This window comes from Vibrio sp. Vb1026 (assembly GCF_033338745.1).
Lineage (GTDB): Bacteria > Pseudomonadota > Gammaproteobacteria > Enterobacterales > Vibrionaceae > Vibrio > Vibrio alginolyticus.
On sequence record NZ_JAWOTH010000011.1, the window covers coordinates 1 to 57,671 of the forward strand.

Sequence of the window (57,671 nt, forward strand, 5' to 3'; positions counted from 1 at the left end):
GAGTGGCCAAAGGGAGCAGACTGTAAATCTGCCGGCACTGCCTTCGATGGTTCGAATCCGTCCCCCTCCACCATATTGAAGAAGCCAGCTCATTGAGCTGGCTTTTTTCGTTTCAGGATCTTGATAGCATAGCCCTACTACAACGAACCTTTCACTCCTAACCGAAACTCTGCTCGATTGAATACCTATCACAGTAAATAAGTGATCAGAAATAACGTAGGGAAAATGCTTGAGAACAAGGCGCAATTTTTTGATAAGTAGTTATTCTACAATCAAAAATTGCAACGCAGTTATCGAGTATTTTAACAAGCTAGAATGACCAGTTATTTACTACGATTGGTATAACCTATACTCAATCTCACTAAAGCAACCAACCCCATGTGAAACTCCACAAACAAAAGGCTGAGGAGCAGATCTTTACCCTACAAACAATGTACTAGCTATTTTGATTTTGTTAGTTCGTATGGCCTTAATATGAATGTTCAATATAAATAGGAAAACACTTGAGGACTTACTAGAAAAAGTGGGCTCGCAAAATTACCAAACGGACTCAATTAGTGATGTTTGTATAAAAACACGTACAAGAAATATAAATGATAGATACAAAAAATCCCGCAGGGGATGCGGGATTTTTACTAGTGACTAAATTGGTTTAAAGGTGACTAGCCTTGAATACCAACGATTAACCATGGCGCATTAGGCGCAGTCAAGTCACGCTCTAGGTGCCAGATATCTTCGATTTCTTCTTCAACACCTTCTACTGTGTCACGGTAACGACCGCTAAACTGCAGACTAAGCTGTGCTTTATTTGCATCGTAATCAGCACGGACGATCTCCGCATCAACGTACATTACGTCAGTATGCTGCTCACCGTCGAGCTTCGCGCGCTCTGCTTTTAGGTCTTCAAACAAGCTTGGAGAAACATATTCTTCAATAGTTTCTAGCTGGTTGTGATTCCACGCACCTTGCAGGATTCGATAGTGTTCACGAGAACCATTAATGAACGCTGCTTGGTCAAAACCCGGTGGGTAGTTATGTGGTACGTCTGTTTGAGCGCCAAAACCACCAAAGCCACCATTATTTGTGTTTGGTTGTTGCTCAAAGTTTTGCATGTTTGGTTGCTCAAACTTAGATGCGTTGCCACCAAATGCAGGCTGTTGACGATGCTGGTTCATACTGCCCTGCTTCGCACCTAGCATACCGCGCATTAGTTTAAAGATGACAAAGGCAATCAAACCAATAATTAGGATATCCATAAACTGGATACCTTCAAAAGCACCGCCAAAGAATGCAGCAAGTAGACCACCAGCAAGAAGTCCGCCTAGCAGACCACCCATAAGGCCTTTCTTACTTGAAGACTTTGTCGTCTTATCTTTGCCGACCGTATTGGTGTTTTGTTGCTGTTGTTTCGGTGCTGGTGCAGTTTTGTAGCTCTTACCGAAAGACTTACTGCCACCAAACTTCTTCGCTTCCGCGATAGGCGTTACAGCAACAGTAAACATCAATAAAGCAACAATAGAAAATAAACGTTTCATCGTTATCCTTAAAGTTAGCTATCTAAGATAGTGCCCCATTTTCAAGACGAAACAATCGTTGTTTCAAACAGTAGCACGCCAAAGATGATTTTTAAGTCATCATACTCTGTATACCGATTGATGAAAATAGCTTATAGAAGCTGACATGTATCAGAATATTGCCAAAAATGCAGACTGCTCACACTGCTTGCAATTCAGCTGAAGGCGCTTGATCAATGTAAAAAAAGTATGGAATAAGTTCACTAATACTCCAGATTGTTTTACTTGAATTAGAATCAGTGACACAGCTCAGAATCCTACACCTTGAGGGCACTTGGACACATTGCCTTGTTGACGGTTAATAGGTAGCTGACTATCATATTGAACGATGTTCAATAAAGTAGTTTGAGAGTATGGCGCGCAGAAACGATCACACCCGAGAAGAGTTAGTGAATTTGACGTTAACAACGGTCAAAAACTTTTTAGATGAGAATTCTTACCACGAACTCAGTCTTCGTAAAATCGCTAACATGATTGGTTACGTGCCAAGCACATTGGTAAATGTTTTTGGTAATTATAATTTGTTGTTGCTTCATGTTGTCGCTCAAACTTTAGATGAGTTATCTCAAGAAGCACGCAAAGCGACTAATGACAGCAAAGACTCCCATCAAGCGCTTTTTGAACTCGCTTATTGCTACCACGATTTTGCTCAAAAACACCCATACCGTTGGCAGTTAGTGTTCGAACACAACATGAATGGAGCAGAACTTCCGGAATGGCATGCCAAACGTATCGATGGTATGACGGGAATGCTAGAGTCACTATTGGCTCAAATCGCACCACATCGTACTGAATCCGAAGTGATTCAAGCGAGTCGAGTCCTTTGGTCTGGCGTACATGGCATTACTTTACTCAGTGTTGATGATAAGTTTTTCTCTAGTGAACCGATTGATGGCAAAGAATTGATCAGTAATCTTCTTTCTAACTACCTCACGAACTGGTAACAAAGGATTATCCATGTCATCCGACAGACAGCCGTCCTTACTTACGCAGAGAAAGTTCCTGCCCTATTTCATTACTCAGTTTTTTGGCGCTTTCAACGACAATATTTTTAAAAACGTTTTGCTGTTGTTTGTCGCATTCGCTGGCTCCAGTGCACTACCTATTTCGAGCAATTTGTTCATCAACCTTGCGGCAGGCTTGTTCATTCTACCGTTCTTTCTGTTCTCTGCTTCCGCTGGCGTATTAGCCGACAAATATGAAAAGTCATGGTTTATTCGTAAGGTCAAACTATTTGAAATAGCCATCATGCTGTTAGGTGCCATCGGATTCATAACCGAAAGTTATGGTGTGCTTTTATTGCTACTGTTTTTAATGGGCACACAGTCAGCATTTTTTGGCCCAGTTAAATATGCCCTTTTGCCTCAAAAGTTAAATGCTAAAGAGTTAGTGCCCGGCAACGCTCTTGTTGAAGCTGGTACCTTTATCGCCATCCTTATTGGCACCTTAGGCGCTGGGATTATAGCCTCTGCAGACAACGCAAAATACCTCGCCGCATTTTGTGTCGTGATCTTCGCATTGTTAGGCTACTTGTCGAGCCGCTCAATCCCCTTTGCTGCAGCCAGCGCGCCCAATCTCTCTTTTCGTTGGCAACCATACAAGCAAACCAAACACACGCTCTCTATCGCCAAATCCGATCGAGTTGTTTTTCAATGCATAATGGCAATAAGCTGGTTTTGGTTTTTAGGCGCCGCATATCTAACACAATTCCCGAATTTCACTAAGATTTACCTAAATGGCACCGAGAGTGCGGTGTCTTTCTTGCTCGCTCTATTTTCCATTGGTATCGCGCTAGGGTCGCTACTTTGCAATTGGATCTCAAACCATCGTATCGAAGTCGGTATTGTGCCAATTGGTGCCTTTGGCATTACGGTATTTGGGTACCTAATGGCCACTTCCATTCCCAATGATCTACCTACTTTCCATAACTTTGTAGACTTCTTTAGATATGAGCCTTTTTGGCCATTATTTTTCTACCTATTGATGATTGGCGCTTCGGGCGGTTTGTTTATCGTGCCTCTTTACGCATTAATGCAGCATCGAGCAAAGGAAACCGAACGTGCTCAAGTCATCGCAGGGCTCAACATTTTTAACTCTCTGTTTATGGTCGGCAGCGCTGTCTTAGGTATTGTGTGCCTAAGTGTAATCAAGATGACAATTCCTCAGCTGTTTGCATTGTTAGCCATTTTAAATTTCTTAGTCGCCGCTTACATCTTTTTGCAAATTCCTATTTTTGTAGTTCGCTTTGTCATGTGGATGCTTACGCACACCATCTATCGAGTTAAGCATAAGAATCTACACAACCTACCCGAGCATGGTGGGGCATTGATTGTATGTAATCATGTAAGCTACATGGATGCATTGCTACTTAGTGCCGTATGCCCAAGGTTGATTCGTTTTGTGATGGAGGAAGATTACGCCAACCTACCTCCATTAAGGCGCTTTTTACGTCGAACTGGGGTAATTCCAATTTCAGCGAGTAACAGAAGCTCTATCAGACGTGCATTTAACGATGTGGAAGCTGCGCTAAGCGAAGGTCATATCGTCTGTATTTTCCCTGAAGGAAGATTAACTTCAGATGGTGAAATGAATGAATTCATGCGCGGTATTGATATAATCCTACGTCGTAGTCCAGTACCTGTCATACCTGTTGCACTTAAAGGCTTATGGGGAAGCTATTTCAGCCGCGCAAAAGGTCGCGCATGCTGTGGCTTACCGACTCGATTTTGGTCAAAGCTAGAAATTGAAGCAGGACAACCGGTGCCACCAAATGAGGCAACGGCAAAAACAATGTTCGATAAAGTGCATCAACTCAGAGGCGACTGGCGATAAAATACGCTTGAACACATGTTTAGAGTAACTGAACATGTGTTCAAATCATTAAGACAAACTGACCACACCCAGTGCGATATACTCTCCCTTTCATTCACAACAGCGAATAAAAACCTTGAATAGAAACTACCTCCTGTTTGGATTGGCGTTACTTTTTTGTCTAACCCCTCTTGCCTCCTCTCCCATTGCTCTAGTTATCGGTTTTCTACTCGCAAGTTTTGGTTTTGTGCCTTCCGAGCTGCCCATCGCTTCTTTTACTAAAAAGCTGCTGTCTTACTCGATTATTGGCTTAGGCTTTGGCATCAACTTTGAGCAAGCACTTGCAGTCACATCGGATGGTATCGGCCTGATCATCGCCACTATTACAGGCACACTGATCATGGGCACTCTCATTGCCAGGGTAATTAAATTGGAGCGAGTAACCGCTTACTTAATCTCATCAGGTACTGCAATTTGTGGTGGTAGCGCAATTGCTGCTGTGGCACCGGCGATTAAAGCGAAAGACGAGCAGATTGGATTAGCACTGGCAACGGTATTTGTCCTGAACTCCATTGCACTCTTTGTGTTTCCTGTGATTGGACATGCTTTAGGGCTAGATCAACACACGTTTGGCACATGGGCTGCGATTGCCATTCATGACACATCTTCTGTTGTCGGGGCTGCCTCGGCCTATGGGGAAGAAGCACTAACGACGGCAACAACATTGAAACTCGCGCGCGCTTTATGGATCATTCCTGTTGCTTTGATCAGTGCCGTCATCTTTTCAAGAGGCCAAAAAGAGAATGGAAAGAAAAAACTAGCTATCCCTTATTTCATTTTTTGGTACTGTGCAGCTATCGCGTTTAGCGACTTATTTCCTCAATTTGAAATGGTCTATCACGGCATTTTCATTGGAGCAAAGCAAGCGTTGGTTGTATGTCTGTTCTTGATAGGTTGTAGCATTTCAATTTCAAAACTAAAGTCTGCTGGAGCTAAGCCACTGTTGTTTGGTGTGACTCTGTGGGTGTTAATTTCGACCACTTCTCTAAGTTGGTTACTGTTTTAGATATTGGTGGCCTGCTTATCGCGTTGAGGGGACGGTATTTCCCGTTTGCTATTTTTGTATATAACGACCAACGCAATAGCGATCAAAAATGCCGTTAGCTCTGCAAGAGAGCGGGCTAGCCCTTCACTACTTATCGCGATACCAATTTGTAGTGCTACTGCCGCAATTAAAACTAGCTTTGCCATCCTGAACCTTATGCATTTTCTCTCCACGAAGAAGCATAATTATGATTCAGAGTTATAAGGATACGAAATTCTCTTTATGACTAATACATAGCAAAATTGACTAATGCTGAAGTGATGACAGTAGCCACTCTTTCACGGCCTTACGTGAAATTTTGATCCCACCTTCTAGTAGAGTTAGTGGCATTACATGGTATTCCACTGGCCATTTAAACTTCTCTAACTTTGATTGCAAGTGCTGGTCATACTCCGACTTGCTGCGCAATCCATTGGTCTGAATCACAGCTACTGGTCTATGACCAAACTCCGCGTCTTCGACTGGAACCACTATACTCTGCACTACACCATCAATTTGGTTCAAAGCGGCTTCAATCTCTTCACAATGGATATTCTCACCACCAGAGATAAACTGATTGTCGGCACGGCCGATTATCTTTAATTCATCACCTTGCCACTCGCCAAGATCTTTGCTGTCAAACCAGCCTTTCTCATCCAGAAATGGGGTAACATGCCCTTGATGGAAATACCCTGCCGCTAATGTCTTACCGCCAACAAAAATGCGTTGGTCAACTAATTTTATCTTACGGTGCTTCAATACATGTCCAGCATTACTGGTGCTGTCAATTCTCTTTGCGGTAACGGTAGAGGCCGCCTCCGTCATCCCATAACCTAACCACGTCTCAATGCCTTGCCCTGATGCTCGTAGTGCCAACTCATGATCAACGTGACTGCCGCCCAGTAGCACATGTGTCAATGACAAATGTGCATCATCATCCAATAACCGTTTGAGCTGAGTCGCAACCAAAGAAGCGTGTGATACGCCCTGAACATCATCAACAAGTTTCCCTGAACCGACTTTTAGTGTTGCTCCGACATATAGCCAACGATAGACCATCGCTAATCCAGAGACGTGATACAGCGGAAGCGATAACAGCCAAGCATCTTGCTGAGTGAAAATGAACTCCTGCAACAAGCCCTCTGCAGACGCAAGATGCTGTCGATGTGTATGAACCACAGCTTTAGGCTCCCCTGTAGAGCCAGAAGTAAATACTACTGAAGCGAGCCGGTCATGATGATAGCTATCTTCAGTCAACGAATCACTCTCTTGCTGTGATACTACAGGCGATGAAAGCAATGTTGCCTTGAGTTTTTGTATATCATGTTCAGAAAAGGTCGAAGCGCACTCCTGAGAAAACCAGATAAACCGAGTTTGATCAGGCCTGTAAAGTGTAGCAAGCTTACCCTGCAACTTATCTAGTGGTTGTTCCATGGTCAGCGCAGCGAGCGCACCTAACTGTTTGGAGGCAAGATAAAACAACAGTGTTTCTACTTGGTTCTTGCCAACCAAAGTCAGCACATCCCCCCGAGTTACACCCAAGTCATTCAAATAGTGAGTGTATTGGTCAATACGCTTCGAGAGTTGTTGCCAGTTTAATACTTCTGTTGATGTCTTGAGTGCAATAGAAAAAGGGCTCGTTTGAGCCCAATATTTCCATGGTGCCTTCGCAATATTGTCTACGCAGAATGCCACACAATCTCCTGGTCTTTTAGAGGAAGAACGGGAAGTTCACACTTAGGCCAGCCCTGCTCTAGCTGAGCTTTGAGTAAGCCAATCGTATCCAAACCTGGAACTTCATCAGGCAGCTGCCATTGGGCAAAGCGCGCTAATTGAGTTAAACCGAGACTGGATTCAATGCTCGAGCTAATCACTGCTTTCATCCCCAGTGACTTCGCTTTCTCTATCAGTGTAATACAAAAATCCACTGAACCAATGAGTGTGGGTTTGATGATGATCGTTTTCACACCAGTTAGATCTTCAAGACGGAAATCTTCACGACGAACCGCATCTTGCAATGTTTCATCCCAAGCGATAGCAATACCAGTATTAATCGCAAAAGAGAGACTATCGCCAGGAGAGCAGCACGGCTCTTCTAGAAACGTGATTCGTTGACGCAGAGACGGAGCAATGTACTTAGCGAACTGCTGCGCTTTTTCTGGTGTCCAAGCGCGATTGGCATCGAGTCGAAGCGTTAATTGAGGGATTGATTCAAGAAAAAGGTTCACAAGCATGCCATCGCGAATTGGCTCATAAAGTCCAACTTTCACCTTAGCGACTTTCTCACCTTCCATTTCGTTCAGCTTTGGAATGAGCTCATCTGGGTCGCCAGTGCATAGTGGCGCTGTTTGGTATTTACCTTGTTGTGGTAAGCCACCAGCTAATTCAAGCTGTGCCATCGATAAACCAAACGCAACCGACGGGTACATCTTGGCATAATCCACATCCAACTCTGCTACCCAACGCTCCGCCTGTTCTTGTAGCTGAACACCCGCATCTTCGGTGCTCTCTAAGCTAAAACCAGGAAGAGGAGCGACTTCTCCAAGCCCTGTTTTACCATCTTCGGAAAGCGCAACAACATAACCAACACGTTCGGTTAGCTTGTTGTCACGTAGGATGACACCACTATCCATGGGCAAGCTATAACGATAAATTTTCGCTTCACGCATAATTCAAGTCCTATGTAATGCCGTATATTTGAGCGTTCTGACGAGCAATCCCACCAGCCTCCCAGAGGGCGAGGCGCTCAGGAAAAAAGGAACAGAGGAGCTAACACGCTCCTCATTTAGACGGATTATGGGTTGCGAGGGAATTTATCGAAGTCTGGGCGACGCTTCTCGTTAAAGGCATTACGACCTTCTTGGCCTTCATCAGTCATGTAGAACATCATCGTTGCGTTACCCGCTAGCTCTTGCAGACCCGCTTGACCATCACAATCTGCGTTTAATGCAGCTTTCAGGCAGCGCAATGCCATTGGGCTGTGCTGTAGTACTTCACGACACCAACGAACGGTTTCTTTCTCTAGATCCGCTAGTGGTACAACTGTGTTTACTAGGCCCATGTCTACTGCTTCTTGAGCATTGTAGAAACGACATAGGAACCAAATTTCGCGAGCTTTCTTTTGGCCTACGATGCGAGCCATGTAAGATGCGCCCCAACCTCCGTCAAATGAACCCACTTTAGGGCCTGTTTGACCAAATTGAGCGTTGTCAGCTGCAATCGTTAGGTCACACATCATGTGCAGAACGTGACCACCGCCAACAGCCCAACCCGCTACCGATGCGATCACTGGTTTTGGACAAGTACGAATATCGCGTTGGAAGTCCAATACGTTTAGGTGGTGCGTACCTTGGTCGTCTTTATAGCCGCCGTAGTCGCCACGGATCTTCTGGTCGCCGCCAGAACAGAATGCGTCTTCACCTAGACCTGTCAGAATGATCACGCCAACACCAGAGTCGTAACGCGCATCTGCCAACGCATCAATCATCTCTTTTACCGTTTGAGGACGAAACGCGTTACGCACTTGAGGACGCGCAATGGTGATTTTCGCGATACCATCTTCAGACTTATGGTAATGAATGTCCTCGTATTTCTCGCCGCAATCTTTCCATTGAACCGGAGCGTAAAGTTCTTCTTCAGAAATGCCTACTGTTTTAGCCATGGTGATTCCCATTGTTCTCGTTACTCTCACCAAAGTGAGACTGAATTATTTGCTTGGTATGTATCGCAAACTGTTTGGGCTGCTCTTGATGGACGTTATGACCAGCGCCTTCAACTTGTCGATACGCCAACCCGCTATGTTGTGCCAGTTGGCTAAATTTTTGGTCTTTCTCACCACACAAGTAATACACTGGTATGTTCTGCTTTTGCAGTGAGGGCAACAAATATGCCTGTTTGGCTAACGATGTCGCCATCAACATATTCGCCACCGCTGAGCCAAGATTATCACTTCGCTTCGCAATGAATGTTTGTCTTTGCTCATGGTTTAGTGAAGAAAACACCGCTTGTTGGTACCAATCGTTCAAAACACGTTCAAGTGGTTCAGTTTTGAAACGCATTGCCCAGCGAGCATCATTCTCTAATCTCACCTGTTTCTCTGACTCAGTTTGAAGCCCGAAGTTTCCCCCTTCAACAATCGCGCCCGCAATATTGAGATCTGGAAAGCATTGATGGGCAATACCATGCATCGCAATGCGGCCGCCCATAGAGTAACCAATCAAAATAAATGGTTGTTGTGAGGGAAATAATAAAGATAGTGTGGAACCAAGAAGTTTGCAGCAATCATTCAGATCGCTGCAAGAAATAGATTGGCTGTGCCCATGACCAGGGAGGTCAACCGTAACACGTTCATACTCGGGTAACGCGTTGATACACGCTTGCCAATCTTCACCGCTACCAAGCAAGCCATGCAAAAACACCAAAGTGGGCAACGTTCTACTTTGGTGTTTTTCTAATACAGGGAAACGTTCAAAGTAAAGCATTCAGACTCTTATTAAATGCCTTGAGTGTCTCAGCAGCTTGATTAGGTGGGGTTTGAACCTCGACCAGCAACGTTCCTTGGCGGTGACATAAATGCTCTTTTACAGATGATTGGAATTGCTCCAGTGTAGAAACATGCAAATACGCCAAACCAAACTGCTTTGCCGCGTGTTCAAACTGATAACCATGAGGCATTTGATAATATGTCGTCCTGCGCTCTGGTGGTACTGGCAACATATCAAAAATCGCACCGCCGTCATTATTAGTAACAACAAGTACCGCCGGCAGTTTATTGTGAGAAAATAGCGCCAGAGAATTGAGATCATAAAGTGCTGCTGTGTCACCGATATACATTAGTAACGGATTACCTCTTGCCCGTTGCACGCCTGATGCCGCAGCAAACAAACCGTCAATCCCTGATGCGCCTCGATTAGTGAAAACCTCTACACCATCCAATTTTCCGTACATATCAACAAGCCGAACAAACAAGCTATTACCCAAGAAAACATCTACGTTCTTTGTGCGCTCGTTGATGTCTGCTGCCAACGCAATTTCGTCAATGGCAGACGCTGAATCAGATAGGAAGGCTTCTTCGATACGTTGATGAACTCGCTTAACGTCATTCGCTAACCTATCAGCCCACCCAGCAAATATTGACTTCTCAAAACTAATGCGAGAAACCCACGTTTTAGGAGGCTCAACCCAGTGCATTTGCGCCAGATGATTTTGGTTATTCCGGTCCATACAAGGTGAGACATACCAATACTGAACGTCTTTACTTTGTTGATTTTTCGATACTTGTTTATCAATCCATTGGTTCAAACGTTTGGAGATGATTCGGCTACCAAATTGGATAATAAGTTCACAAGATTCAAGCTCGTTTACGAACTCGGGAAGTTGAAGCCATACATCGTAATACGCCCAATCCGAACTGAGACCACTTTGCGGGTCTGCAAGTACTGGCCATCCCATCTTTTGTGCAAATGCCTGCGCCGACTTCGCTTGTTCAAGCGGTAAGCTGCCAATCACAACCAAGCCTTTTTTGTCTGAAAAAGGCGGGATGTTCGCCTGTGACAAATGGCTAAAACGCTGAGTATAAGTGCCGCTTCCTTTTCGCCATCCGGCGACCGAATCTAAGTAGGTTTGATAATCCGCTTTTGCGCCGTTGGAATACAAAGGCTCTGGAAATGCACAATTAATATGAACGGCACTACCCTGCAATTGCTGAGTAAACATCACTTCGTCAACAGAGGTCAGCAACCAGTTAAGCGACGTTGCTAAATTTGGGCTTGGTAAATTCAAACTGGCCGAAACATGATGTGAAAAAATACCCAATTGATTTATCGCTTGGTTTGCACCACAGCCGACAAGTTCTACTGGACGATCTGCTGTCAGCAGCACCAGTTTTTCACCAGTAAGTTTGGCTTCGGCAACCGACGGTAATAAGTTCGCCACTGCCGTACCAGAGGTAACGATAATTGCCACGGGTTCCTGAGTAGCTTTCGCTAAACCAAGAGCCATAAAGCCCAATCCACGCTCATCAAAATGAGTATGAATGGAAAAGTCGGACTGTTCTGCCGCTTCTAAAGTCAAAGGCGTAGAACGAGATCCGGGAGCGATACAAACATGCTTAACGCCAAATCGCTGAAGCTCAATCAATATGGTTTCTGACCAAACTCGATTGAGCACCGCTTGGTCATGACTCATGATGCGACTCCCAATGGCGGATGATCAGAAATCAGCGTAAGTAACGTCGACATTTTCTTATCAAGTTCTGCCCACTCATGTTCTGCAATGGAGCCTGGAACAATCCCTGCGCCCGCAAACAGTTGTACTTGCTCACCGAGCACAAGCGCACTTCTGATTGCGACACAAAACTCTGCACGCTCATGGCTAATGTAACCCATAGAGCCTGCGTACCAGCCGCGTGCAAACGGCTCATTATCCAATATAAATTGCATCGACTCTTGTCGGGGTAAGCCAGCAACCGCCGCTGTTGGCTGAAGCGCCGATAACAACTGAACACCATTTATCCCCGCTCTTAGACTAGCGTGAATATTTCGCTTAAGGTGCTGCACTTTTCGTAGTCTGACCAAACTCGGTTCAGCTTCCACTTCAACCATTTCAGAATGCGGTGATAGACGATCAATGATGTCGTCCACCACATACTGGTTTTCGTTGAGGTTCTTTTGGTCTTGGGATAACCAATTCGCCAACTCCATATCTTGAGTGGCATTGTCCCCCCGACCAATCGTACCTGCTAACGCTTCGGTATGTAGCTCATGCCCTACGCGAGAATACAAACGTTCTGGCGTAGACCCCATAAAACTGTGCTTACTGTCTAAGCTCAGCATGAAATGGAAGCTATGATGGTTATTTAAGTAACTTGCTTTAAGTAGCTGTGCAGCACTTAATGTGTTATCAAGCTGCACGGTAGAGCGACGCGCTAAAACCACTTTCTTAAAATCATCATTCTCTATACCAGTCAGAACCTTATGAACTAACTCATTCCATTGAGGCTGACTTGGCGTATGAACAATAGAGCGGATGTGAGACGAAATTGGAGCTAAGGTTGCGACCTCACAAACCAGTTTATTCAACCCAGCTAGAGTTCGCGCTTTGTCTTCTGAAATATTAACTGCGAGAGACCACTGTTGGTCAAAACGAATTAACTCAATTTGAGGCAAAAAGAAAAAAGAAGGCATACAGCGGCGATTCTTCTCATGCTGCCCATCAAAAGAGCGCCCGCCCCAAACTCTTTGCCCTTCACCTAGAATGGTATAAGCAGGACCTGGCTCAACAAAAGCGTGCAATTGCCCTAGTGCAACGACCTCTTCACGTGTATCGCGGGACTGCCAATAAAACTTAGGGAAAAGTGGTTGTGCATCAAGCCAATCAATAAATGAGAAATTGGGTTTCTCGCTAAGGGGCTCGACCAGACGTGTTTGATTGCCTTCCGATTGCTGAACTCGCTCGATAATTCTCTTTACGGCTTGATGGAACTGTGACAAATCAACCTCGTTGTATGTGAGGATAAATGGTAACTGACGGCTACTCTAAGTTTAGACCCAAAGCAAATCAAGGTCGTATGCGATCTTTTGCAAAATCCTGTGATAGCAAGCGAGCAAAACTTAACCAGCAGACAGATTATTTACAGATATATATTCTAATAAAAAACAAATTATTGTATTTTAATAAAGAAATTAACGAATTTTTAGGAATTAAACAATGCAAAATATCGGGATGTCGTCAAAACTCGACAATGTCTGCTACGACATTAGAGGTCCTGTACTCAAACATGCTAAGCGCATGGAGGAAGAAGGGCATAAAATCCTAAAGCTAAACATTGGTAACCCTGCCCCATTTGGTTTTGACGCCCCTGATGAGATTTTAGTCGACGTGATTCGTAATCTGCCGACTTCTCAAGGCTATTGTGATTCCAAAGGTATTTACTCTGCTCGTAAAGCTGTGGTCCAACACTATCAGCGTAAAGGTATACGCTCGCTAGATGTCGAAGATGTGTATGTAGGTAACGGCGTGTCTGAGTTGATCGTAATGGCCATGCAAGCGCTATTAAACAATGGCGACGAAATGCTGATCCCAGCACCAGACTATCCGTTATGGACAGCTTCAGTTGCACTATCTGGTGGTAAGCCGGTTCATTATCTATGTGATGAAGAAGCTGACTGGTACCCAGACCTTGAAGACATCAAAAAGAAAATCACACCAAAGACACGTGGCATTGTTCTGATCAACCCGAACAACCCGACAGGTGCGGTATACAGCCGTGACTTCCTACTTGAAGTGATTGAGATAGCACGCCAGCACAAACTGATCATTTTCGCAGATGAGATCTACGACAAAGTGTTGTACGACGGTGCAACACATACCTCAGTCGCTACACTCACTGAAGACGTGCTAGTCATGACATTCAATGGCCTTTCAAAAGCCTACCGTGTTTGTGGTTTCCGTGGTGGCTGGATGTTCCTAACGGGGCCTAAACATCTAGCTCAAGGATACGTGAATGGCTTGGAGCTGCTTTCATCAATGCGTTTATGTGCAAACGTACCAATGCAACATGCCATTCAAACCGCGTTAGGTGGATACCAGAGTATCAATGAACTGATTTTACCTGGCGGACGCTTATTAGAGCAGCGCAACCGAGCGTATGAATTGATCAATCAGATTCCTGGTGTTTCTTGTGTCAAACCTAAGGGTGCGATGTACCTCTTCCCGAAAATCGACACTAAAATGTACAACATCAAGAACGATCAGCAGATGGTTTTAGATTTCTTAAAACAAGAGAAGGTCTTACTGGTGCAAGGTTCTGGTTTTAACTGGCCAAAACCAGACCACTTCCGCATCGTGACACTACCGCACGTTGAAGATCTAGAAATCGCCATTGGACGTTTTGAAAGATTCCTATCAACCTACAGCCAGTAATGAATCACTGGTAGTAATTAGTGCTGATCTCTCATATGCTTAGAGGAACTCCTAGTGAGTTCCTTTTTTACACCAGAAACGGAGAAAGCCATGAAAGAAAGCCATTTTTTCGCCCACCTGGCTCGAATGAAGCTGATCCAACGCTGGCCTTTAATGCGGTCCGTCTCACCAGAAAACGTTTCAGAGCATAGCTTACAAGTTGCTTTTGTCGCTCATGCCCTTGCCCTAATTAAAAACAAAAAGTTCGGCGGCAACCTTAATCCAGAACGCATCGCGATTCTGGCCATGTACCATGACTCCAGTGAAGTATTAACGGGTGATCTTCCAACTCCAGTGAAGTATTACAACCCTGAAATTGCCAAAGAATATAAGAAGATAGAATCGGCAGCGGAACAAAAATTACTCTCAATGTTACCGGAAGAGTTCCACGATGATTTTGCCCCCTATCTTCTTTCTCACTCTGCACACGAAGAGGACGCAAAAATCGTTAAGCAAGCCGATTCCATCTGTGCCTATTTAAAATGCCTTGAAGAACTAAGCGCCGGCAACCATGAGTTCGCTCTGGCAAAAAAACGCTTAGACGTCACTTTGCAAGAACGCAGAACGCCTGAAATGGATTACTTTCTCAATACCTTTGCCCCAAGTTTCGAATTATCGTTAGATGAAATCAGTTAGCTTACGGAGATAATCGTGTCGTTTGAATTACACCCGCAATGGCAAGAGCGCCATGATGATGAGCATAAAATCCGTCGAGACGACCATCGGAGCCCGTACCAACGAGACCGAGCGCGCATTCTTCACTCGGCTGCATTTCGACGCCTACAAGCAAAAACCCAAGTACACGGCAATAGCTTGGAAGACTTTCACCGCAGTCGGTTAACACACTCCTTAGAAGCGTCGCAACTCGGGACCGGTATCGTCGCCCAACTAAAGAAAAAACAACCAGAGTTCCGTGATCTATTGCCGTCAGACAGCTTAATTGATTCATTATGTTTGGCGCACGACATCGGGCATCCTCCATACGGTCATGGGGGAGAAGTCGCTCTAAACTACGTAATGCGCGAACATGGCGGCTTCGAGGGGAACGCCCAAACCTTTCGTATCGTCACTAAGTTAGAGCCTTATACTGAGCATTTCGGAATGAATTTATCACGCCGCACACTGCTTGGTTTGATTAAGTACCCTGCCCTCATTAGTCAAACACGCTCCGTCAAGTTGCCTCAACCAGCCGAGCATCAACGTAAACTAAAAGCAAAAGATTGGAGCCCAGCTAAAGGCATTTATGATTGTGATAAAGACTTATTTGATTGGGTAATTGCACCGCTTTCTGACAACGACAAGGCATTGCTTAGTCTGATGCGTTCAACGCCAGAATCGGAGTTTGAACACAGTAAAACGCGTTTTAAATCAATCGATTGCTCAATCATGGAGCTAGCAGATGATATCGCCTACGGTGTTCATGATTTAGAAGATGCAATCGTACTTGGTATGGTGACACGTCAGCAATGGCAAGAAGGCGCAGCAAGTCAATTAGCGGACTGTGGCGACCCGTGGTTTGAAGCTCATATCGATTCCATCGGACAGATGCTATTTAGCGGGAAGCACCATGAGCGGAAAGATGCCATCGGTGGTATGGTTAACGCGCTACTGACCAGCATTTCAATCAAAGCGGTGGATGAGCCGTTTAATAACCCGTTACTGTCTTGGAATGCGTGTTTAGAACCACAGATGGCACGTGCACTTGGCGTACTCAAGCACTTTGTCAGCACCTTCGTTATCCAAGTCCCGCAGGTCCAGATCGTTGAGTATAAGGGTCAGCAAATTATTATGGATATTTTTGAAGCGTTAACAGCAGACCCAGAGCGATTACTATCCGTTCATACAAAAGATCTGTGGTGTCAGGCGAAGAGCGAGAGCAATAAGATGAGGGTCATCGCCGATTATATTTCTGCAATGACCGATGGTCACGCGCAAAAGCTACACCGCCAACTTTTCTCTTCCATCGTTCTTTAGTAACACTCAACCTTTCAAGTAATTCTTTTCAAAAACGCCCGGAGGCATCTGGGCGATTTGGAATTCGATCATATTTTCAAAGGCATGCATAAGCGGTGTAAAGTCGCGCTCGGGTTCAAGCAAGCGAAGCGAATGATAACCAGCCTCGACTGTCGATAAGCTATTCTCAGAGGGCGCCTTACGAATGGTGTAGTGCCCTTGTAGTTGCTTAGGCAACTGCACGGTTGGGAGTGGATGTAAGTTGCTTGAGAGTTGCCACATTTTGTACGCTTTTTTCCACGTACCATCGAGCAAAATCAAACGTATTTTCTTAGATACACTATGACTCGCTTGAGTGATTTCAGAAATGCATCGTGACTCTTCTGATGGGTAAAGAACAAAATGTTGATATGACTCATCCGCTAATAAGTGATTTAAGGCATCATCACAAGAAAAGTCCTCTCCTATCAAACAAATACAGTTATCTAAACTCAAATTGAGAATCCGTGCCGTACCAAGCGGACGATGTTCTTCACTCGTGTGCTGAAGAATGATAAGTTCTACCTCGCTTGCCAGCGGTACAATCCATTGGCAAATACACGCTTTTTGCGATTTTCCACAACGAGAACAATAACGAGACATAGAGTGAACCTTTATACCTTGCTGAGTATTATCAGCGTGATCTGTTTGATACTTCAATTTGAACCAATGGCAAGCCTAACCGAGTGGCACAGCTACAATATACGCCATGGTGAATGGTGGCGAATCGTAACAGGAAATCTCACACATACCAACTTTGCGCACTTAGGAATGAACCTCGCCGGATTGTGGATCATTACTTTTATTTTTCGCCCAAGCACTCGTAACTTCCTTATCGTTTTTTCAATCTTATGTGCATGTGTTGGTGCGCTGAATTTGTTTACCAACATGTCGGTATACGTGGGTTTATCCGGCGTATTACACGGATTGTTTGGATTTTGGGCGCTCAGAGAAGTCTTTGAAAGCAGAAGAAGCAGTGTGTTGTTAGTCGGAGGGCTAATCGCCAAAGTAGCATGGGAGCAGGTCTATGGCCCATCCAGCAGTACTGCTGAGCTTATCGGTGCAAACGTTGCTATTGATGCTCATATGTTTGGCGCACTCGGTGGGTTAGTAATGGCTTTACTGGAAAAAGGCCTTCGCCGTCGTTTATTCGGATAAAAAATCCCGAACCACGAAAGAGGGGCTGGTTCGGGAAAGCAGTAATAGGGAAACAGATATTGTTCTGAATTCAGACTCAATATCTGCAATACATCAAGCTACAGTAAAATGCGGTCTTCGTTTTTCTTAACTGTCGCTTCACCTATGCCTTTTACGCTCTTCAAATCTGCTGCCGTTTTAAAAGGGCCATGTTCCTCGCGGTAGTCCACTATACTCTGCGCTTTCTTCTCACCTATACCTTTCAACATGGTCGCAATTTCTTCAGCAGTGGCCGTGTTGATATTTACAGTAATTTCAATTCCTTCATATTTGTCAGTGGCTGAATCCGCAGCCATGCTAAAAGGTGCAAAAACAAATAAGCACAATGTCAAAATCCATTTCATATTGAACATACAATCTCCAAAATAGTAGGCTAAAAACAGTCGTCGAGAGCGAGTCACTATCAAGTTTGCAATGGAAAGCAATATGGTTATGCATTTAACAAACTGAGATGACCCGGAATTCACAACGGCCGCTATCACTTAAACGCGCACTAATTTAAGTAATGCCTATTGATGATTGAAGTTCATAAAGACAAAAATAAAACGGACCGCTTATGCGGTCCGTTTTATTCAACATACAAATTACACTAATTGTGCTTAGTTGCTCACAACAAAGTACTCAATGTCAGTATTTGCACGCAGTACGGCTAGTACAGATGATAAATCTTGCTGAGAAGATGCACGCTGCATTTGCATCGCAACTTGATCTTCTAACTCACTATCTAGCTCTGCGTTTACAGCATCAAGCTCGATGATAATGATGTTACCTTCAAGATCTTTAGACTGACCGTATACTGGTTTACCATCGACTGGTTTTGCCATCGCGAATACCGTTGTTGCCAACGGAGAACGACGATCTACTGTCTCTTGTTCACCAAAGGCAAGATTGTTTTCAGCAAGCACGTTCGTCTTACCTTCTTTCAATGCCGCAACGACTTGTGTTCCAAGTTCCATCGCTTCTTGCTCACCTTTAACACGAGATAGCTCTGCAACAACCTGATCTTTCACTTCTTCTAATGGAAGAACTGTCTCGTCACGCGCATCTTCAACACGAACAACGATAATATGCTCAGGCGCAACTTCGATAGCTTCAGAGTTTAGGCCATCTTCTTTAACTTCAGGACTTAGGATAGCTTGCATTACCGCAGGGCTACGAAGCACTTCAGGTGCATCAACCTGAGAAATAAAGTCCGTTGTCTTCACTTCTTGGTTAACCGCTTGAGAAGCATCATACAATGAGTCTGGGTATTCAAACGCTACGCGCTCAAGCTCATTTTGCAACTCGTAGAATTGATCGATCGCTTGTTGGTCAACCATCTCTTGTTTGATTTCAGCAGCGACTTCTTCAAATGGCTTCGCCACAGAATCTTTTAGCTCTTCAAGCTTGATAATGTGATAGCCAAAGTCCGACTTTACTAGACCCGACGTATCGCCAGGATTCTTCAGTGCGAATGCCGCTTCTTCAAAAGCAGGGTCCATCACATCACGCTCAATCCAACCTAGGTCACCACCGTTTTCAGCGCTGCCAAAATCGTCAGATTTCTCTTGAGCAAGCGTCGCAAAATCTGCACCCGCGTTTAGCTCACCTAGGATAGCTTGCGCTTTTGCTTCATCGTCCCCTTCTACAAGAATGTGAGCGACACGGCGTTGCTCTTCTGAAGAGTATTTGTTTAAGTGCTCGTCGTAGTACTTTTTCACCTCAGCATCAGAAACATTAACTTGTTCCTTTAGCGCTTCAGCTGACAGTTCGATGTAAGAGACTTTAACCTGCTCTGGGCGTGTAAAGTTGTCTGGGTTTGCTTTGTAGTACTCTTGAATTTCTTCGTCGGTCAATTCAATATTTTTCGCAAACTCCGCTAAGTCGATCTGAATCGTGCGAATATCACGAGTTTGAGTGAACAGCTTGCCTTCTGCTTGTACTTCACCCGGCAGAATAAATTCACTGTTTTGTAGCGCATTCAGCAGTTGCTCACGAACCAATTCACGACGCATGTACTCAGCAAAAGAGTCTGGCGAAAAGCCTGCACGACGCAAAGAAGCTTGATAGATCTCTTGATCAAACTGACCATTAGATTGGAACTGAGGCATGTCTAGAATCATGCTACGCACTTGAGTGTCGCTGATTCGCAGACCCAAAGCTTCAGCTTGTTGGTCAAGCAACACGTCATTGATCATTCGATCTAAAACGGATTTGCGGAAAGATTCAACATATGCAGGGTCAGCCAGCATTTGAGAGAAGTAGTCACCCAACTGAGCTTGCATACGGTTACGCTCATTTTGGTATGCCATCTCGAACTCACCACGAGGAATCTCAGTGTTACCGACTTTCGCTGCAGAGTTGTTGCTACCACCAACGATGTAGCTACCTACACCTGCAAATACGAAAGACAGGATGATAAGTCCAAGGATAATTTTGACCGCGATGCTATTCACGCCTTCGCGTAGTCGATCCATCATAATTTAACTGCTCTCCACAATTGAAGCCTACTGCTTCTATCTAATAGAAATAATGGCGCAATAATATCAGAAAAAGAAATGCGCATCAGTATGATGCGCATAATTTAAGAAAGTTCGGCTCGAAGTTTGTAAATTTTTGTTCGAAACTTATTGTTTGAGCAAAAGTTAAGCAAATGGCCGGTTACAGAAATAACGCCGTGATTAGTTACAAGCGTCTTTCAGTGCTTTACCAGCTTTGAAAGCTGGTACTTTTGCTTCTGCGATTTGGATTTCTTCACCAGTTTTTGGGTTACGACCAGTACGTGCAGCACGAGTACGAACGCTGAATGTACCAAAGCCAACTAGAGCGACTTGATCACCAGATTGAAGAGTTCCGCTTACTGCTTCGATGAATGCATCTAGAGCACGACCCGCTGACGCTTTAGAAATATCTGCATTTTCTGCGATTTGTTCTACTAACTGAGTTTTATTCACTGTAATTTCCCCTTTGTGTCATCTGTGATTATTTTTGTGATGACTTTCGTTCCATTGTTAAGAAAATATGCTCCACCCCTTATTCATCAAGGGCTGGCAGCTATCGAAACTAACTTAGCGCCCAAAAAAAACGCTGACAAGCCTTTTTGGGCTTATCAGCGTAAACTTTTACTTATTTTTGCTACACATCACTATTTTTGAGACTCAAACTCAACGCCCGTCGGGTCTCGCTCTAGTGCGACTTTCAGTACTTCATCAATCCACTGTACAGGGATAACTTCCAGATCAGCGATAACATTATCAGGAATCTCTTCCAAATCACGCTCGTTATCTTTTGGAATTAGCACTGTCTTAATGCCACCACGGTGTGCCGCAAGTAACTTCTCTTTTAAGCCGCCGATAGGTAGAACCTCACCACGCAGTGTGATTTCACCCGTCATCGCTACTTCTGCTTTCACAGGGTTGCCTGTCAGAGAAGAAACCAATGCTGTACACATTGCTGTACCCGCACTTGGACCATCTTTTGGTGTCGCGCCTTCCGGGACGTGTACGTGAATATCTTTCTTCTCGTAGAAGTCAGTATTGATACCTAGCTTTTCTGCACGAGAGCGAACCACTGTCATTGCTGCTTGGATAGACTCTTGCATCACATCACCAAGAGAACCCGTTTGTGTCAGCTTACCTTTACCTGGCATTGATTGAGTTTCAATCGTTAACAGATCGCCACCCACCTCTGTCCAAGCTAGGCCAGTTACTTGACCAATTCGGTTACTTTCATCCGCTTTACCGTAATCGAAACGTTGAACACCTAAGTACTCTTTTAGGTTGTCCATCGTTACCGTTACTGACTTGATGTCCTTATCCAGCAAGATGTTCTTCACCGCTTTACGGCAGATCTTAGAAATCTCACGCTCTAAGTTACGGACACCCGCTTCACGCGTGTAGTAACGAATGATGCCAATAATCGCAGAATCTTCAATGACGATCTCATCCGCTTTCAAGCCATTACGCTTCACTTGTTTATCAACAAGGTGACGTTTTGCAATGTTCAGCTTCTCGTCTTCGGTGTAACCAGATAAACGAATAACTTCCATACGGTCTAACAATGGACCCGGGATGTTCATCGAGTTCGATGTCGCAACAAACATAACGTCAGAGAGATCGTAATCCACTTCTAGGTAGTGATCGTTGAACGAGTTATTCTGTTCAGGATCAAGTACTTCTAGCAGAGCCGATGCTGGATCACCACGCATATCGGAAGACATTTTGTCGATTTCGTCCAATAAGAACAGCGGGTTCTTCACACCAACCTTCGACATCTTCTGGATCAATTTGCCTGGTAATGAGCCGATATAAGTACGACGGTGACCACGAATTTCCGCTTCATCACGCACACCACCCAACGCCATACGAACATACTTACGGCCTGTAGCTGAAGCAATTGAACGACCAAGAGATGTTTTACCGACACCAGGAGGACCAACAAGACAAAGGATAGGACCTTTTAGCTTGTTGATACGGTTTTGAACCGCCAGGTATTCAAGGATACGTTCTTTGACGCGTTCTAGACCGTAGTGATCTTCATTAAGAACCTCTTCTGCTTTCGCTAAGTTTTTCTTAACTTTTGAGCGCTTAGCCCAAGGAACGCTGACCATCCAATCGATGTAGCTACGAACCACTGTTGCTTCAGCAGACATTGGAGACATCATCTTAAGCTTTTGCAGCTCTTGCTCTGTCTTTTCACGTGCCTCTTGAGGCATTTTTGATTCGTCAATCTTCTTCTGTAGCGTTTCGAACTCGTCTGGTGCGTCTTCCATCTCACCAAGTTCTTTCTGAATCGCTTTCATTTGCTCATTCAGATAGTACTCACGCTGAGATTTTTCCATTTGCTTTTTAACGCGACCACGAATTCGTTTTTCAACTTGCAGCAAGTCGATCTCTGATTCCATCTGGCCCATCAGGAATTCCAGACGCTCAGTGACGTCAACAATTTCAAGCACTTGCTGCTTATCCACCAACTTCAACGGCATATGAGCCGCAATGGTATCCGCTAAGCGTGCGGCTTCGTCGATACCATTAAGTGACGTTAGCACTTCTGGTGGAATCTTCTTGTTTAGCTTAATGAACCCTTCAAACTGATTAATCGCGCTGCGAACAATCACTTCTTGCTCACGCTCATCCAATTCTGGCGTAACAACAAATTCAGCTTCCGCTAGGAAGAAGTCACTCTCTTTAAAGTGATTGATTTTTGCTCGCTGCTGGCCTTCGACCAATACTTTTACTGTGCCATCCGGAAGCTTCAAGAGCTGGAGAATGGTGGCTACCGTACCTACGTCAAATAGGTCGTCAACCGTAGGCTCGTCAGTATCCGCTTGCTTTTGTGCCACAAGAAGAACTTGTTTGTTGGTTTCCATCGCCGTTTCTAGACAGCTAATCGATTTCTCACGACCAACAAACAATGGAATAACCATGTGTGGGTAGACCACTACGTCACGTAGAGGTAGTACCGGGATCTCGATACGCTCGGAACGTTCCAAGTTCATATAATTCTCTCTTCCGCTTTCACGTTTAACGTATTACTTAAGGCAGTATATGGGGGCTAATTGTTTGGATTCAATAAGAGAAATAAAAAAAGGAGGTAATTACTTACCTCCTTTTTCATTATGGCTGAATTTACTCTGCTCCAGCTGCCTGATTGTCTGCGTTACTGTAAATAAGCAGTGGCTCTGACTCGCCATTAATGACGGACTCATCAATCACGACTTTACTAACGTCTGTTGCAGATGGTAATTCGTACATGGTTTCAAGTAGCACGCCTTCAAGAATCGAGCGTAAGCCACGAGCACCTGTTTTACGCTCCATTGCTTTTTTCGCGATAGCGCGCAGCGCATCTTCACGGAATTCAAGTTCAGCGTTTTCTAGCTCAAACAATGCTGCATATTGCTTGGTCAGTGCGTTCTTCGGTTCACATAGGATCTGAATCAACGCTTCTTCATCAAGCTCAGTCAGTGTTGTTGTTACAGGTAGACGACCAATGAATTCTGGAATGAGGCCGTACTTCACTAAGTCTTCAGGTTCAACTTGAGTAAATAGCTCACCTACCGTCTTCGATTCATTCTTCGAACGAACTTCAGCACCAAAGCCAATACCTGTACCTGTTGCAACACGCTGCTCAATCACTTTGTCTAAGCCAGCAAAAGCACCACCACAGATGAACAGGATCTTAGATGTGTCCACTTGTAGGAATTCTTGCTGAGGATGCTTACGACCACCTTGAGGTGGAACCGATGCAACCGTACCTTCGATAAGTTTTAGTAGCGCCTGCTGAACACCTTCACCAGATACGTCACGCGTAATAGATGGGTTTTCAGCTTTGCGTGAAATCTTATCAATTTCATCAATGTAAACGATGCCGCGTTCCGCTTTAGCTACATCGTAATCACATTTTTGCAGAAGCTTTTGGATGATGTTTTCAACGTCTTCACCTACGTAACCGGCTTCGGTTAGTGTCGTCGCGTCTGCCATTGTAAATGGCACATCCAAGAATCGAGCTAATGTCTCCGCAAGTAGTGTTTTACCGCTACCTGTAGGACCAATTAGAAGGATGTTACTCTTACCAAGCTCCACACCTTCGCTCGTTGTATCACCATTGCGTAAACGCTTGTAGTGGTTATATACCGCAACTGCGAGCACTTTTTTCGCGTAATCTTGCCCGATCACATAGTCATCAAGGTGTTCACGGATCTGTTTTGGCGTTGGTAACGCTTCAGATTCTTTCTTAGGGAGAACATCCTTGATTTCTTCGCGAATAATATCGTTACATAAGTCGACACATTCGTCGCAAATGTACACTGACGGACCTGCGATTAGCTTGCGAACTTCGTGCTGACTTTTGCCGCAGAAAGAACAGTACAGCAATTTACCGCTGCCACTTTCTTTGCTTTTATCTGTCATTCGCTAACCTCTTAGCCTTTACTCTTCATGAATGAGTGTATATCAATTTTTGCCAAAATGCGCTGGCTAATTACTCGCCACGGTGGCTTAACACTGCATCCACGATACCGTATTCCACAGCCTGCTCTGATGACATGAAGTTATCACGATCAGTGTCGCGCTCAATGACTTCAAGAGGTTGGCCTGTATGTTCTGCTAACAACTTGTTTAGCTTCTGTTTAATCGTCAGGATTTCCTGAGCATGGATTTGGATATCAGAAGCTTGACCCTGGAAACCACCCAATGGTTGGTGGATCATTACACGAGAGTTAGGCAGTACGTAACGCTTACCTGGCGCACCACCTGCAAGCAGGAAGGCACCCATTGAACATGCTTGACCCATACACACAGTGCTGACATTTGGCTTAATGAACTGCATGGTATCGTAAATAGACATACCAGCTGTTACGCTGCCGCCTGGCGAGTTGATGTATAGGAAAATATCTTTATCTGGATTTTCAGATTCTAGGAAAAGTAGCTGAGCCACGACAAGGTTTGCCATGTGGTCTTCCACTTGACCCGTTAAAAAAATCACGCGCTCTTTCAGCAGACGTGAGTAGATGTCGTAAGAGCGTTCGCCTCGGGAAGTTTGTTCAACCACCATTGGTACTAGCGCGTCCATAATTGGCGACATTGCATTTTTTTCTTGGTAGCTCATATTCTTATGTCCCTAAAATAAATGGCCCGGATGATGACTATCATACGGACCATTGTTAGCAGAATAGTTAACGTTAAGTCAACCTTCTACGCAAGATATTGCTTATTAAGCAGCAGGTTGTTGTTGGTTAAGTAGCTCGTTGAAGCCTACTTCTTTCTCAGAAACCTGTGCTTTAGCGATGATCGCGTCGATTGCTTGCTCTTCTAGAGCTACGTTGCGCATGTTGTTCATCATTTCTTCGTTTTGCTCGTAGTAAGCAATAACTTCTGATGGATCTTCGTATGCAGTAGCCATTTCTTCGATTAGCGCTTTAACTTTCTCGTCGTCCGCTTTTAGCTCTTCAGATTTGATTACTTCACCTAGTAGAAGACCAACAACTACGCGACGTTTAGCTTGTTCTTCGAACAGTTCACGTGGAAGCTGAGCAGCAGCTTCTGGGTTACCACCGAAGCGTTGTGCAGCTTGTTGACGTAGAACTTGGATTTCTTGCTCGATAAGCGCTGATGGTACGTTGATGTCGTTTTGCTCAACTAGACCGTCAATCGCTTGCTCTTTGATGCGGTTCTTAACAGCTTGCTTAAGTTCGCGTTCCATGTTCTTACGAACTTCAGCTTTAAGTGCTTCAACACCACCTTCAACAACACCGAACTTAGCAACGAACTCGTCGTTTAGTTCTGGTAGTTCACGAGCTTCAACTTTGTTCACTTTGATTGCGAACTTAGCTGCTTTACCTTTTAGGTTTTCAGCGTGGTAATCTTCTGGGAAAGTCACGTCGATGTCGAATTCCATACCAGCAGTTTTACCTGCGATACCGTCTTCGAAACCAGGGATCATGCGACCAGCACCCATTTCTAGAGGGAAGTTCTCAGCTTTACCGCCTTCGAACTCTTCACCGTCGATAGAACCAACGAAGTCGATGCTTACGCGTTTGCCATCTTCTGCTGCTTCTTCAACTTCAACCCAAGTTGCTTGTTGCTTACGTAGAGTATCGATCATCTCTTCTACGTCTGCATCTTTAACTTCTGTTAATGGTTTTTCAACAGTGATGCTCTCTAGGCCTTTAAGCTCAACTTCTGGGTAAACTTCAAAAGTTGCAGTGAAAACTAGGTCTGAACCTTCTTTGTTCTCTACAGGAGCGAAAGTTGGAGCGCCAGCTGGGTTGATTTTCTCTTTAACGATAGCTTCGATGAAGTGGCGTTGCATTACTTCACCAAGAACGTCTTGACGTACTGCTTTGCCGTACATCTTAGCAACCATTTTTAGAGGCACTTTACCCTTACGGAAACCATCGAAACGACGGTTTTTAGCGATGTTGCGTAGTTCAGCTGTTACAGCGTCTTCGATGTTTGCAGCTGGAACAGTAATGTTTAGACGGCGCTCTAGGCCCTCTAGCGTTTCAACAGTAACTTGCATTATATATAAACCTCTAAAGTGGCTCGGTTTTCCGAGCGTATGAGCGAAACTCAGAGGAGCTTACGCTTCATCCTTGTGTAGTGTTCTGTCCGAACACCTAATTTAAAATCGAGTATCGATACTGGTTGTCAGTACCGGACTAATCAGTGATATCTTCGATAAAATAACCAAAGGTATCTCCTATTAGCCTCAGGACAGAATTTTTAGACGCGACATTCTAGCGATCTGTCGCAACCCTGTCGAGCCAATAGCCACTATGTGGACATTGTCTGCGCTAAATTCTCGAATGCTGACCCATTTTTTCTTCAAAAATGCGATTCAGACACCGTCTAAGCATCGCCAGCATATCTAGAATGGGGACAATAGCGACTTTTTCAAGAGAATCGACCGGTTTTTTTATCGAAAAGCCTAAAAAGAGATCTTGCTCTTGTTTTACTCCACAGAGTTGAAAACTAAATCCCTAATCCTTCCTACAAACTATTAACATTTTCTTACGTGACCAAAGGAAGTTGTAAGGAGTGTAAGGATGTCGCAAAAAAAACGGATTCTGCTGACATTTTTTGCTTTCTATTTCCTGTGCGCAATTATCGGTGGCCATTGGGTTTGGCAGACCAGTTATCAATCTCTACTTGATAAACACCAATCACAGCTGGAGCAATTTTCTGGCCATATAAAAAATAAACTCGATAAGTACGCCCATATCCCAAATCTTCTCGCTAAAGATGATCCTCTTTATCAAGCGCTTCTGCACCCCAACAACAGTGCGCAACTGGAAATCACTAATCGGTATTTAGAATCCGTTAATAGCGTGATTGAAGCAGCGGATACGTACTTAATCGATCAATGGGGTACAACGATCGCGGCCAGCAACTGGCGTAAAGAGCGCTCCTTTATCGGTCGAAATTTTGCATTTCGACCTTATTTCAAACAAGCCATTGTGGGTAAACGAAGCCAATACTACGCACTGGGCTCAACATCTGGTAAACGTGGCTACTACTATTCTTATCCCATCGTATACGCTGGCGGTGTACTTGGTGTCGTCGTGGTGAAGATGGACCTAAGTAAGATAGAGGACAACTGGCAGCAACCAAACAGTGTTTTTGTCGCGAGCGACCCATACGGAATTGTTTTTATGAGTAGCCGAAGTGAATGGCTACTCAAAAGCTTACAGCCACTGACAAAAAAAGAGAAAAAGCAAGTTTGGGCAAGCCAACAATATCTTGATGCGCCAATTGAAACGCTTGGATTAGTGGGTAGTTTGGACGAGGTGCATTCTGAGCTTAAACAGGGTTACCCATACAATAAAGGAACCTTGGTGGTCTCTTCGCTGCCCCTTCCCGAACTCAAACTGACTATTCGTGTGCTGTCTCCTAAACAGTCGATCGTTTGGTTCACCATGGGTTACATCTTTGTACTCACTCTAGCATTCATGGTTTTGTTTTTAATTGGTCAGCTTATCTATCACCGTCAACAGCGTCACTTGCAACTTGAACGAATTCAACAAGAAGCCAATCAAAAGTTGGAATATCAAGTCATGGCACGGACTGCCGAGTTGCAAGCGGAGATCGCACAGCGTATCGATACCGAGCAAACTTTACGCGTTACTCAAGACGAATTGGTGCAAGCAGCGAAACTCGCGGTGTTAGGACAAATGTCGGCCAGTATCAGCCACGAACTGAATAATCCACTTGCGGCAATTCGTAGCTTTGCGGAGAACGGCAAGCTGTTTCTAAAAAAAGAAAAATATGAGCGAGTGGAAGATAATCTCACTCGCATTTCTGCTCTCACTGACCGTATGGCAAATATCAGTCAGCAACTTCGCTCTTTCGCCAAAAAAACCAGTGGTGACGAGTTGGCTCAATCTCGATTGTTCCCTGTGATAGCCTCTGTAAAAGAACTGATGAAGCCCGCATTTAAATCAGGGCGCGTCACGTTAGAAACAAATTTGCCAAAGCATGATGTTGAAGTGCAGATCAATATTATTCAACTGGAGCAAGTGTTGGTCAATTTACTGACTAATGCGATAGAAGCACTCAAAGAACAACAAGACAAACAGGTAGAATTATCTGTAGAACACGATGAGCACACTGATTTAGTTTGGATTCATGTTGATGATAATGGCCCAGGACTTGGCTCTTTCTCACTTTCTGATTTATGTGAGCCGTTTCTAACCACTAAACTGAACGGTTTAGGTTTGGGTCTCTCTATCTCGCAACAAATCTTAGCCAGTATGAATGGAAAATTATGTGCCCATAATCGAGAACAAGGCGGCGCTCGATTCTCATTGTGTTTACCTATCACTTCTTACAACACTGAACCATCAAAAGGATAAGATCATGTGTCAGGTGTTTTTTATTGATGATGAGGCCGATCTCAGAATCGCTATAGAACAGACCTTTGAACTGGCGGATATCGACGCCAAGTTTTTTGTGGATGCAGAATCGGCTTTAATAGCGATGCAGCAAGGAGAAGAAGCTGGCGTCGTGGTCACTGATATCTGTTTGCCGGGCATTTCTGGTATGGATATGCTGACAACTTTGACTCAACGCGATGCAAACTTACCCGTCATCATGATCACTGGACACGGTGATATTTCCATGGCTGTGCAAGCCCTTCATCAAGGCGCTTACGACTTTATTGAGAAACCTTTTGCGCCAGAACATTTGGTTGAAACGGTTAAGCGGGCGATTGAGAAGCGCAAACTAACCAATGAAAATGAAAAACTGCGCCTGTCACTTAAAGCCAGTAAAACCCTTGGTCCACGAGTTATTGGTGAAACCTCTAGCATCCAAATATTACGAGAGACCATCACCCAAATCGCCGATACCGACGCCGATATTTTATTGTTTGGTGAAACCGGTACAGGGAAAGAGTTAATCGCTCGTTCTTTACATGAGCAAAGCTCTCGCCGGAACCAAAACTTTGTCGCCGTAAATTGTGGAGCGGTTCCAGAGAACTTAATTGAGAGTGAACTCTACGGCCATGAAAAAGGCGCATTCACTGGCGCCGAAAGCCGTCGTATCGGTAAATTTGAGTTTGCACAAGGCGGCACACTTTTCTTGGATGAGATCGAGTCGATGCCTATCCAAGCCCAAATTCGTTTATTGAGGGTATTACAAGAGCGCGTGATTGAGCGTGTCGGTTCAAATGAATTATTGCCTTTAGATATTCGAGTGATTGCCGCAACAAAGGTCGATTTAAAACACGCAGCTGAAGAAGGTACTTTCCGTCAGGACCTCTATTATCGGCTCAATGTCGTGACCTTGGATCTCCCGCCACTACGCGAACGAAAAGAAGACATTCCCGCCCTCTTTCACCACTTTCTGTTGGTAGCAGCTTCACGTTATGGCAAAAGCTCACCTAGCTTGTCACCCCAAGATCTAGCGCAACTGATGAGCCATGACTGGCCTGGCAATGTTCGAGAACTCAGAAATGCTGCAGAGCGTTTTGTGCTATTGGGTAAGTTAATTCAGTTGGGAGAATCGAACCCAGTTGCTAAGTCTTCCTCAAGCCTTGCAGAGCAAGTGGCGGAGTTTGAGAGAGCAGCCATTGAAGGCGCTTTATTAGAAAACAACGGTAGTATTAAACAGACAATGTGCCAATTGAATGTGCCAAGAAAAACTCTTTACGACAAGATGCAGCGCTACCAAATAAATAAAGACCTTTACAAATAAAACACGTTCAAATAGCTGGCATTATATTCAACTTGAATCATAATTTTTAACAACGGGTTTATCATGGTTGTTATAGATATGAACGAAAAAGTGAGAATACCGATTGTTACAGATACCGTGCTCGTAGACGGTTGCTATCAAGAAGAGAGAAGATTCGGTGAAGAGCGTCGCAAAAATAAAAAGAGGTGGCGACACTATGAACGTCGAATTAATTCAGACCCGCGCAAAACTTGTTACAAGTCAATAGACGAAGAGGTGTGAATTCTCACACCTCTTTCTACTTTCTGGCTTCCATTACTTGGTAATGATCTCCGGCCCCATCAAGGTAGTAGGCAACCAAGTCGAAACCCATGGTACATATGTGACGATAATTAGGAATAAGAACATCACTCCAACCCAGGGTAATGCTGCCTTCACTACATTCATCATCGACATTTTGGCAACACCAGCGGTCACAAATAAGTTAAGACCCACGGGCGGCGTTATCATTCCTATCTCCATATTCACCACCATCATTATGCCCAAATGAATTGGGTCTATGCCTAATGCAATCGCAATTGGGAACACGAGCGGCGCAACAATGATCAACAAGCCTGATGGCTCCATGAACTGACCACCAATCAGCAACAAGACGTTCACCACAATCAAAAAAGTGATTGGTCCGAGACCAGCCGAGAGCATCGACTCGGTGATCATTTGCGGGATGCGTTCTTCCGTTAAAACATGCTTCAAAATTAAGGCATTAGCAATGATGAACAGCAGCATGATGGTGAGTTTGCCCGCTTCATACAGGGTGTGTTTCGTGTCTTTATGAACAAAGGTTTGGAAGATTTTAACGAGCGCAGGTTTAGTGTTTTTCTTGTCTGCAAATGGCCCCATGTCTTTGTATACAAAGTTAGCAATAAAGAATGAGTACACAGCAGCAACCGCAGCGGCTTCTGTCGGCGTAAAGATACCGCCATAGATACCACCAAGAATGATGACGACCAACAACAAGCCCCAGCTTGCATCCTTGGCGGCATCAAAAGTTTCTTTCCAACCGACAAAAGGTTGCTTTGGAAGGTTCTTGATTCTCGCGGCAATGTAAATCGCGATCATCAACATGACACCCGCCAGCAAACCGGGAATCACACCACCAAGGAACATACGTCCAACTGACACATCCGTTGCGGCTGCATACACCACCATCACAATCGAAGGTGGGATCAAAATCCCTAGCGTACCTGCGTTACAAATTACCCCAGAGGCAAACTCTTTTGAGTAACCGTTTTTGATCATACCTGCGATAACAATACTACCTATGGCAACAACCGTTGCAGGTGAAGAACCTGACAACGCGGCAAACATCATACACGCTACAACCGAAGCCATCGCCAAACCGCCGCGGAACCAGCCTACAATGGCAATGGCGAAACGAATGATCCGCTTTGCTACGCCACCCGTCGACATAAAGCTTGAAGCCAATATAAAGAATGGAATAGCCAATAGCGTGTAGTGGCCCGCGAATGCATTAAACAGCGTTTGAGCAACTGACGCTAAAGAGGCATCCGAATGCATTAAAAGGAAAAGAACACTGGAAAGGCCCAGCGAAATAGCAATTGGCACGCCAACCAGCATAAAGCCAATTACCATCAAAAATAGAAATAAGATATCCATGGCTTATTGCTCCTTGTTTTTAGCGTCTTGCGAGGCCTTTGGAGCCATTACGTCTTCAGCGTCACTCATCTCAGCTTTAAGAGATTCGAGCTCTTCCTCCGCTTCATGTCCTGCAATCAAGCGATCGAGCTTACCAGTAGCGATTTGCCACGTGACTTGAACAAATCTAAACGTTAGTAGCGCCATTCCAAGTGGCAAGGCGAAGTAAGGAATAAAACGTGGCAGCTTTTCATAACGCTCTCCCTCATTTAACCAGTCGGCCATGAACTGGAGCATTTCAGGCATCGGAATATCGTCCGTTTCATACCACGCTCGGTCAGTAGCGAACGGATACCAGTAGTTCCAAGCGCCAATTAACAGCAAAATAGAGAAGGCTAAGCAACACATTGCTGCAAAAAGCGCCAGGGCTTTTCGTTTACCTTCCGGAACGATGTTAATAATGACATCGACACCAATATGAAAGTGTTTTTTCACACCATAAGATGCGCCAACCAACACCATCCATGCGAACATGAAAACGGTGAGCTCAAGCGCCCAAAGAATATTGTCGTTAAAGACATAACGAAAGATGACATTGGCAAAAGTCAGCAAGGTCATGGCACCCAAGAAGAAAGCAATCAAAGTCTCTTCAATGGCATCAGTGATTCGTCCAGCCTTGGCAAAAAAAGTCTGTTCCATAATTACATCACGTCGTCTATAGGGGGAAAGAGCCCCCTCAGTTTGAGAGGGCTAAATGTGCTAGGTGTTATTATTTTTGGTTAGACGCCAAAGCGGCTTCGATTAGGTCAGAACCAATGTCTTTTTCGAACTTCTTCCATACTGGTTGAAGTGCAGTGACCCACTCTTGGCGCTGTTCTGGCGTTAGAGTACGAACCACACCACCGGCTTCGATGATATTGTTCTTATTCGCAAGGTTTACTTTGGTTGACTCAGCATTACGCTGCGCAGTTACCTCTTGAATAATGGTATTTAACTGCTCGCGCTGATCATCTGGTAGGTTTTTCCAGAAGTCGTTTGACGTCACAACTAAGTAATCCAGAATTCCGTGGTTCGTTTCCGTAATGCCATCTTGAACTTCGAAGAATTTTTTGCCGTAAATGTTTGACCAAGTATTTTCTTGACCATCAATAACCTTAGTTTGCAAGCCGCCGTAAACTTCTTTGAACGACATTTTTTGTGGGTTAGCACCTAGCTGCTCAAACTGAGCAACGAGTACATCAGAGGCTTGAACACGGAACTTAAGTCCTTCAGCATCAGTTGGAGAAATGAGCGGCTTGTTGGCTGACATTTGCTTCATGCCGTTATGCCAAAACGCAATGCCTTGTAGGCCACGACGTTTCATTGAATTTTTCAGCTTTTCACCCGCTTCCGAGTTTTGGAAACGGTCAACCGCGTCGACATCATCGAACAAGAAAGGAAGATCGAAAAGGCGGTACTTCTTGGTGAATTTCTCAAACTTAGAAAGAGAAGGAGCAGCGAGTTGAACATCACCATTCAGTAGCGCTTCCAACACTTTGTCATCATCATACAGTGTTGAGTTAGGAAACACCTGCATACAGACTTTACCGTTCATCTCTTCGTTGACGCGCTTTTCAAGTAACGAAGCCGCGATGCCTTTAGGGTGTTTGTCCGCGTTCGTTACATGGCTAAACTTGATGACCGTTTCACCCGGGTCACAATTTGCGGCAGCATTAAAACTGGTAACAGCAAGTGCAGAGACAGATAGTAGAGTTAGAGGCTTAAACATTATTATTCTCCTTGTTGAATCACATCCCATCCCGTCCATGAGTAACTAGGTGTTAGGCGATGGGTACGGATGTTCAACAAAGAGCAATTAATGGACCATGTTAAAATTTATATGTATTTCAATAAATTAACATAGACCATTAACATAAATCCGAAGTGTAACGAGTGAATTCCACCCAAGAAAAAGATACAAATGGGTGGGAAATGACCCATTTATGAAGAACAGCTTATCTCCATTTTCTTCCCCCATTCCGGCGGCAATTTCGCGTAATCATCAAACTCAGGTTGCTCATCAAATGGGCGTTTTAACAGTTCGGCCAATCGGTGTAATTCGCTAAAGTCCCCTTCTTCCGCTTTATCAATCGCCAACTGAGCAAAGTAGTTACGCAAGATGTATTTGGGATTGGCTTGACGCATCTGTTTGCAACGCTGTTCGGTTGAAATCAGGCCCCCTAGTTCATCAACCTCTAGCTCACACCGAGCTAAGTACAGATCAAGCCAAGCTTGCGCAGCTTCTCGGTCGAGAAATAAATCGATTACGGCTTGGGAAGGCGCATTATCAAGGTTTGAAAGTGTTCTGAAGAAGCGAGTGTAGTCCGTTTTGTTCTGGTGAAGAAGCTCAAACATAGCTTCAAACAAACGCCCGTCTTCCGCTATCTTGGTTTTTAAGCCCAACTTCTCACGCATGAGGCAGCTGAACTGCTGGCTTAAATGAACTTCAAATTGACTCAACGACGATTCTAAATCTTCTCGTTCAACGAGTGGCGATAGCGCATGCGCCAGTGCTGACAGGTTCCAAAGCGCAATTCTAGGCTGTTGATCAAATGCGTAACGACCCTGGTAGTCTGAATGATTACAAATGTATCCCGGCTCATAATCATCAAGAAAGCCAAACGGACCATAATCAAAAGTTTGCCCAAGAATTGACATGTTATCGGTATTCATCACACCATGCGCAAAACCAAAAGCTTGCCAATATGCGATCATCTCGGCTGTTTTAGTCACGATGGCGTCAAACATCGCGGCATATGGTTTCTCCGCCGATGCACAATCAGCAAAGTGCCACTCAATCACCTTATCCGCCAACAGCTTCTGCTCTGCTAACTGGTTGGTGTAAAAGAAATGCTCAAAGTGACCGAATCGAACATGGGTTTCAGCCATTCGAAGTAACAAAGCGCCCGATTCCGTTTTTTCTCGATAAACAGGTGTATCACTGACCATCATACCGAGAGCACGTGTCGTCGGAACCCCAAGGCCCGCCATGGCTTCACTGCACAGGTACTCACGGATAGTTGAGCGTAATACCGCTCGCCCATCTCCCATTCGCGAGTAAGGCGTTAGCCCTGCACCTTTGAGGTGAAGATCAAACCAAGTACCATTCTGATGCTCAATTTCTGCCAACAGTAATCCACGTCCATCGCCCAAATCTGGGTTGTAAACGCCAAACTGATGGCCTGCATATTTCATCGCAAGAGGACGAAATTGTTCGAATTCACTTAGCCCAGAAAAAACCGCCAATAACTCATCGTTTTGCTCTGCTGGTAAACCAAACTGCTGTGCAAACTCACCATTCCAAGCGACCCAGCGAGTGTTGTCCAAGGGTTGTGGCTCGACCAACGTATAGAACGCTGACGGTAATTGACTAAAGCGATGGGTGAAATTGACCCGTTGCCAAATGGACATGTAGGGTTCCTTAACAAAAAGAAGTACTGTTGTGAGTATACGTGTGAATGTCCCTGTCATTCAGCCATGAAATGGGCATGGGTATTTTGCGTGAATAACGTGAAGGCGGCAGGAAGGTATCAACCTGCCTCAGACCGTCTCCTAAACGGAGGTAGCATGTAAAAACGATCAAAGGGTTAAGCGGAAAATTCTTCACCCGTTTTTGGTGGCTGTGATGGCGTATCAAAACGAGCGCGTTCGATATCCACTACCGTTTTATAGCTCAACGATAACAATGCCAGCTGGTACGCGCCAAAAATACCATAGGCCACACCGACGAGGCTCAACATAAAGAGATTCGTAAAGTGGCTAAAGATCAGCTGACTGAGCAAGCCCGCCCCCAATGGAATTAGTCCCATCAAAATGAATACTTGTTTGTTGTATGGTCTGCTCTGATTCCACGAACGACGCAAACTGCGCGGCTGATGACCATTGCAGTCGCTGGCAACACAAATGACCATCGCGCCATTACCCAATAGCCGGGAATGCTTGCAATCGTTGTGATAATAGCCATAGCAACAAAGTCGGCTTCACCACTTTCTGCAATGTAGATAAACGACAACACAAAGATCGGGATACCAATAACGAGCATCATCATCAGTCCAAACAGTATCCACCAGCCTATGAAACGGAATTCTCGCGCTGACAAACGAAATACATCCAACGCAGAGTGCATGTAATCGCCGGCTAAATAAATTCGATGCACACGCACAGCCGCCATAGCGGCAACAAGTGAGTACAAAATAATTGTGACGAAATAAAATCCTGCGACATTGCCTTCTTGAACGTTCGCTTGATCTTGCCCCGTCATTTCAGGATACATAAAAGCAAAAATTGAGTGCACGATAATCAACGGAATACAAGCAATAACAATTGCGAGTAGATTCCTTCTCACCATCACTGCCGCTTCTCGGCATATTTCCGAAACAGAAAAGCCCTCGGTAGACATATAACATCCTTAGTTCATAAAAATCGGCCCCTAGGGTAACCGCAGAGTAGAAAAATCGCTTTAAAAATAATGAGAAACACATCTCATAAGACAATGAGAACGAAACCAAAATAGATCAGGTAAAAAATAAGCCACTCAATGTGAGTGGCTTATACCGCAATTAATACCGTTTTAGACGCGACGTCGCCAGCCTAATGTTGCAAGCAACATCAAAGCCCAATAAGAAACACTGCCGCTACCTTCAGAGTTCTTGAATGTCGTTGTCTTCAAAGAAGCAACAACCGTCACGATAACTTCCCCCGTAGCAGTGGCACCATGACCATCTGAAACCGTATATTGCAGCTTGATGCCGTCAGTAGGGCTATCCGGTGCTTGAAAACGGATTTTGCCATTCTCTACACTCGCACTTCCCACACCCGTTACGTTCTGTACGCTTTCTACAACCAGTTTATCGCCGTTCACATCCGAATCGTTGCTCGCTGCATCAATCAGAATACTTTCACCAACGGCAACGGTCGCCGTATCTGGAAGCGTAAGTGGCGCTGCGTTTTTCATGGTTAAATCGACGGTAGCACTGGACGTTTCATTACTAGGATCAGTCACGGTTAAACGGAATGTCAGAACCTCACCCGCTTTTGCACCTTGAGGCACCGTAAAGCTTGTGCTAACACTGGTTGCATTGCCAAGAGAAACTGAAGTGCCAGCCAACTGCTCCCATTTATAACTCAACACATCACCATCAGCATCCATACTATTTAACGCAGACAACGTGACTCGCTGCCCAACCGTCATGTCTTTATTATCAACATCAATCACGGCCACTGGCGCTTCGTTGCTGCCAAGCACTTCCACCTGCACATTCACGATTGAAGATGAGTACGCACCATCAACCGACAACAAACGATATTGGAAAGTGTCCAGACCAACGAAGTTAGCTTCAGGTTGGTACTGGTTGCCAGAGATGGTGCCGTGCTCAGGCTTCTGCACAATGTCCACATTGAACTGATACCCTACCGCCATGAAATCATTGTCCATCAGGTTCAGTTTGATTGGCGTATTTTTATTGGTTTGTAACGAATCAGATTTCGCTTCAACCAAGTTGCTCGCATCCACATTTAATAATGCTGCAAACGGAATATAAGAGAACCCGGCTTTTTCTAGACCAAACGTGCCAATCTCACTGTAATCACCAGTCCACATTACAGGTAGGGAGGCTTTTTCAGTTTTTAGCAAGCGGCCGAAGTCAAAGTTTGCATCAAATTGACCGCCTTCCAATTCAACGACCAATAAGTGCTGACCCGCACTCAATTGGCTTGATTGGGGGAATAAAATTCGAGATGACTTTTGGAAGTTACCTTGCTGTAAAAGCTCAGCGTTGTTTTGATTCAATATTAATCGATAGCCAATGTTTCCAGAAAATGGGAATCGCCAAACTCGATAAGTCATGTCACTTTGAGCGCTATCTCTTTGCGCATAAAGTTGAAGGCCATCAAGCTCTGTATCACTATTCAAGTCCAGTGACACCGCCAGAGTGTTACTCCCACTCGCGTACACATAACCTTGATGAAGAGAGTTCAGCCATGCTGATTTATTTGGTTCGTTTGTATGCTCAAGAGAAAAGCTACCACCGTTGGTGTTGCTGGCAATGTTGGAAATACGAACCCCAGTATCAAACCCTGTGATCGTTCTCAGACCCGGGGTCGATGTATCTGAAATGACATTGCCACCATTAGGGTATAAATCGTCAGCGTCACTCCTACCATCATTTTCTAACTCATTCAGACCATCAGCCTGCATGATTTGAACCTGCATCGCGCCAACATCATTAAAGCGGTTCTGGACATTGACCGACGTCGCCAGGATACCTTCAGCCGCCAATGCTCGGTCGTAACCGCTAAAGGTGCGATTTTCCAAGTAAACACGTGGGCCAAACTCTTTCAAGTACGGGTCGAGATACACCAGCTTGACATCGTCGTTGTTCACAGAAATAGGCGCTGGACTTTCATGAGTTACCGTTGGTACAACAAAACCAGCAGCGTGTTTGCTCCATGCACTCATGTTCACCGGAGTGTCACCAGCGTATGAATCTCCCGGTTTCTGCGCCCATGAACCGCCACCCATCACGCCCCAAGAGCCGATCGAGGCATCACTGTTCCTTGCGTACAAATCCGGTAAGCCAAGCATTAAGTGGCCAAGCTCGTGTACGATCACGCCCAACGTCGCTTGATGATCAACTTGATAGTCAGCGAACACACAATAGTCTGTGATCTTTTTACCATCTAGTGTGACATCATCGTGAGAGAATTTGTGCGGCCAAATCGCAGGACGGTTGAGAACCCCTGTTGAACGATCTCCCCCCGCAAAAATAAACATGACAGAGAGTTCTGACGGTTCTACGGTACCATTTTGATTGCTGTCGTAGGCCGAAAGATTAAAGTATGGATCCAGTTTTTGATAAGCCTCGGTGAAAACCGCATTCAACTTGGCGGTGCATGTCTTATCAGTCGAACTAGAGTGACAGTTAGGGTGGCTTTGTGCCACAGTCACATCTATCACACCGTCATTGGCGGTGCCGTAACTCTCAAGTGCAGGAACAACTTTGAATTTACCTTGAGAGTTTTTATCAAAGTAATCCACAACGCTTTGACCATTGGTATTAAATACGCGTTGCTCAAAATCATGCACCATTGCTTGGTCATCAAACGAAACTTGCACAACCAATAGGGGCTGCTGCTTCACCGTTGAACTGCTCATCGCCTGGTAACCTTGCGCCGAACGCAGTAGGTTTTTTCGTGCCATCGGCTCAATGGTTTTTAGAGAAGATAATTGCGGTTTAACTTGTAAATCCGGGCGAAACTTCGCCGACTCAGGTGGCTCACTCGACTGCGTTTTCACCACACCTGTCGAGATCAATATTGGCGTGTCTGACTCGCGCTGAATCTGCGCGAAAAACCAAACGCCGTCTTCCTGAAGTAAGGCATTGCCCTGCTTATCTTCAAACCAGTGGAAATCTGCCGTTCCACGTAGAATTGCCTCACTGGAGCTACCATCGCTCAACGCAATAGTATGCCAAACCGGCGATGGCGGAGTAGTTGCCATGCTCTTCCCTGCAAGAAGCGCAGTTAGCATAGCCATGGCGAGTGTGTTGAATTTCAAAGTACGACTCCATCTTTTCGATTCGTTCATTCATACCAAGCACAACAAACACAAAGTAACCCTATGGGCATAGAGTAAGACTGAGTGACTATTGACGAAGGCTGGTATCAATTCGCTCAGATAACACGACGTAGTTTGGTGTCACACTACAAAAGCGTCGGATTCCAAAACGCTGTTATGAGCGTAGCTTCTGAGAATATAAATTGAGTGAATGAATAGTATCGAAACGAAAGGAAGAAGAAATGAACTTCTACGAATTTATAGGTAAAACTGGGCAACATTCCACATATTCTATAAATGTACGAGCACTGCTATTAATCAATGCTCGTAGTGGTCGCGCGGCCATTGTTTAACGCTATATTAACCTGTAAGAACGGCGTCTTCTGGGTATTTGACCAAGGTAGGTTCAGGACGTGCCAACATGTAGGCAAGCGTGAGCGGCCCAATACGACCAATGATCATCACCACGATCATAATGTATTTACCAGGTTCAGAAAGTTCCGCAGTCAAACCTGCGGTGAGCCCCACTGTGGCAAATGCGGAAATGGTTTCAAACATAACTTTATCAAAGCTGGCCTTCTCGGTAAGCATCAATAAAAACATTGCGCTTGTCAGGATGGCTCCGCTCACAACGATAATTGCCAATGACTTAGTCACAGTTTGCCAATTTATGGTTCGCTTAAACATAACCACATGTTTCTTTTGGCGTAAAAAGGTCCACGTAGCCATAAACGCAACAGCAAATGTGGAAACTTTAATACCGCCCCCCGTTGAGGTGGAACCCGCTCCAATTAACATCAGAACAATCATGACCAGTAAGGCTGGCTGAGTAAACAGCGCCAAGTCAACACTATTAAACCCTGCCGTTCGAGCACTCGCAGATTGAAAGAATGCCGCCAACCATTGCCCTGTTGCAGGTAAAGACGCCATTGTGTTTGGGTTGCTTCGCTCAAGTAACCAAAACAGCATCGTTCCGACTAAGAGCAATATCGGTGTCGCAATCAGCATGATTTTGGTGTGAAGATGCAAAAAGTGGAAACCTTTGCGCCAGTTTAGCCAGATGTCACCCACAACAGTAAAACCAAGCCCGCCAAAAATGAATAGCCCCGCCAGTGTAAAGATAACCAACGGATCATTCACAAAGCTCATCATACTGTCAGAAAACAGCGCGAACCCAGCGTTGTTAAATGCAGAAATTGCATGAAACAAGGCGTAAAACATACCAGTCTGCCAGCCCATTTCAGGGACCCAGCGGATAGAGAGAAAAATAAACCCGACCGTTTCTGCAACAAGCGCGAAAACAACAATCCGCTTTACTAGTCGGTTTAGATTGACTTGCCGATCTTGCCCTAATGCTTCTTTCGCCAGCGCTTGTTGACGCAAACTCAAACGCACGCCGAACATATAGAGTAAGACCGCCGACAACGTCATCTGCCCCAACCCACCGATTTGCATTAAAAACATCAGCAAGATTTTACCCGCAAGCGTAAAGTGTTGCCCAGTATCGACAACACCAAGCCCTGTCACACTAATAGCGGACGTTGCGGTAAACAAAGCATCCGTTATCGACAGGCCCGTAACAGAAAATACTGGCAAGGTTAGCAATACCGCAGAAGGCAGTAAAACACCGAGAAAACTGAGCAATATAATTCGCGGTTCATTGCCTTTCGCTTTCTCTTGTTTACCATCTGGTGCGTAAAAAACACCTTTCTGATGAAAATACGTCATAGCGATTTTAATTTATTTGCGAGCGCATCTTGAGGGCCGACCACAATAATTAGGTCACCAATTTCTAGTGTGGTATTAAGGTCAGGTGCCTTGGTAATTTCTGGGCCCCGTTTAAACCCTAGCACTTGCACGCCATCGACTTTGCACAGAGCCAAATCACTTAGTGTCTTACCCATCCAACGAGAGCCAATCACAAACTCCGTCATAGCTAAGCCACTGCCTAATGGGTGGAACTCAAGAACCCGTTTATCGAGCATTTTACGCGCGACACGTATCCCCATGTCACGCTCAGGCATGATAATGTGGTCTGCGCCAATTTTTTGCAGAACACGAGCTTGGAAGCGGTCGTTGGCTTTAACCCATACTGACTTTACTCCCGCCTCTTTAGCAATCAATGTCGCAAGAATACTGGCATTGACATCCGCTCCGATGGCAATCATCACCATGTCGTAATCATCAAGTTTGAGCTCAGCAACCGTCTCTTCGTGAGTACAGTTAGCCACAACCGCCTGACTAACAAAACTGGCGGCTTCTTTAACTCTGTCTTCGTTGATGTCAACGGCTAAAACTTGAGCGCCTGAATCTTGTAACTCTTTACACACTGCCAAACCAAATCGGCCAAGACCAATAACGGCGAATTGCTTATCACCTGTTTTCATTTGTGCCCCATCTTATTATGCATTCATTAGCAAGCAAAAAAGTTTGCGCCCATTCCTTACCTTGTGCAAACCTGCGGACAGATAATTGACAAAAGCTTAACGCACCTTGATTCACTTTACGTGTTAAGCGTATGACACTGATTAACTTTTTTCCTCATTACCGAATAGAAACCGTCGCGATGGCTACATAATTGGATGCCTTAAAACGCAAAAAGCCGCAAGAATGCGGCTTTTAGATCATGGGATAAACTGGCTATTTTGATTCGCGCTTATCGTGCGGTTTACGTTTATTCTTAGGCACGTAATTTAAAATTGAAATTGGTACTGGCTTTCTTGGCGCAAAACCTTCAATTTCCACTCGCTCTAGCAAGTGCCCTAAACGACTTTCAATCATGCAGAGGTTCTTAAAGTCGTCTTTTGAAACCAGTGATATCGCCTCACCTTTCGCGCCAGCACGACCTGTACGACCAATACGATGTACATACTCATCCGCTGGGTAAGGTAAATCGTAGTTGATGACAACTGGCAGATTATCAATATCAATACCGCGCGCAGCAACGCCGGTTGCGACTAAGTACTGGATTTCACCCGCTTTAAACTTTTCTATTAATTCCTGGCGAACACGCTGATTACGGCCACTGTGGAATGCTTCTGCCACAATGCCACGTTTCTCAAGTTGGCTTACCAGTTTGGCTGCGCCGTGTTTAGTTTCAATAAATACCAGTACTTGCGACCAGTCATTTTCTTTAAGCAAGTGACTTAACAGCGACGACTTCATGTCTTTATCGACGGTCGTGATCCACTGTTTAATATTTGATTTTGAGGCACTGTGCTTTGCAATCGTGATCTCTTCAGGATCAATAATCGCATTTTTCGCCAAGTCACGAACAGGGTTAGATAACGTCGCTGAGAACAGCAAACTTTGCACATGTTCTGGCATACAGTCGACGATTTTGTCGATCGCATCGATGAATCCCATATCCAACATTTTGTCGGCTTCATCAAGCACTAGCATTTCCACTTCATCAAAGTGAATCGCGCGTTGACCGTACAGATCAATCAAGCGCCCAGGCGTGCTTACCACAATATCGACCCCCTCGATCAAGGCTTGTTTTTGTGGTGCATAATCCACACCACCAAACATCGCCATTGAGCGTAATGGTAAGTTTTTACCATAAGCTTCAATACTTTGATGAACCTGAAGCGCAAGTTCGCGTGTTGGCGTTAGGATAATCGCACGAGCGCGTTTTTTACGTTGCGTTTCGCCTCGACTAAGCTTTTCTAAGATTGGCAGAACAAAACTGGCCGTTTTACCTGTGCCCGTTTGCGCTGCTGCAATTAAATTGCGGCCACGCAATACGATTGGAATGGCTTTTTGTTGGATAGAAGTGGGTTTTTCATAACCTAGCGCTTTTACTGCATCAGCAATCGATGCGCTTAAACCAAGCTTAGAAAATGGCATAGAAAGGTCTCAACAGAGGAAATGGGCGCGTAGTGTATCAGAATCCCCGTGAAGTAACAGAAGGATTCATGCGCGAAAAACTAGGAACATGACACAATCTTAGCCCATGAAATTGGGCTGCAAACCTTTTTCTAATTTTTTCCTCACTTTGTAGGAAACATCATTAAGCGTGATTTTTCCCGTGTTGTGGCGGTCGATACCTGCATTCTGTCGATAGGCAATTGAGCCTTGTCTGAACAAAACGAAAGACGGCGGTTTACCAATCGCAGCAGGGTAGAGAATGGCCATGTAAGCATCTTCTAAGCTATTAATTTTATTTCGATAGGGCCAATAGTACGCTTTCACATAGTCAAGTTGTTCAAGCGCGCTCATTCTCGCAAGAGTCTTTGTGTTCACTCCTAATGACTCTGCGGTAGAGGGCATAAATTGAATTAACCCTGTAGCCCCGCTTCCGGAACCATTTTTGATGCTTGGACTGAAAGTTTCAGCAGTTTCAAATGCCATGCACGCCATAAGATGATTAGGATTGATCTTTAGCTCTTTACTAATACGGATGACTTTAGATTTGAACTCTGGAGAAACTTTACCTCCCCACGCTACCGCGTTCTCGGGATCTGCAATCGAAGAGACCGTTGATGCGTCATGTTCTTCGACAATTTTAGAAAGTAGAGGAAGCGTTTGGCGTAGTCGATGGCTCGAACTCACCAAGCGAATTGATTTGGTAAGAAACTTGTCTTTTTTTTGGTGTAGTTTTTGGAACTTTACTAACTTATACAGTTGCTTATAAACCGTTTTCACAACGAAGCCAGATGTAGGGAACACTCCCAGAATGTAATCCATTTCCTACAAATTTAATATAAATATCAGCAACAGGAATTCTAGATGTGATCAATGTCACCATAAAAATTCTCAAATTCGATACACACCGATGTAAGTGGTCAATGTGTCTCCAACACGCTAGAAGTAAAATTAAAGAGGCATTAAAAAGGCCTTACCAATTTTTTGGTAAGACCTAGGTTTACTGATTCTCGGATAAGCGAATGTATATTCTTACAGTTCAGCTTCCCGAACCAGTTCTGCAAGCGTCGACAAACGCTGCTCACTTTGTTTTACGTAAGGATTATTCGTATCCCAAGCATATCCAGCCAAAATCGCACTAATCATCTGTTTAATACGTGGGTTCGGGTTTTGATAGAAAATCACATCTTGCAACGTGCCGTTGTACCAGCCTTCCACATAAGTGCGGAATGTGTTCACTCCCACCATTAAGCGTTGCGAGTACTCTTCTTGCCAATCAACCTTTTCACCATTCAGCTGACGAACCACGCAGTCCGCTGCAAACTCTGCCGATTTCATGGCGATAGTGACACCCGATGAAAATACAGGATCAAGAAACTCACCTGCATTACCAAGCAACGCGTAGTGCTCTGTCGCTAAACGTTTGACGTTAGCAGAATAGCCACCCAACTCGCCTGCTGGATTCGGGTAATTCGCGTTTCGCAATAAAGCAGCCAAACCCAGCTCTTCATTGGCTAACTGCTGCAACGCTGCAATCTTATCTTCTGGGTATTTTTCGAAAAATTCTGGCTCACCCACCACACCAAACGAACAGGTACCATTAGAGAATGGGATTAGCCAGTACCATACGTCGTGATTTTCAGGATGAACTGAAATTAAAATTTTGTTGCGATCGTATTCCGGCTCTTGGGGAGAGATATGATCTTCGATATGGGTAAAGATCGCTTTTCTAGGCGGAAGACAAGAAGGTTCTTCTAGCTCCAACAAGCGTGGTAAAACACGCCCAAAGCCACTTGCATCCAGCACAAAATCTGCTTCGATTTGATAAGCCTTCTTATTTGAGTCGAGCACTTCTAATCGAGACTTTTTCCCTTCAAACACTAGGTTGAGCAGCTCATGCTGATAACGAATCTCTACGCCTTGCTCTTCAGCGCTATCTGCCAATACTTTATCAAAGTTGGCACGTTGAACCTGAAACGTCGTGCCCGGTCCTGGTGTGTATTTGTTTGTAAAGTCGAACTGGGTGTATACGCCATTACGACGAAATGCAGCACCATCTTTATACTGGAAACCAAACTGCTTTACTGCATGAGTCATTCCTGCTTGTTCAACAACTTCCATACATGCAGGGAGTAGGCTTTCTCCTATGGAAAAACGTGGAAAAGTCGCTTTTTCTAAGACAACAACATCTATGCCACGCGATTTTAATAACGCAGAAACGGTTGAACCTGATGGCCCCGCTCCTACGACAACAACTTGCTTGAGCTCTGTTTTCATTCTGAATTTAGTTTGCTTGTAGTTTTAATAAGGTATGACCAAGGCCAATATTGTCGGTTCTTTCAACGACAGATAAACCTGCCGCTTCGACAATTTCTAAGAAATCATCACTGCGATAAAAGCGACTATTACCGTTAGCTAAACAGGTAAAATAAAGAGAAGTGGCATTAAGGCTATAGGAAGCTCCCGCGTATTTTTGAGCATCCCAAAACAGCTCCAATACGTAAATAGTATCTCCCTTCGTTAACTGGGCTTTAACTTTTTTAAGGATATTGAGGATCTCAATTGGGGAAAAGCAATCCAAGAACTGGCTCATCCACCATACGTCAGCGTGTCCAGGCAATGTTTGTGCTTTATCCAGCATGTTTGCAGGGTATGGACGTACACGCTCGACGAACTGGTTTTCTGAAACATTCTTCATCGCTACTTCTAATTGCTGTGGTAAATCAACAATCGTCACTTGAACGTCAGGGTCATGTTTACAACACTGAATCGCCCATTTTCCCGTATTTCCGCCAATATCCACAAGATGCTTTGGCTTGCTTGCAAATACTTCTTTAAGCAGAAGTGGGAACGAGCGATCCGAATAGAAATGATCGAACTTAAACCAGCTCTGTTTGGCTTGTTCTGGTAACGTCGATAGACCTTGATAAATGGTCTCCCAATTGCCCAACTCTTTCAAACCTGACGGTTTACCTTCTTGAATTGCTTCCGTCAAATGCATCATCGCGGCGTAACAAACATCTGCCGTAAAATCCATGTTTGCATTCGTCATACCATCATGAAGAAGGTAAAAACCAAGGTTTGCAAGCGAATAGTTAGGTCGTTCCCATAAAACAATATGCGCACTAATCGCCATATCCAACAGTACTTTAACACCATATTCTGATACTCCCGTTTTCTCGGCAATATCTGTGGCACTCATGCCTTGAGCGCCAGCGCTGTCTAAAGCGGCTAAAATACCTAAATCTCGAAGCGTTTTGGCGGTCTGGAACACGATTGGTGCAAAAGATAACTTCTGAGCTTCTGTCTTCGCTTCAAAAGCATTAAAAGGGTCATTATTTTGATTTAACACGGAAAAACCTAACTGCAATTAATAGTTTTATTGTTGAGATTGATTGCCCAACAATGCAATAGCTCGCTGAATATCAACATTCAAGTTGTTTACCCAACGATTGTAATTGCGGTGGATTTTGCCATCACTTGCTTTGAGATTTACTGAGTTGAGATAAATAATTGAGTAATATTTATTATTGTATGGGATTTTTACTTCTGCAGAGTGTTTACGAACGTGGATTTTTGCAATAAGAACACCAGGGCTTACTTCTTCGATCGTCCAGCCTCGGTTAGTTGCTGATTGCACTATGGCCATTTTTACTTGTTTATTTTGAAGATCATAAGCAACTGGAGTATCCTCCACATTCATTACAGGTTGTACTCGTCCACAACCAACAAGAAGCAAAGTTAATAATAACGAGACATACAGCTTAAAACGCGACATGATAATTTCCTTTTTATTGTGAATTTGGGTCAACCCCAATTTGTATCGAGCTGTAAAATAAACAATTTAACCCAATATGCCAAACTCGAAGATCAACATTTCGTTCAATATTGATGCGTGGACAGCGAATTCATTCGGTTTATCCGAATCCAATGAATGGAAACAATGGGCAACAGAGATAAAATGGCCAGAAGATGGCAAAATCAATGTTGCAAATATTCCTGCGATGATGCGCAGAAGAATGAGCCCACTCAGTAAACTGGCGGTACAAACTGCAATCGAAATGCTTAATCAACATCAAGTTGATTACCTTGTATTTTCAAGCCGTCATGGTGAACTGCATCGCAGCGTCGCACTAGTTGAAGATATAATTAATGGAGAAGAGGCGTCTCCGATGGCTTTTTCTCAATCGGTGCACAATACCGCCGCAGGGCTTGCCACTATCGCAACTAAACAACCCATTCCCCTAACTTCTATCGCTGCGGCAGAAAACACATTCCAAAGCGCAATATTAGAAGCATGGCTGTTTTTGTCCGACAATCCTGACAAAAAAGTACTGCTTGTTGATTTTGATGAGCCTATGCCTGACTCTTACTTAGAATATGAAAACCAACAATACAAAGGGTTTGGACTTGGCTTGATACTTTCTCATGGAGATGGCTTCACGGTGCAAAGCGGCATCAGTGCAAAATGCTCAAACCACCCGTTGCCACAAGGCTTAGCGTTTTTGCAACACTACTTGTCAGATGAAAATCAGTGGACTATTCACGCTCCGAAACAAATTTGGGAATGGCACAAAAAATGACTCGCTTAAATCAGTATTGGCGTGTGCTAGCAACAGGCTTTTGTTTTTCAGTATTTGGGTTAGGTGGTTTAGTACTGAGTTTCATTGTTATTCCGACCATTCGTATTTTTGTTTCAGACCAAACGGAACGCGAATATAAAGTTCAAGGTGCGATTCGATATTCATTCAACACATTTTGTAAATTGATGAAGTTGAGTGGCGCAATCGATTATCAAATTATTGGTGCCGATATTCTTCAACAAGATCGTAATTGTTTAATTGTTGCCAACCACCCTAGTTTAATCGATTACGTTCTCATTGCTTCACAATTAAATCGCTGCGACTGTTTAGTAAAATCGGCAATATGGTCGAATCCTTTTATGAAGCACATCGTAAAAGCAGCCGGATATATTCCCAATGAAGCACCGGATGATTTATTAGCACTTTGTGATGAACGATTTAACAAAGGCAACGTGTTGCTTATATTTCCTGAAGGAACAAGAACAACGCCAGGTGTAGAACCGAAATTACAACGTGGTGCAGCACAAATTGCGGTAAGAACAGAACGAGATTTAAGAGTTGTCCATATTACGGTAACACCAAGTTTCCTCACAAAAGAGAAAAAATGGTATCAAGTACCGGCAACAAAGCCCTTTTTCAGGGTTGAAGTTAAGGATAAAGTTGAGATTACCCCCTTTATAAAGCAAACTACGTCGCCGACAATAGCGGCGCGACGCTTACAACAGCACCTAGCTGAAAACATTTTTCCAGAAAACTTTTATTAATAAGCAGGTCCCAGTGGAACAGTTACACAACGACATTAAGCAACTTATTATTGATGCTTTAAACCTTGAAGATTTAACCGTAGATGATATTGAAACGGATGCACCACTTTTTGGTGATGGACTTGGCTTAGATTCTATCGACGCGCTTGAGCTTGGACTCGCAATAAAAAAACAATACAACATCGTTATTGATGCCGACGACTCAAATACGCGCGAACACTTTGCGTCTGTAGCAAATCTAGCGAAATACGTTTCTTCTCAAACTAATGAATAAGTTGTAGGTATATTCATGACTGATGTAAATAAAGATCAAGTATTTGAACAAGTTAAAGATGCGCTTGTTGAGCTGTTCGAAATTGACGCAGCCGACATTCAATCAGATGCGCACTTATACCAAGATCTCGATCTTGATAGCATTGACGCCGTTGATTTGGTCGTACACCTACAGAATGTCACTGGCAAAAAAATCAAGCCAGCAGAGTTTAGTGCAGTAAGAACCGTTGACGATGTGGTTAACGCTGTCACTGAGTTATTGAAGGAAAGTTAATGCGCCAATTGCTGACTGGTCTGTCTGCAATTGTACTGTTTGCCTACCCCTTCGCCGTCTATTTCGGTATAGATAAATTTGGCTTGAACTTAGTTGGGGGCTTGTTAATTGCTGCGTTACTTTTGCGTGTTTTCGTCGCAAATAAGACCCCACTAAAAGAGTTTAAGTTCTTGGCGCTCGTTACGGGCGCTGTTGGCATTGTCCTAATTACGCTTGGCATGGTGTTTAAACAACATGGGTGGCTTCAGTTTTACCCTGTCGTTGTCAATGTATGTATGCTGTGTGTATTTGGACTGAGCTTAAAACAGCCGCAATCGATCATAGAGAGGCTTGCTCGCTTGCAAGAGCCCGACCTTCCGGCTATTGGCGTGGCTTACACTCGCAAAGTGACGATGGTTTGGTGCGCCTTTTTTACGCTCAACGCTGCCGTTGCACTCTATACCTGTTTCCTACCAGTAAAAATATGGACGCTTTATAACGGCCTCATCAGCTACTTACTTGCTGGTGGCTTGTTCGCTGGAGAATGGATCGTGCGTCAATTTGTTCGAAAGGAACACTAATCGTATGAATACAACGTATTCGAGCTTTACCTCCCTTGCGACCTTGTTCATCGCAGAGAGGTCTGAGCAATCCCCAGTCTCTTACGATCGCGACACGGTTATCACGTGGGGTGATTTCCAGCAGCACGTCGCAACACTTACTCAGCAGCTAGAGACCCAACCAACGCAAAACATTGCGTTGTGTTTTGGCAACAGCTACCTATTTGCCGTTGGCTTTTTTGCTTGTTGTTATGCAGGAAAATCCATTGTATTACCTGGTAATTACCAACCAGAAGCACTCAAAGAGCTCAGTGAGTACTACGATTTGTTGCTGCATGATGCCGATGTCTCGGTTCCAGAATTGGTGAGCTCGCTTTTGATCGAAGCTCAATCATTGCTAGAAACCACCATGATTAACGAGCCAGAGGCCAAACAACCTTATTTTTGGCGTGAATTAAACCTGGCAGAAATACCAGTAACGCTATTCACTTCGGGTTCAAGCGGCACACCAAAAGCCATTGCAAAAACGCTGAAACAGCTCGATATCGAAGTTGCTATTCTAGATAACCTGTGGGGCGACACGGTTGCCAGCACACACGTTGAAAGCACCGTTTCTCATCAACACATTTACGGCTTGCTGTTCCGCGTATTGTGGCCTTTGTGCTCCGCACGTCCATTTTCAGCACACAACCTTGAGTTCCCAGAGCAAATTGTCCATCACGCTGATGCTGACACCACGCTAGTAAGCAGCCCTGCGTTACTAAAACGACTCAGTGAAGAGCACAATCCGGTTGCGATTCGGTGCGTATTTTCTTCTGGTGGTCCCTTGCCAAACCAAGCCGCGCAGCACAGCCAGTTGTTGTTTGGGTCACTTCCTATTGAAGTTTTTGGCAGCACAGAAACCGGCGGCATCGCTTACCGTCAGCAGCACGAAGCCAGTACTCCCTGGACGTTATTCCCTGGTATTGAAGCCGAGCTTAACCATGAAAATTGTTTAAAGCTCCGCTCGCCACACATTGATGAAAACACTTGGTACCAAACTGCGGATGAATGCTATTTCCATGATAGTATTTCTTTTGAATTGCGTGGACGCACTGACCGAATCGTCAAAGTCGAAGAAAAGCGTATTTCCCTTGTCGAAGTGGAAAAACGTTTAGAGCAATTGCCGTGGGTTCAAGAAAGCGTGGTGATCCCAATGGAAAAATCTGGTCGCCTCACGTTAGTCTCGATCATCGTACTTAACGATCAAGGCAGCGATGTGCTTAATGAACTTGGTAAAGGCAAATTTTGGCTTGAGCTTCGCAAGGCACTGCGCAATTGGCTAGAACCGATCGCTATCCCGAGAAAATTCCGAGTGGTCGATGAAATTCCATTGAACAGCCAAGGCAAACGCCAAGTTGCTGAAATTGAAAAACTATTCCAATAAAGCTAGTAACATGGATAAAAGAAAACCAACTATTCAGAATATTGAAGTGAGTGACCATACCGCGGAGCTGTCGCTGCGAGTGGATGCTGACATCTTAGATTTCCAAGGTCATTTCAATCACTTCCCTCTTTTACCCGGCGTCACTCAAATTGATTGGGCGCTGTTCTACGCCGTTCAACATTTGAATACTCCCAAGGTATTTAAAGGAATGGAAGTCATCAAATTTCAAGAGCCGATTCTGCCAAACGCAGCCGTTTGCCTCTCACTCTCTTGGGACAATGAGCGCGAGAAATTGACCTTTAAGTACACATCGAAAAACGGTGAAACCTTGGTGACTCACTCGTCAGGAAAAATGAAACTGGGTGAGTCACGTGAGTGATTATCGTCCCTGCTTTTTAATTCCTTGCTACAACCACGGCAGCACAATTGCAGACGTGGTTGCGTCGTTATCCTCTTTCGCTTTGCCAGTGCTGGTCGTGGACGACGGCAGCAATGAAGACACCAAACAAGCGCTTTCTGCTTTGAGTGAGCAAGGGCTGATAAAACTGATTAGTTTGAGAGAAAACCAAGGCAAAGGTGGCGCGGTGATGGCAGGCCTACATCAAGCTCACCAACTTGGTTTTACGCACGCCATTCAAATCGACGCAGATGGTCAGCACGACCTAGAAGCATTGCCGAAATTGCTCAGCGCCAGCGAAACAAAACCAGATAACCTGCTTTCGGGCCAACCGATATACGACGAGAGCGTACCTAAATCCCGTTTGTATGGTCGCTACGCTACGCACGTTTGGGTGTGGATAGAAACCTTGTCACTGTCTATCAAAGACAGCATGTGTGGTTTTCGCGCCTACCCATTGGCGAAAACGGTCGCCGTGTTGAACAAGTACAACATCGGCAAACGCATGGATTTTGATATCGAAATTCTGGTGCGAATGTACTGGGAAGGCGTCGATATTGATTTTGTTCCAACGCGCGTGATCTACCCTGAAGGTGGCATTTCCCACTTCGACGCATTGTGGGATAACGTCAAGATAAGCTGGATGCACACTCGCCTATTTTTTGGCATGTTGCCGCGCATTCCTTCGCTACTCGCCAGAAAGCACAGTCACACAGACGACAGCAATACCCACTGGTCGAAACGAAAAGAACAAGGCACGATTTTAGGCATCAAAACCTTACTCGCGGTTTACCGCTTGTTCGGCAGAAAAGCGTTTGACCTGATTTTAAAATTAGTCATGCGCTACTACCACTTCACGGGTAAATCTGCCCGTGAAGCGTCTGAGGTTTACCTGCAAAACTTGCAGTACTACGCAACGCAGCAGAGCATCGCACTACCAAAACAGTTGGACAGCTATCATCATCTGCTTTCTTTTGGGCGAACCATGCTCGACAAACTGGCTGCCTGGCAAGGTGACTTTAACGTCGATAACCTAACCATTCACGGCCAGCATCATTTCGAAGAGATGGCGCAGAAAAAACAAGGCGTGCTCATTTTAGGCTCGCACCTTGGCAATATCGAACTCTGCCGCGCGCTTGGTCGTCGACACTCTCATGTCAAAATCAACGCCTTGGTATTTACCCAACACGCTGAACAATTTAATGCGGTAATGAAGGCGGTAAACCCAAACTCGGAACTGAATTTGATTCAAGTCAGCTCAATGGGACCAGACACCGCGATTCTGCTTCAACAAAAAATCGAGCAAGGCGAATGGGTGGTGATCGTTGGCGATCGCACTTCTACCAGCAAAGAAAATCGTGTCGTTTGGGCAGATTTTCTTGGTAAACCAGCGCCATTCCCGCAAGGCCCATTCATGCTGGCCTCGGTATTAAAAGCGCCGGTTTATCTACTCTTCGGCCTACGCGACGATGAAGCAAACACTCCGCATTTTAATGTGTACTTTGAACACTTTAGTGACCAAATCACGCTACCGCGCAAGGAGCGTCAGCAGGCACTAGAACACGTTGTTCAACAGTACGCCCACAGATTAGAACACCACACACTGCAAGCGCCGTTACAGTGGTACAACTTTTTTAACTTCTGGACTTTAAGTAATCAGCCACATGACAAACAACAATAATCACAACATCACTTTTGGTGCCCAATCTTTAACCATCGAAGATGTCGTTGCCATTGCTCAAGGTGCAAAGGCAAACATGAACACCTCGCCAGAATTTACCGCGAAAATTGATCGTGGCGTGGCGTTTCTGGAACGATTACTGAAAGAAGAAGGCGTTATTTACGGCGTGACTACCGGTTACGGCGATTCATGTACTGTGGCGATTCCACCCGCTCTTGTGGATGAACTTCCGTTGCACCTTACACGCTTCCATGGTTGTGGCTTAGGTCAAATCCTTTCTCATGAGCAAGCTCGCGCGGTGCTGGCAACCCGTTTGTGTTCATTGTCGCAAGGCGTATCTGGCGTGTCTCACGATCTGTTGAACCAAATCGTTACGCTTATCAACCACGACATTGCGCCGCGTATTCCACAAGAAGGCTCGGTGGGCGCAAGTGGCGATTTAACGCCTCTGTCTTACCTAGCGGCGACCTTAATTGGCGAGCGTGAAGTGCTTTACAAAGGCGATGTGCGACCAACACAAGAAGTGTTTGCAGAGCTGGGCATTGAGCCAATTCGCCTAAAACCAAAAGAAGGTTTGGCGTTAATGAACGGTACATCCGTGATGACTGCCCTCGCCTGTCTTGCCTACAAACGCGCAGAATACCTAGCTCAGCTTTGCACCAAGATTACCGCGATGGTCTCTGTGGGTATGCAAGGTAATGACTTCCACTTTGATGAAGCGTTGTTTGCGGTAAAGCCTCACCCTGGTCAACAGCAAGTTGCAGCTTGGCTGCGTGATGATCTCAATGCTGAGCGTCCGCCACGCAATAGCGACCGACTGCAAGATCGTTACTCGCTGCGTTGTGCGCCACACGTAATTGGCATGGTGCAAGACTCACTGCCTTGGCTACGTCAATTGATTGAGAATGAACTAAATAGTGCCAACGACAATCCAATTATCGATGGCGACAACGAGCGCGTTCTGCACGGCGGTCACTTCTACGGTGGTCATATCGCAATGGCGATGGATACGTTGAAAGTGAACATTGCCAACTTAGCTGATTTGCTGGACCGTCAGATGGCGCAACTGATGGATTACAAGTTCAATAACGGCCTGCCGTTTAACTTAACCGGTGCAGAAGGCGAGCGTAAACCGATCAACCACGGCTTTAAAGCGGTTCAGATTGGTATCTCAGCTTGGACGGCAGAAGCGTTGAAAAACACCATGCCAGCGAGCGTTTTTTCTCGCTCAACCGAATGTCACAACCAAGACAAAGTGAGCATGGGCACCATTGCGGCTCGTGATTGCTTACGCGTACTTGAGTTAACAGAGCAAGTTGCTGCGGCTTCACTCCTAGCAAGCGTTCAAGCGGTTGAGATTCGTCGCCGTCATAACGAATTGGACGAACACCACATGAGTCAGAGTTTGCGAGTAATTCGTGACGCAGTACTGAACGAGTTTGAATTTGTGATTGAAGATCGCCCATTGGAACAAGATTTGCGCCATTTCATTGAACGCATTCAGCAACGTCATTGGCCACTCTACGCGGAGGTATAATGCAAGAGCAGGTTCTCTACCCATTAAAAGCGGAGGTGACTATGGTCACCTCATTCCAAGATGCTGACCCGATGGGCGTGATTTATCACGGCAACTTCTTTCGATATTTTGAAGAAGCGCGTCGTGTGCTGATGGAAAAGATCCAATACAGCTATCGCGATATGCAAGACTCTGGGTACATGTGGCCGATCATCGACACGCGCGTTAAATACGTGAAGGCGATTCCGTTTAATCACACCATTCGCATTACCGCGCAACTCACTGAGTGGGAAAACCGCTTACGTGTGGATTACGTGATTTACGACGCCGAAACGAATCAACGTATGTGCAAAGCGCATACAACGCAAGTCGCCGTATCCATTGAAAAGCAAGAGATGTGCTTTGTTTCTCCAGCAATCTTTTTAGATAAAGTAGAGCAATGGCACAACCATGGGAGTCTGGACTAATGCAAAAGTGGTTACTCTCTTTTTTGCTGATATTTTCTGTTCCAGCACTGGCCACACCGACAGTAAATGTAACGGATTTGGCATCGCTTCAACAGCAGTTGTCTCAGCATGAAATCGTACGCGGAGATTTTACGCAGCAGCGTCATCTGGAAATGTTTAGTCAACCTTTAACCTCTAAAGGTCAGTTCACACTGAGCAAAACACATGGCTTGTTGTGGCAACAAACAGAACCTTTCGCAGTCAATTTGGTATTGACGGAAAACAAACTTCGTCAGACTTTTGCCGACCAAGCACCGAAAACGATCTCTGCACAAGAAAACCCAATGGCGTTCTACTTTAGTCATGTGTTTTTATCCGTGTTCCACGGGGATACTTCTGCACTGCAAGAACAATTCACACTCGATTTTTCAGTTGAGAACAATCAATGGCAGCTCGTTTTAGTGCCAAAACAGTCGCCATTAAATGCGGTGTTTCAATCCATCACTCTTTCCGGTAAAACGCACATTGATCGCCTAACCCTACAAGAGCTGCGTGGCGATAAGACCGAAATCACGTTTACAAACCAGACCTCTCTACCTCAGGAACTCACGGATGCCGAAGACGCTCAATTCCGTTTCTAAACTCAGTCTCGGCACTCATACCTTTGCTCTGGTTTGGCTCAATCTCGTTGTTTTAGCGGGCGCGTTGCTACTCAAACAATGGGTTTGGAGTGCAGAATCTCCGATTGAGACCAACATTTTAAAACTGCTGCCGAAGAACCAACAAAACCCGGTGGCTGAGCAAGCCTTTGAGTCGGTCTCGGCAAGTATGAGCGACAAAGTCATTTTCGTGATCACAGCGCCGGACAAAAATGCCCTTTTTGCAGCGGCCGCTGAATTTGATAAGGGGTTACGCCAAAGTAATCATTTTCGCGATGTGGTAGGAAAAATCTCACCTCAAGAACAGCAAGCTTGGGCGAGTTACTACTTTAAGCACCGCTTCCAATTGCTGACGCCTGAACAACGAGAGCGTTTAAGCCAAAATCCAGAACAGCAAGTGCAGCATGTGATTCAGTCTCTGTACAACCCGTTTTCTGGGGTGACTGGGCAAGAGTTACAAAATGATCCTTTCTTGCTATTTCGTGATTATTTAAGCCAAGTTACCCAGCAATCGTCCTCTTTCCGATTGGATAACGGCTATCTGTCCGTCGAAAAAGACGATGCTCAATACTTGCTTATTACTGCCGAACTAAAAGACTCGCCTTATAGCCTAACTGGGCAGCTTGCCGTCCCTGATATTCAAGCGCTAGAACAAAGCGTCGCGCAGAAATATGGCGCTGAAGTCTCACATACAGGCGTTCTATTTTACGCCGACTTTGGTACGCAAAGTGCAAAATCGGAGATCAGTACCATCGGTGTGTTCTCTCTGCTCGGTATCATTGCATTGTTCGTGTTGGTCTTTCGTAGTGTGATGCCACTGTCTCTCGCACTGCTTTCCATCACCATTGGTTTGCTCGTTGCGTTGTCCGTTACGACGTGGATTTTTGGAAAAGTCCATCTGTTCAGCTTAGTGTTTGGCGCAAGTTTAATCGGCGTGTCTATCGACTACGCATTCCACTACCTAACCGAACGCCTTGCGGCGGGAAATGAATGGGATAGCGAGCAAGGGTTAAAGCATATTTTCATAGCGATCACACTTGGCTTAATCACCAGTTTGATCGGCTATTTGGGCATGTTAGTGGCACCCTTTCCTGGTTTGCAGCAGCTTGCGCTGTTTTCATCCATTGGTCTGACTGCCGCTTACATCACCGTGGTGGCTTGGTATCCGATACTGGCTCGTAACCCATCGCGCTCCATTTCGACTTTACCGGGACAATCACTGTTGGCGAAATGGTTAACGCTTTGGAATCAACCTCGAATTAAAGTCGGATTACCGATGTTATGTGTGGTTGCGAGTGGCTTTTTCTTGCTGCAATTGAACTACGATGACGACATTCGTCTGCTGCAAACGATGCCGAACGATCTCAAGCAGCAAGAAACCTTGATTACGACGCTCAGTGGCATGCAATCTTCGCAGCAAATGTTGGTCGTTACCGCCGACGATGACGAAAACCTAATGAAAAAGCTGGAGTCTTTGACACCAACTTTAGAAGCGTGGAAAGCGGACAGCACCATCGAAAGCTACCAGAGCCTGAGCCGCTACTTGAGCTCAGTGGAACGTCAGCAACAAGACTATCAATTGATTCGCGATCTTTACGCGACACAATCCAGCCCACTTACTTCCGGGCTGGGCTTAAGTAAAAAGCCCAAAATGGACGCCGACTTTATCCCTGTTACGGTTGAACAGTACTTGCAAAACCCGGTATCAGCGCCTGTACGTTTTCTTC

At 44.9% G+C, this 57,671-nt stretch carries 52 protein-coding genes and 1 pseudogene (1 of these 53 running past the window's edge); 22 read left to right on the top strand and 31 right to left on the bottom strand.

What is annotated here, in order from left to right; all coding sequences use genetic code 11:
- Positions 1 to 662: 662 nt before the first annotated feature.
- The gene (locus tag R7E47_RS15955; RefSeq protein WP_318084623.1) at positions 663 to 1,535 is read right to left on the bottom strand and encodes a Tim44 domain-containing protein; all 873 of its coding nucleotides are present in this window, start codon (positions 1,533 to 1,535) and stop codon (positions 663 to 665) included.
- A 392-nt stretch (positions 1,536 to 1,927) separates the two neighbouring features.
- Between R7E47_RS15955 and R7E47_RS15960 the strand changes: the two genes are divergently transcribed.
- From R7E47_RS15960 to R7E47_RS15970, 3 genes are all read left to right on the top strand, one after another.
- Positions 1,928 to 2,518: a TetR/AcrR family transcriptional regulator gene (locus R7E47_RS15960; protein ID WP_005382308.1), complete on the top strand. Its 591-nt coding sequence runs from the start codon at positions 1,928 to 1,930 to the stop codon at positions 2,516 to 2,518.
- Positions 2,519 to 2,531: 13 nt separating this feature from the next.
- Positions 2,532 to 4,406, top strand: coding sequence for an MFS transporter (locus R7E47_RS15965; protein WP_005384269.1), 1,875 nt, complete (start codon positions 2,532 to 2,534; stop codon positions 4,404 to 4,406).
- Between the two features lie 115 nt (positions 4,407 to 4,521).
- Positions 4,522 to 5,451, top strand: a complete 930-nt coding sequence (locus R7E47_RS15970; RefSeq protein WP_130546593.1) for a YeiH family protein — start codon at positions 4,522 to 4,524, stop codon at positions 5,449 to 5,451.
- On the opposite strand, the gene R7E47_RS15975 is transcribed toward R7E47_RS15970, so the two are convergent.
- From R7E47_RS15975 to R7E47_RS16005, 7 genes are all read right to left on the bottom strand, one after another.
- The gene (locus R7E47_RS15975) at positions 5,448 to 5,636 is read right to left on the bottom strand and encodes a hypothetical protein (protein WP_064367953.1); all 189 of its coding nucleotides are present in this window, start codon (positions 5,634 to 5,636) and stop codon (positions 5,448 to 5,450) included. The genes R7E47_RS15970 and R7E47_RS15975 overlap by 4 nt on opposite strands.
- Positions 5,637 to 5,736: 100 nt before the next feature.
- Entirely contained in the window at positions 5,737 to 7,164 is a 1,428-nt protein-coding gene (gene menE, locus R7E47_RS15980; RefSeq protein WP_258483687.1) for an o-succinylbenzoate--CoA ligase, read from the bottom strand.
- The gene (gene menC, locus R7E47_RS15985; protein WP_318084626.1) at positions 7,149 to 8,138 is read right to left on the bottom strand and encodes an o-succinylbenzoate synthase; all 990 of its coding nucleotides are present in this window, start codon (positions 8,136 to 8,138) and stop codon (positions 7,149 to 7,151) included. The genes menE and menC overlap by 16 nt, the downstream gene beginning before the upstream one ends.
- 125 nt (positions 8,139 to 8,263) lie before the next feature.
- Positions 8,264 to 9,130 (bottom strand): 1,4-dihydroxy-2-naphthoyl-CoA synthase, encoded by an 867-nt coding sequence (gene menB / locus R7E47_RS15990; protein ID WP_005382318.1) that lies wholly within the window; start codon positions 9,128 to 9,130, stop codon positions 8,264 to 8,266.
- Positions 9,123 to 9,950: a 2-succinyl-6-hydroxy-2,4-cyclohexadiene-1-carboxylate synthase gene (gene menH / locus R7E47_RS15995; protein WP_258483688.1), complete on the bottom strand. Its 828-nt coding sequence runs from the start codon at positions 9,948 to 9,950 to the stop codon at positions 9,123 to 9,125. Before menH ends, menB begins: the two co-directional genes overlap by 8 nt.
- The gene (gene menD / locus R7E47_RS16000; RefSeq protein WP_064367946.1) at positions 9,937 to 11,655 is read right to left on the bottom strand and encodes a 2-succinyl-5-enolpyruvyl-6-hydroxy-3-cyclohexene-1-carboxylic-acid synthase; all 1,719 of its coding nucleotides are present in this window, start codon (positions 11,653 to 11,655) and stop codon (positions 9,937 to 9,939) included. Before menD ends, menH begins: the two co-directional genes overlap by 14 nt.
- Entirely contained in the window at positions 11,652 to 12,959 is a 1,308-nt protein-coding gene (locus R7E47_RS16005) for an isochorismate synthase MenF (protein WP_033906881.1), read from the bottom strand. Before R7E47_RS16005 ends, menD begins: the two co-directional genes overlap by 4 nt.
- A 217-nt stretch (positions 12,960 to 13,176) precedes the next feature.
- Here R7E47_RS16005 and R7E47_RS16010 point away from each other — a divergent pair, with 217 nt between their 5' ends.
- From R7E47_RS16010 to R7E47_RS16020, 3 genes are all read left to right on the top strand, one after another.
- Positions 13,177 to 14,391: a pyridoxal phosphate-dependent aminotransferase gene (locus tag R7E47_RS16010; RefSeq protein ID WP_005384283.1), complete on the top strand. Its 1,215-nt coding sequence runs from the start codon at positions 13,177 to 13,179 to the stop codon at positions 14,389 to 14,391.
- Positions 14,392 to 14,481: 90 nt separating this feature from the next.
- Entirely contained in the window at positions 14,482 to 15,066 is a 585-nt protein-coding gene (yfbR, locus tag R7E47_RS16015; protein WP_017634778.1) for a 5'-deoxynucleotidase, read from the top strand.
- A 15-nt stretch (positions 15,067 to 15,081) separates the two neighbouring features.
- Positions 15,082 to 16,404 (top strand): anti-phage deoxyguanosine triphosphatase, encoded by a 1,323-nt coding sequence (locus R7E47_RS16020; RefSeq protein WP_158173743.1) that lies wholly within the window; start codon positions 15,082 to 15,084, stop codon positions 16,402 to 16,404.
- A 6-nt stretch (positions 16,405 to 16,410) separates the two neighbouring features.
- On the opposite strand, the gene R7E47_RS16025 is transcribed toward R7E47_RS16020, so the two are convergent.
- Entirely contained in the window at positions 16,411 to 17,025 is a 615-nt protein-coding gene (locus R7E47_RS16025; RefSeq protein WP_171344886.1) for a tRNA-uridine aminocarboxypropyltransferase, read from the bottom strand.
- A 3-nt stretch (positions 17,026 to 17,028) separates the two neighbouring features.
- Between R7E47_RS16025 and rrtA the strand changes: the two genes are divergently transcribed.
- Complete coding sequence (gene rrtA / locus R7E47_RS16030) at positions 17,029 to 17,580, top strand: rhombosortase (protein ID WP_005382331.1); 552 nt, start codon at positions 17,029 to 17,031, stop codon at positions 17,578 to 17,580.
- Between the two features lie 98 nt (positions 17,581 to 17,678).
- Here rrtA and R7E47_RS16035 read toward each other — a convergent pair whose 3' ends face one another.
- The 8 genes and pseudogenes from R7E47_RS16035 to R7E47_RS16070 all read right to left on the bottom strand — a co-directional run bounded on the left by R7E47_RS16035 (position 17,679) and on the right by R7E47_RS16070 (position 27,103).
- Positions 17,679 to 17,963: a ComEA family DNA-binding protein gene (locus R7E47_RS16035; protein ID WP_031777211.1), complete on the bottom strand. Its 285-nt coding sequence runs from the start codon at positions 17,961 to 17,963 to the stop codon at positions 17,679 to 17,681.
- A 255-nt stretch (positions 17,964 to 18,218) separates the two neighbouring features.
- Positions 18,219 to 20,078 (bottom strand): peptidylprolyl isomerase, encoded by a 1,860-nt coding sequence (gene ppiD, locus R7E47_RS16040; RefSeq protein WP_053307495.1) that lies wholly within the window; start codon positions 20,076 to 20,078, stop codon positions 18,219 to 18,221.
- 201 nt (positions 20,079 to 20,279) lie between these two features.
- Positions 20,280 to 20,552 (bottom strand): HU family DNA-binding protein, encoded by a 273-nt coding sequence (locus R7E47_RS16045; RefSeq protein WP_005382341.1) that lies wholly within the window; start codon positions 20,550 to 20,552, stop codon positions 20,280 to 20,282.
- 191 nt (positions 20,553 to 20,743) lie between these two features.
- Positions 20,744 to 23,095, bottom strand: a complete 2,352-nt coding sequence (gene lon / locus R7E47_RS16050) for an endopeptidase La (RefSeq protein WP_005382343.1) — start codon at positions 23,093 to 23,095, stop codon at positions 20,744 to 20,746.
- Between the two features lie 130 nt (positions 23,096 to 23,225).
- Positions 23,226 to 24,506, bottom strand: coding sequence for an ATP-dependent protease ATP-binding subunit ClpX (clpX, locus tag R7E47_RS16055; protein ID WP_005382345.1), 1,281 nt, complete (start codon positions 24,504 to 24,506; stop codon positions 23,226 to 23,228).
- A 70-nt stretch (positions 24,507 to 24,576) separates the two neighbouring features.
- Complete coding sequence (gene clpP, locus R7E47_RS16060; RefSeq protein WP_005382347.1) at positions 24,577 to 25,203, bottom strand: ATP-dependent Clp endopeptidase proteolytic subunit ClpP; 627 nt, start codon at positions 25,201 to 25,203, stop codon at positions 24,577 to 24,579.
- Positions 25,204 to 25,308: 105 nt separating this feature from the next.
- A complete protein-coding gene (gene tig / locus R7E47_RS16065) occupies positions 25,309 to 26,616 on the bottom strand; it encodes a trigger factor (RefSeq protein WP_005382251.1) in 1,308 nt (435 codons plus the stop codon).
- A 274-nt stretch (positions 26,617 to 26,890) separates the two neighbouring features.
- A pseudogene (locus R7E47_RS16070) lies at positions 26,891 to 27,103 on the bottom strand (hypothetical protein).
- A gap of 39 nt (positions 27,104 to 27,142) precedes the next feature.
- On the opposite strand from R7E47_RS16070, the gene R7E47_RS16075 reads away from it, so the two are divergent.
- From R7E47_RS16075 to R7E47_RS16085, 3 genes are all read left to right on the top strand, one after another.
- Entirely contained in the window at positions 27,143 to 28,948 is a 1,806-nt protein-coding gene (locus R7E47_RS16075; RefSeq protein WP_318084629.1) for an ATP-binding protein, read from the top strand.
- 4 nt (positions 28,949 to 28,952) lie between these two features.
- Positions 28,953 to 30,290 (top strand): sigma-54-dependent transcriptional regulator, encoded by a 1,338-nt coding sequence (locus tag R7E47_RS16080; RefSeq protein WP_005382254.1) that lies wholly within the window; start codon positions 28,953 to 28,955, stop codon positions 30,288 to 30,290.
- A gap of 78 nt (positions 30,291 to 30,368) precedes the next feature.
- Entirely contained in the window at positions 30,369 to 30,551 is a 183-nt protein-coding gene (locus R7E47_RS16085) for a hypothetical protein (RefSeq protein ID WP_021034161.1), read from the top strand.
- Positions 30,552 to 30,584: 33 nt separating this feature from the next.
- On the opposite strand, the gene R7E47_RS16090 is transcribed toward R7E47_RS16085, so the two are convergent.
- The 14 genes from R7E47_RS16090 to R7E47_RS16155 all read right to left on the bottom strand — a co-directional run bounded on the left by R7E47_RS16090 (position 30,585) and on the right by R7E47_RS16155 (position 47,164).
- A complete protein-coding gene (locus R7E47_RS16090) occupies positions 30,585 to 31,946 on the bottom strand; it encodes a TRAP transporter large permease (protein WP_005382255.1) in 1,362 nt (453 codons plus the stop codon).
- 3 nt (positions 31,947 to 31,949) lie between these two features.
- Entirely contained in the window at positions 31,950 to 32,624 is a 675-nt protein-coding gene (locus R7E47_RS16095; protein ID WP_005382256.1) for a TRAP transporter small permease, read from the bottom strand.
- A 70-nt stretch (positions 32,625 to 32,694) separates the two neighbouring features.
- Positions 32,695 to 33,693 carry a TRAP transporter substrate-binding protein gene (locus R7E47_RS16100; protein ID WP_017634784.1) on the bottom strand — a complete coding sequence of 333 codons (999 nt, stop codon included), beginning with the start codon at positions 33,691 to 33,693 and terminating at the stop codon, positions 32,695 to 32,697.
- A 212-nt stretch (positions 33,694 to 33,905) separates the two neighbouring features.
- Entirely contained in the window at positions 33,906 to 35,375 is a 1,470-nt protein-coding gene (locus R7E47_RS16105) for a protein adenylyltransferase SelO (protein ID WP_213915104.1), read from the bottom strand.
- Between the two features lie 176 nt (positions 35,376 to 35,551).
- Positions 35,552 to 35,773 carry a hypothetical protein gene (locus R7E47_RS16110; protein WP_318084631.1) on the bottom strand — a complete coding sequence of 74 codons (222 nt, stop codon included), beginning with the start codon at positions 35,771 to 35,773 and terminating at the stop codon, positions 35,552 to 35,554.
- Positions 35,773 to 36,363 carry a hypothetical protein gene (locus R7E47_RS16115; RefSeq protein WP_318084633.1) on the bottom strand — a complete coding sequence of 197 codons (591 nt, stop codon included), beginning with the start codon at positions 36,361 to 36,363 and terminating at the stop codon, positions 35,773 to 35,775. Before R7E47_RS16115 ends, R7E47_RS16110 begins: the two co-directional genes overlap by 1 nt.
- A gap of 171 nt (positions 36,364 to 36,534) precedes the next feature.
- On the bottom strand, positions 36,535 to 39,519 hold the full coding sequence (locus R7E47_RS16120; RefSeq protein WP_318084635.1) for a M6 family metalloprotease domain-containing protein: 2,985 nt from the start codon (positions 39,517 to 39,519) through the stop codon (positions 36,535 to 36,537).
- A 360-nt stretch (positions 39,520 to 39,879) separates the two neighbouring features.
- Positions 39,880 to 41,247: a TrkH family potassium uptake protein gene (locus R7E47_RS16125; RefSeq protein ID WP_203346033.1), complete on the bottom strand. Its 1,368-nt coding sequence runs from the start codon at positions 41,245 to 41,247 to the stop codon at positions 39,880 to 39,882.
- Positions 41,244 to 41,906 carry a potassium channel family protein gene (locus R7E47_RS16130; protein ID WP_005388291.1) on the bottom strand — a complete coding sequence of 221 codons (663 nt, stop codon included), beginning with the start codon at positions 41,904 to 41,906 and terminating at the stop codon, positions 41,244 to 41,246. Before R7E47_RS16130 ends, R7E47_RS16125 begins: the two co-directional genes overlap by 4 nt.
- 253 nt (positions 41,907 to 42,159) lie before the next feature.
- Entirely contained in the window at positions 42,160 to 43,368 is a 1,209-nt protein-coding gene (locus tag R7E47_RS16135; RefSeq protein ID WP_005382264.1) for a DEAD/DEAH box helicase, read from the bottom strand.
- 99 nt (positions 43,369 to 43,467) lie between these two features.
- Positions 43,468 to 44,208, bottom strand: a complete 741-nt coding sequence (locus tag R7E47_RS16140) for a transglycosylase SLT domain-containing protein (protein ID WP_081008346.1) — start codon at positions 44,206 to 44,208, stop codon at positions 43,468 to 43,470.
- A gap of 210 nt (positions 44,209 to 44,418) precedes the next feature.
- On the bottom strand, positions 44,419 to 45,663 hold the full coding sequence (locus R7E47_RS16145; protein ID WP_318084638.1) for an NAD(P)/FAD-dependent oxidoreductase: 1,245 nt from the start codon (positions 45,661 to 45,663) through the stop codon (positions 44,419 to 44,421).
- Between the two features lie 7 nt (positions 45,664 to 45,670).
- On the bottom strand, positions 45,671 to 46,738 hold the full coding sequence (locus tag R7E47_RS16150; protein ID WP_005388297.1) for a class I SAM-dependent methyltransferase: 1,068 nt from the start codon (positions 46,736 to 46,738) through the stop codon (positions 45,671 to 45,673).
- A gap of 27 nt (positions 46,739 to 46,765) precedes the next feature.
- On the bottom strand, positions 46,766 to 47,164 hold the full coding sequence (locus R7E47_RS16155) for a hypothetical protein (protein WP_005382272.1): 399 nt from the start codon (positions 47,162 to 47,164) through the stop codon (positions 46,766 to 46,768).
- 76 nt (positions 47,165 to 47,240) lie between these two features.
- On the opposite strand from R7E47_RS16155, the gene R7E47_RS16160 reads away from it, so the two are divergent.
- The 12 genes in view from R7E47_RS16160 to R7E47_RS16215 are tightly spaced (at most 15 nt apart) and all read left to right on the top strand, a layout consistent with a single transcriptional unit that may run on beyond the window.
- A complete protein-coding gene (locus tag R7E47_RS16160; protein WP_137281802.1) occupies positions 47,241 to 47,969 on the top strand; it encodes a beta-ketoacyl synthase chain length factor in 729 nt (242 codons plus the stop codon).
- Positions 47,966 to 48,733 (top strand): lysophospholipid acyltransferase family protein, encoded by a 768-nt coding sequence (locus R7E47_RS16165; RefSeq protein ID WP_005388305.1) that lies wholly within the window; start codon positions 47,966 to 47,968, stop codon positions 48,731 to 48,733. Before R7E47_RS16160 ends, R7E47_RS16165 begins: the two co-directional genes overlap by 4 nt.
- Before the next feature lie 13 nt (positions 48,734 to 48,746).
- Entirely contained in the window at positions 48,747 to 49,007 is a 261-nt protein-coding gene (locus R7E47_RS16170; RefSeq protein ID WP_005382278.1) for a phosphopantetheine-binding protein, read from the top strand.
- A 15-nt stretch (positions 49,008 to 49,022) separates the two neighbouring features.
- Positions 49,023 to 49,280 (top strand): acyl carrier protein, encoded by a 258-nt coding sequence (locus R7E47_RS16175; RefSeq protein WP_005382279.1) that lies wholly within the window; start codon positions 49,023 to 49,025, stop codon positions 49,278 to 49,280.
- The gene (locus R7E47_RS16180) at positions 49,280 to 49,840 is read left to right on the top strand and encodes a hypothetical protein (protein WP_213874650.1); all 561 of its coding nucleotides are present in this window, start codon (positions 49,280 to 49,282) and stop codon (positions 49,838 to 49,840) included. Before R7E47_RS16175 ends, R7E47_RS16180 begins: the two co-directional genes overlap by 1 nt.
- Positions 49,841 to 49,844: 4 nt before the next feature.
- Positions 49,845 to 51,245 carry an AMP-binding protein gene (locus R7E47_RS16185; RefSeq protein ID WP_262643678.1) on the top strand — a complete coding sequence of 467 codons (1,401 nt, stop codon included), beginning with the start codon at positions 49,845 to 49,847 and terminating at the stop codon, positions 51,243 to 51,245.
- A gap of 10 nt (positions 51,246 to 51,255) precedes the next feature.
- Positions 51,256 to 51,624 carry a 3-hydroxyacyl-ACP dehydratase gene (locus R7E47_RS16190; protein ID WP_053315508.1) on the top strand — a complete coding sequence of 123 codons (369 nt, stop codon included), beginning with the start codon at positions 51,256 to 51,258 and terminating at the stop codon, positions 51,622 to 51,624.
- Entirely contained in the window at positions 51,617 to 53,323 is a 1,707-nt protein-coding gene (locus R7E47_RS16195) for a glycosyltransferase family 2 protein (RefSeq protein ID WP_318084642.1), read from the top strand. The genes R7E47_RS16190 and R7E47_RS16195 overlap by 8 nt, the downstream gene beginning before the upstream one ends.
- Positions 53,307 to 54,860: a histidine ammonia-lyase gene (gene hutH, locus R7E47_RS16200; RefSeq protein ID WP_053815764.1), complete on the top strand. Its 1,554-nt coding sequence runs from the start codon at positions 53,307 to 53,309 to the stop codon at positions 54,858 to 54,860. Before R7E47_RS16195 ends, hutH begins: the two co-directional genes overlap by 17 nt.
- On the top strand, positions 54,860 to 55,306 hold the full coding sequence (locus tag R7E47_RS16205) for an acyl-CoA thioesterase (RefSeq protein WP_054575208.1): 447 nt from the start codon (positions 54,860 to 54,862) through the stop codon (positions 55,304 to 55,306). Before hutH ends, R7E47_RS16205 begins: the two co-directional genes overlap by 1 nt.
- Positions 55,306 to 55,926: a LolA family protein gene (locus R7E47_RS16210; RefSeq protein WP_054575209.1), complete on the top strand. Its 621-nt coding sequence runs from the start codon at positions 55,306 to 55,308 to the stop codon at positions 55,924 to 55,926. The genes R7E47_RS16205 and R7E47_RS16210 overlap by 1 nt, the downstream gene beginning before the upstream one ends.
- Positions 55,898 to 57,671, top strand: the 5' portion of a protein-coding gene (locus tag R7E47_RS16215; RefSeq protein ID WP_318084645.1) for an MMPL family transporter. 569 nt of this gene lie beyond the right edge of the window; only the first 1,774 of its 2,343 coding nucleotides appear in the window; its start codon is at positions 55,898 to 55,900; its stop codon lies off the right edge, out of view. Before R7E47_RS16210 ends, R7E47_RS16215 begins: the two co-directional genes overlap by 29 nt.

Bases quoted from the DNA above. Each gene is read 5' to 3' on its own strand.
- R7E47_RS15960 (WP_005382308.1), top strand. From the start codon at position 1,928: ATGGCGCGCAGAAACGATCACACCCGAGAAGAGTTAGTGAATTTGACG.
- R7E47_RS15965 (WP_005384269.1), top strand. From the start codon at position 2,532: ATGTCATCCGACAGACAGCCGTCCTTACTTACGCAGAGAAAGTTCCTG.
- R7E47_RS16075 (WP_318084629.1), top strand. From the start codon at position 27,143: ATGTCGCAAAAAAAACGGATTCTGCTGACATTTTTTGCTTTCTATTTC.
- R7E47_RS16160 (WP_137281802.1), top strand. From the start codon at position 47,241: ATGCCAAACTCGAAGATCAACATTTCGTTCAATATTGATGCGTGGACA.
- ppiD (WP_053307495.1), bottom strand. From the start codon at position 20,078: ATGATGGATCGACTACGCGAAGGCGTGAATAGCATCGCGGTCAAAATT.
- menB (WP_005382318.1), bottom strand. From the start codon at position 9,130: ATGGCTAAAACAGTAGGCATTTCTGAAGAAGAACTTTACGCTCCGGTT.
- R7E47_RS16010 (WP_005384283.1), top strand. From the start codon at position 13,177: ATGCAAAATATCGGGATGTCGTCAAAACTCGACAATGTCTGCTACGAC.
- R7E47_RS16110 (WP_318084631.1), bottom strand. From the start codon at position 35,773: ATGGGACTAATTCCATTGGGGGCGGGCTTGCTCAGTCAGCTGATCTTT.
- clpX (WP_005382345.1), bottom strand. From the start codon at position 24,506: ATGACAGATAAAAGCAAAGAAAGTGGCAGCGGTAAATTGCTGTACTGT.
- R7E47_RS16095 (WP_005382256.1), bottom strand. From the start codon at position 32,624: ATGGAACAGACTTTTTTTGCCAAGGCTGGACGAATCACTGATGCCATT.
- R7E47_RS16125 (WP_203346033.1), bottom strand. From the start codon at position 41,247: ATGACGTATTTTCATCAGAAAGGTGTTTTTTACGCACCAGATGGTAAA.
- R7E47_RS16165 (WP_005388305.1), top strand. From the start codon at position 47,966: ATGACTCGCTTAAATCAGTATTGGCGTGTGCTAGCAACAGGCTTTTGT.
- R7E47_RS16025 (WP_171344886.1), bottom strand. From the start codon at position 17,025: ATGTCTCGTTATTGTTCTCGTTGTGGAAAATCGCAAAAAGCGTGTATT.
- hutH (WP_053815764.1), top strand. From the start codon at position 53,307: ATGACAAACAACAATAATCACAACATCACTTTTGGTGCCCAATCTTTA.
- R7E47_RS16155 (WP_005382272.1), bottom strand. From the start codon at position 47,164: ATGTCGCGTTTTAAGCTGTATGTCTCGTTATTATTAACTTTGCTTCTT.
- R7E47_RS16205 (WP_054575208.1), top strand. From the start codon at position 54,860: ATGCAAGAGCAGGTTCTCTACCCATTAAAAGCGGAGGTGACTATGGTC.
- R7E47_RS16115 (WP_318084633.1), bottom strand. From the start codon at position 36,363: ATGTCTACCGAGGGCTTTTCTGTTTCGGAAATATGCCGAGAAGCGGCA.
- R7E47_RS16185 (WP_262643678.1), top strand. From the start codon at position 49,845: ATGAATACAACGTATTCGAGCTTTACCTCCCTTGCGACCTTGTTCATC.
- R7E47_RS16130 (WP_005388291.1), bottom strand. From the start codon at position 41,906: ATGAAAACAGGTGATAAGCAATTCGCCGTTATTGGTCTTGGCCGATTT.
- R7E47_RS16100 (WP_017634784.1), bottom strand. From the start codon at position 33,693: ATGTTTAAGCCTCTAACTCTACTATCTGTCTCTGCACTTGCTGTTACC.
- R7E47_RS16210 (WP_054575209.1), top strand. From the start codon at position 55,306: ATGCAAAAGTGGTTACTCTCTTTTTTGCTGATATTTTCTGTTCCAGCA.
- R7E47_RS16105 (WP_213915104.1), bottom strand. From the start codon at position 35,375: ATGTCCATTTGGCAACGGGTCAATTTCACCCATCGCTTTAGTCAATTA.
- R7E47_RS16190 (WP_053315508.1), top strand. From the start codon at position 51,256: ATGGATAAAAGAAAACCAACTATTCAGAATATTGAAGTGAGTGACCAT.
- R7E47_RS16135 (WP_005382264.1), bottom strand. From the start codon at position 43,368: ATGCCATTTTCTAAGCTTGGTTTAAGCGCATCGATTGCTGATGCAGTA.
- R7E47_RS16180 (WP_213874650.1), top strand. From the start codon at position 49,280: ATGCGCCAATTGCTGACTGGTCTGTCTGCAATTGTACTGTTTGCCTAC.
- R7E47_RS16080 (WP_005382254.1), top strand. From the start codon at position 28,953: ATGTGTCAGGTGTTTTTTATTGATGATGAGGCCGATCTCAGAATCGCT.
- menC (WP_318084626.1), bottom strand. From the start codon at position 8,138: ATGCGTGAAGCGAAAATTTATCGTTATAGCTTGCCCATGGATAGTGGT.
- R7E47_RS16085 (WP_021034161.1), top strand. From the start codon at position 30,369: ATGAACGAAAAAGTGAGAATACCGATTGTTACAGATACCGTGCTCGTA.
- R7E47_RS15975 (WP_064367953.1), bottom strand. From the start codon at position 5,636: ATGGCAAAGCTAGTTTTAATTGCGGCAGTAGCACTACAAATTGGTATC.
- clpP (WP_005382347.1), bottom strand. From the start codon at position 25,203: ATGAGCTACCAAGAAAAAAATGCAATGTCGCCAATTATGGACGCGCTA.
- R7E47_RS16090 (WP_005382255.1), bottom strand. From the start codon at position 31,946: ATGGATATCTTATTTCTATTTTTGATGGTAATTGGCTTTATGCTGGTT.
- R7E47_RS16145 (WP_318084638.1), bottom strand. From the start codon at position 45,663: ATGAAAACAGAGCTCAAGCAAGTTGTTGTCGTAGGAGCGGGGCCATCA.
- menD (WP_064367946.1), bottom strand. From the start codon at position 11,655: ATGAGTCATGACCAAGCGGTGCTCAATCGAGTTTGGTCAGAAACCATA.
- lon (WP_005382343.1), bottom strand. From the start codon at position 23,095: ATGAACTTGGAACGTTCCGAGCGTATCGAGATCCCGGTACTACCTCTA.
- R7E47_RS15955 (WP_318084623.1), bottom strand. From the start codon at position 1,535: ATGAAACGTTTATTTTCTATTGTTGCTTTATTGATGTTTACTGTTGCT.
- R7E47_RS16035 (WP_031777211.1), bottom strand. From the start codon at position 17,963: ATGAAATGGATTTTGACATTGTGCTTATTTGTTTTTGCACCTTTTAGC.
- R7E47_RS16175 (WP_005382279.1), top strand. From the start codon at position 49,023: ATGACTGATGTAAATAAAGATCAAGTATTTGAACAAGTTAAAGATGCG.
- yfbR (WP_017634778.1), top strand. From the start codon at position 14,482: ATGAAAGAAAGCCATTTTTTCGCCCACCTGGCTCGAATGAAGCTGATC.
- tig (WP_005382251.1), bottom strand. From the start codon at position 26,616: ATGCAAGTTACTGTTGAAACGCTAGAGGGCCTAGAGCGCCGTCTAAAC.
- menH (WP_258483688.1), bottom strand. From the start codon at position 9,950: ATGCTTTACTTTGAACGTTTCCCTGTATTAGAAAAACACCAAAGTAGA.
- R7E47_RS16140 (WP_081008346.1), bottom strand. From the start codon at position 44,208: ATGGATTACATTCTGGGAGTGTTCCCTACATCTGGCTTCGTTGTGAAA.